This is a genomic window from Streptomyces sp. NPDC048696 (assembly GCF_043198895.1).
In the GTDB taxonomy this organism is placed as follows: Bacteria; Actinomycetota; Actinomycetes; order Streptomycetales; family Streptomycetaceae; genus Streptomyces.
Genome location: NZ_JBICVJ010000001.1, coordinates 625,276 through 679,931, shown reverse-complemented (window position 1 = coordinate 679,931; position 54,656 = coordinate 625,276). Strand labels below are relative to the sequence as shown.

The 54,656-nt window shown below is 70.7% G+C and carries 54 protein-coding genes and 2 pseudogenes (2 of these 56 only partly in view); 26 read left to right on the top strand and 30 right to left on the bottom strand.

Features of this window, described 5'->3' with window-relative positions; translation table 11 throughout:
* The 4 genes from ACGFRG_RS03085 to ACGFRG_RS03070 form a co-directional block, all read left to right on the top strand.
* Positions 1 to 771 carry the 3' portion of a hypothetical protein gene (locus tag ACGFRG_RS03085; protein ID WP_361417643.1) on the top strand. 120 nt of this gene lie to the left of the window's left edge, so 771 of the gene's 891 nt are visible here — the last part of the coding sequence; the start codon falls outside the window, past its left edge; it ends in the stop codon at positions 769 to 771.
* 111 nt (positions 772 to 882) lie between these two features.
* Positions 883 to 1,602, top strand: a complete 720-nt coding sequence (locus ACGFRG_RS03080) for a 2OG-Fe dioxygenase family protein (protein WP_393260744.1) — start codon at positions 883 to 885, stop codon at positions 1,600 to 1,602.
* Between the two features lie 233 nt (positions 1,603 to 1,835).
* Positions 1,836 to 3,002 (top strand): hypothetical protein, encoded by a 1,167-nt coding sequence (locus ACGFRG_RS03075; RefSeq protein WP_361417637.1) that lies wholly within the window; start codon positions 1,836 to 1,838, stop codon positions 3,000 to 3,002.
* A gap of 89 nt (positions 3,003 to 3,091) precedes the next feature.
* A complete protein-coding gene (locus ACGFRG_RS03070) occupies positions 3,092 to 4,057 on the top strand; it encodes a phosphotransferase (protein ID WP_393260741.1) in 966 nt (321 codons plus the stop codon).
* On the opposite strand, the gene ACGFRG_RS03065 is transcribed toward ACGFRG_RS03070, so the two are convergent.
* The 4 genes from ACGFRG_RS03065 to ACGFRG_RS03050 form a co-directional block, all read right to left on the bottom strand.
* Complete coding sequence (locus ACGFRG_RS03065) at positions 4,040 to 4,714, bottom strand: hypothetical protein (RefSeq protein ID WP_361417631.1); 675 nt, start codon at positions 4,712 to 4,714, stop codon at positions 4,040 to 4,042. The two genes, ACGFRG_RS03070 and ACGFRG_RS03065, sit on opposite strands and share 18 nt — an antisense overlap.
* 169 nt (positions 4,715 to 4,883) lie before the next feature.
* A complete protein-coding gene (locus ACGFRG_RS03060) occupies positions 4,884 to 5,831 on the bottom strand; it encodes a phosphotransferase (protein WP_393260738.1) in 948 nt (315 codons plus the stop codon).
* Between the two features lie 5 nt (positions 5,832 to 5,836).
* On the bottom strand, positions 5,837 to 8,500 hold the full coding sequence (locus ACGFRG_RS03055; RefSeq protein ID WP_393260736.1) for an ATP/GTP-binding protein: 2,664 nt from the start codon (positions 8,498 to 8,500) through the stop codon (positions 5,837 to 5,839).
* 56 nt (positions 8,501 to 8,556) lie between these two features.
* Complete coding sequence (locus tag ACGFRG_RS03050) at positions 8,557 to 9,093, bottom strand: histidine kinase (protein WP_393260733.1); 537 nt, start codon at positions 9,091 to 9,093, stop codon at positions 8,557 to 8,559.
* A gap of 308 nt (positions 9,094 to 9,401) precedes the next feature.
* Between ACGFRG_RS03050 and ACGFRG_RS03045 the strand changes: the two genes are divergently transcribed.
* From ACGFRG_RS03045 to ACGFRG_RS03035, 3 genes are all read left to right on the top strand, one after another.
* Positions 9,402 to 11,120 (top strand): choice-of-anchor A family protein, encoded by a 1,719-nt coding sequence (locus ACGFRG_RS03045; RefSeq protein ID WP_393260731.1) that lies wholly within the window; start codon positions 9,402 to 9,404, stop codon positions 11,118 to 11,120.
* Positions 11,121 to 11,336: 216 nt separating this feature from the next.
* Positions 11,337 to 12,089, top strand: a complete 753-nt coding sequence (locus tag ACGFRG_RS03040) for a L,D-transpeptidase family protein (RefSeq protein WP_393260729.1) — start codon at positions 11,337 to 11,339, stop codon at positions 12,087 to 12,089.
* A 138-nt stretch (positions 12,090 to 12,227) separates the two neighbouring features.
* Positions 12,228 to 13,337 carry an alpha/beta hydrolase-fold protein gene (locus tag ACGFRG_RS03035; RefSeq protein ID WP_361417613.1) on the top strand — a complete coding sequence of 370 codons (1,110 nt, stop codon included), beginning with the start codon at positions 12,228 to 12,230 and terminating at the stop codon, positions 13,335 to 13,337.
* 40 nt (positions 13,338 to 13,377) lie between these two features.
* Here ACGFRG_RS03035 and ACGFRG_RS03030 read toward each other — a convergent pair whose 3' ends face one another.
* The gene (locus ACGFRG_RS03030) at positions 13,378 to 14,313 is read right to left on the bottom strand and encodes an AraC family transcriptional regulator (protein WP_361417610.1); all 936 of its coding nucleotides are present in this window, start codon (positions 14,311 to 14,313) and stop codon (positions 13,378 to 13,380) included.
* Positions 14,314 to 14,658: 345 nt separating this feature from the next.
* Positions 14,659 to 15,588, bottom strand: coding sequence for an NADP-dependent oxidoreductase (locus tag ACGFRG_RS03025; RefSeq protein ID WP_393260836.1), 930 nt, complete (start codon positions 15,586 to 15,588; stop codon positions 14,659 to 14,661).
* Between the two features lie 323 nt (positions 15,589 to 15,911).
* Between ACGFRG_RS03025 and ACGFRG_RS03020 the strand changes: the two genes are divergently transcribed.
* The 4 genes from ACGFRG_RS03020 (at position 15,912) to ACGFRG_RS03005 (ending at position 20,293) form a co-directional block, all read left to right on the top strand.
* A complete protein-coding gene (locus ACGFRG_RS03020) occupies positions 15,912 to 16,502 on the top strand; it encodes a 2Fe-2S iron-sulfur cluster-binding protein (protein ID WP_361417607.1) in 591 nt (196 codons plus the stop codon).
* Complete coding sequence (locus tag ACGFRG_RS03015) at positions 16,499 to 17,491, top strand: FAD binding domain-containing protein (protein ID WP_393260726.1); 993 nt, start codon at positions 16,499 to 16,501, stop codon at positions 17,489 to 17,491. The genes ACGFRG_RS03020 and ACGFRG_RS03015 overlap by 4 nt, the downstream gene beginning before the upstream one ends.
* Positions 17,488 to 19,647, top strand: a complete 2,160-nt coding sequence (locus ACGFRG_RS03010) for a xanthine dehydrogenase family protein molybdopterin-binding subunit (protein ID WP_393260724.1) — start codon at positions 17,488 to 17,490, stop codon at positions 19,645 to 19,647. The genes ACGFRG_RS03015 and ACGFRG_RS03010 overlap by 4 nt, the downstream gene beginning before the upstream one ends.
* A 121-nt stretch (positions 19,648 to 19,768) precedes the next feature.
* Complete coding sequence (locus ACGFRG_RS03005) at positions 19,769 to 20,293, top strand: hypothetical protein (protein ID WP_361417598.1); 525 nt, start codon at positions 19,769 to 19,771, stop codon at positions 20,291 to 20,293.
* Positions 20,294 to 20,363: 70 nt separating this feature from the next.
* Here the strand turns inward: ACGFRG_RS03005 and ACGFRG_RS03000 are convergent, their stop codons facing one another.
* A complete protein-coding gene (locus ACGFRG_RS03000; RefSeq protein ID WP_393260722.1) occupies positions 20,364 to 21,494 on the bottom strand; it encodes an FAD-dependent oxidoreductase in 1,131 nt (376 codons plus the stop codon).
* A gap of 106 nt (positions 21,495 to 21,600) precedes the next feature.
* Between ACGFRG_RS03000 and ACGFRG_RS02995 the strand changes: the two genes are divergently transcribed.
* Together ACGFRG_RS02995 and ACGFRG_RS02990 are read left to right on the top strand one after the other, a co-directional pair.
* Positions 21,601 to 22,257: a TetR/AcrR family transcriptional regulator gene (locus tag ACGFRG_RS02995; protein ID WP_393260720.1), complete on the top strand. Its 657-nt coding sequence runs from the start codon at positions 21,601 to 21,603 to the stop codon at positions 22,255 to 22,257.
* A 238-nt stretch (positions 22,258 to 22,495) separates the two neighbouring features.
* Positions 22,496 to 22,858: an STAS domain-containing protein gene (locus ACGFRG_RS02990; RefSeq protein WP_361417589.1), complete on the top strand. Its 363-nt coding sequence runs from the start codon at positions 22,496 to 22,498 to the stop codon at positions 22,856 to 22,858.
* Between the two features lie 484 nt (positions 22,859 to 23,342).
* Here ACGFRG_RS02990 and ACGFRG_RS02985 read toward each other — a convergent pair whose 3' ends face one another.
* The gene (locus ACGFRG_RS02985; protein WP_393260718.1) at positions 23,343 to 24,401 is read right to left on the bottom strand and encodes a radical SAM protein; all 1,059 of its coding nucleotides are present in this window, start codon (positions 24,399 to 24,401) and stop codon (positions 23,343 to 23,345) included.
* Positions 24,402 to 24,556: 155 nt separating this feature from the next.
* Positions 24,557 to 25,189, bottom strand: coding sequence for a TetR/AcrR family transcriptional regulator (locus ACGFRG_RS02980; RefSeq protein ID WP_393260716.1), 633 nt, complete (start codon positions 25,187 to 25,189; stop codon positions 24,557 to 24,559).
* Between the two features lie 128 nt (positions 25,190 to 25,317).
* On the opposite strand from ACGFRG_RS02980, the gene ACGFRG_RS02975 reads away from it, so the two are divergent.
* From ACGFRG_RS02975 to ACGFRG_RS02945, 7 genes are all read left to right on the top strand, one after another.
* Positions 25,318 to 26,103 carry an SDR family NAD(P)-dependent oxidoreductase gene (locus ACGFRG_RS02975; RefSeq protein ID WP_393260714.1) on the top strand — a complete coding sequence of 262 codons (786 nt, stop codon included), beginning with the start codon at positions 25,318 to 25,320 and terminating at the stop codon, positions 26,101 to 26,103.
* A 265-nt stretch (positions 26,104 to 26,368) separates the two neighbouring features.
* Complete coding sequence (locus ACGFRG_RS02970) at positions 26,369 to 27,754, top strand: S53 family peptidase (RefSeq protein WP_361417577.1); 1,386 nt, start codon at positions 26,369 to 26,371, stop codon at positions 27,752 to 27,754.
* Between the two features lie 261 nt (positions 27,755 to 28,015).
* Positions 28,016 to 30,376: a phosphoketolase gene (locus ACGFRG_RS02965; protein WP_393260833.1), complete on the top strand. Its 2,361-nt coding sequence runs from the start codon at positions 28,016 to 28,018 to the stop codon at positions 30,374 to 30,376.
* Positions 30,377 to 30,418: 42 nt separating this feature from the next.
* Entirely contained in the window at positions 30,419 to 31,288 is an 870-nt protein-coding gene (locus tag ACGFRG_RS02960; RefSeq protein ID WP_393260711.1) for a class II glutamine amidotransferase, read from the top strand.
* Positions 31,289 to 31,435: 147 nt separating this feature from the next.
* Positions 31,436 to 32,179: a TetR/AcrR family transcriptional regulator gene (locus ACGFRG_RS02955; protein ID WP_393260708.1), complete on the top strand. Its 744-nt coding sequence runs from the start codon at positions 31,436 to 31,438 to the stop codon at positions 32,177 to 32,179.
* 43 nt (positions 32,180 to 32,222) lie between these two features.
* Entirely contained in the window at positions 32,223 to 32,633 is a 411-nt protein-coding gene (locus tag ACGFRG_RS02950; protein WP_393260705.1) for a hypothetical protein, read from the top strand.
* Positions 32,634 to 32,673: 40 nt separating this feature from the next.
* Positions 32,674 to 33,744, top strand: coding sequence for a M14 family metallopeptidase (locus ACGFRG_RS02945; RefSeq protein WP_361417565.1), 1,071 nt, complete (start codon positions 32,674 to 32,676; stop codon positions 33,742 to 33,744).
* Positions 33,745 to 33,795: 51 nt separating this feature from the next.
* Here ACGFRG_RS02945 and ACGFRG_RS02940 read toward each other — a convergent pair whose 3' ends face one another.
* The 4 genes from ACGFRG_RS02940 to arsM all read right to left on the bottom strand — a co-directional run bounded on the left by ACGFRG_RS02940 (position 33,796) and on the right by arsM (position 37,246).
* On the bottom strand, positions 33,796 to 35,181 hold the full coding sequence (locus ACGFRG_RS02940) for a hypothetical protein (protein WP_361417562.1): 1,386 nt from the start codon (positions 35,179 to 35,181) through the stop codon (positions 33,796 to 33,798).
* A 6-nt stretch (positions 35,182 to 35,187) separates the two neighbouring features.
* Positions 35,188 to 35,931, bottom strand: coding sequence for a hypothetical protein (locus ACGFRG_RS02935; RefSeq protein WP_393260701.1), 744 nt, complete (start codon positions 35,929 to 35,931; stop codon positions 35,188 to 35,190).
* A 33-nt stretch (positions 35,932 to 35,964) separates the two neighbouring features.
* Complete coding sequence (locus ACGFRG_RS02930) at positions 35,965 to 36,228, bottom strand: ABC transporter permease (RefSeq protein WP_393260698.1); 264 nt, start codon at positions 36,226 to 36,228, stop codon at positions 35,965 to 35,967.
* Between the two features lie 226 nt (positions 36,229 to 36,454).
* On the bottom strand, positions 36,455 to 37,246 hold the full coding sequence (arsM, locus tag ACGFRG_RS02925) for an arsenite methyltransferase (RefSeq protein WP_393260695.1): 792 nt from the start codon (positions 37,244 to 37,246) through the stop codon (positions 36,455 to 36,457).
* 117 nt (positions 37,247 to 37,363) lie between these two features.
* On the opposite strand from arsM, the gene ACGFRG_RS02920 reads away from it, so the two are divergent.
* The gene (locus ACGFRG_RS02920) at positions 37,364 to 37,768 is read left to right on the top strand and encodes a metalloregulator ArsR/SmtB family transcription factor (protein ID WP_361417550.1); all 405 of its coding nucleotides are present in this window, start codon (positions 37,364 to 37,366) and stop codon (positions 37,766 to 37,768) included.
* A 23-nt stretch (positions 37,769 to 37,791) separates the two neighbouring features.
* Positions 37,792 to 38,208: an arsenate reductase ArsC gene (locus ACGFRG_RS02915; RefSeq protein WP_361417547.1), complete on the top strand. Its 417-nt coding sequence runs from the start codon at positions 37,792 to 37,794 to the stop codon at positions 38,206 to 38,208.
* Between the two features lie 81 nt (positions 38,209 to 38,289).
* On the opposite strand, the gene ACGFRG_RS02910 is transcribed toward ACGFRG_RS02915, so the two are convergent.
* Together ACGFRG_RS02910 and ACGFRG_RS02905 are read right to left on the bottom strand one after the other, a co-directional pair.
* Positions 38,290 to 39,480 carry a GDSL-type esterase/lipase family protein gene (locus tag ACGFRG_RS02910; protein WP_393260691.1) on the bottom strand — a complete coding sequence of 397 codons (1,191 nt, stop codon included), beginning with the start codon at positions 39,478 to 39,480 and terminating at the stop codon, positions 38,290 to 38,292.
* A 97-nt stretch (positions 39,481 to 39,577) separates the two neighbouring features.
* On the bottom strand, positions 39,578 to 40,147 hold the full coding sequence (locus ACGFRG_RS02905) for a TetR/AcrR family transcriptional regulator (RefSeq protein WP_393260689.1): 570 nt from the start codon (positions 40,145 to 40,147) through the stop codon (positions 39,578 to 39,580).
* A gap of 76 nt (positions 40,148 to 40,223) precedes the next feature.
* Between ACGFRG_RS02905 and ACGFRG_RS02900 the strand changes: the two genes are divergently transcribed.
* Positions 40,224 to 40,724, top strand: coding sequence for an FBP domain-containing protein (locus tag ACGFRG_RS02900; RefSeq protein ID WP_393260687.1), 501 nt, complete (start codon positions 40,224 to 40,226; stop codon positions 40,722 to 40,724).
* Positions 40,725 to 40,757: 33 nt separating this feature from the next.
* Here ACGFRG_RS02900 and ACGFRG_RS02895 read toward each other — a convergent pair whose 3' ends face one another.
* The 12 genes and pseudogenes from ACGFRG_RS02895 to gvpO all read right to left on the bottom strand — a co-directional run.
* Entirely contained in the window at positions 40,758 to 41,435 is a 678-nt protein-coding gene (locus tag ACGFRG_RS02895) for a response regulator transcription factor (protein ID WP_361417536.1), read from the bottom strand.
* Entirely contained in the window at positions 41,432 to 42,742 is a 1,311-nt protein-coding gene (locus ACGFRG_RS02890) for a sensor histidine kinase (protein ID WP_393260685.1), read from the bottom strand. The genes ACGFRG_RS02895 and ACGFRG_RS02890 overlap by 4 nt, the downstream gene beginning before the upstream one ends.
* 202 nt (positions 42,743 to 42,944) lie before the next feature.
* Positions 42,945 to 43,793, bottom strand: coding sequence for an ABC transporter permease (locus ACGFRG_RS02885; RefSeq protein ID WP_393260682.1), 849 nt, complete (start codon positions 43,791 to 43,793; stop codon positions 42,945 to 42,947).
* On the bottom strand, positions 43,790 to 44,746 hold the full coding sequence (locus ACGFRG_RS02880) for an ABC transporter ATP-binding protein (protein ID WP_393260679.1): 957 nt from the start codon (positions 44,744 to 44,746) through the stop codon (positions 43,790 to 43,792). Before ACGFRG_RS02880 ends, ACGFRG_RS02885 begins: the two co-directional genes overlap by 4 nt.
* Positions 44,747 to 44,871: 125 nt before the next feature.
* Entirely contained in the window at positions 44,872 to 45,228 is a 357-nt protein-coding gene (locus tag ACGFRG_RS02875; protein WP_393260678.1) for a gas vesicle protein K, read from the bottom strand.
* Between the two features lie 59 nt (positions 45,229 to 45,287).
* Positions 45,288 to 45,479: pseudogene (locus ACGFRG_RS02870) on the bottom strand (gas vesicle protein); the annotation flags it as partial.
* Positions 45,476 to 46,273 (bottom strand): GvpL/GvpF family gas vesicle protein, encoded by a 798-nt coding sequence (locus ACGFRG_RS02865; protein WP_393260676.1) that lies wholly within the window; start codon positions 46,271 to 46,273, stop codon positions 45,476 to 45,478. The pseudogene ACGFRG_RS02870 and the gene ACGFRG_RS02865, both read right to left, overlap by 4 nt.
* The gene (locus ACGFRG_RS02860; protein ID WP_393260674.1) at positions 46,263 to 46,622 is read right to left on the bottom strand and encodes a gas vesicle protein; all 360 of its coding nucleotides are present in this window, start codon (positions 46,620 to 46,622) and stop codon (positions 46,263 to 46,265) included. Before ACGFRG_RS02860 ends, ACGFRG_RS02865 begins: the two co-directional genes overlap by 11 nt.
* Complete coding sequence (locus ACGFRG_RS02855; RefSeq protein ID WP_393260671.1) at positions 46,622 to 46,861, bottom strand: gas vesicle protein GvpG; 240 nt, start codon at positions 46,859 to 46,861, stop codon at positions 46,622 to 46,624. The genes ACGFRG_RS02860 and ACGFRG_RS02855 overlap by 1 nt, the downstream gene beginning before the upstream one ends.
* A 48-nt stretch (positions 46,862 to 46,909) precedes the next feature.
* Complete coding sequence (locus tag ACGFRG_RS02850; RefSeq protein WP_361417512.1) at positions 46,910 to 47,626, bottom strand: GvpL/GvpF family gas vesicle protein; 717 nt, start codon at positions 47,624 to 47,626, stop codon at positions 46,910 to 46,912.
* Positions 47,623 to 48,051 (bottom strand): gas vesicle structural protein GvpA, encoded by a 429-nt coding sequence (locus ACGFRG_RS02845; protein ID WP_393260668.1) that lies wholly within the window; start codon positions 48,049 to 48,051, stop codon positions 47,623 to 47,625. Before ACGFRG_RS02845 ends, ACGFRG_RS02850 begins: the two co-directional genes overlap by 4 nt.
* Positions 48,052 to 48,136: 85 nt before the next feature.
* A pseudogene (gene gvpO / locus ACGFRG_RS02840) lies at positions 48,137 to 48,289 on the bottom strand (gas vesicle protein GvpO); the annotation flags it as partial.
* 199 nt (positions 48,290 to 48,488) lie between these two features.
* Here gvpO and ACGFRG_RS02835 point away from each other — a divergent pair.
* From ACGFRG_RS02835 to ACGFRG_RS02825, 3 genes are all read left to right on the top strand, one after another.
* Complete coding sequence (locus tag ACGFRG_RS02835; RefSeq protein WP_361417509.1) at positions 48,489 to 48,803, top strand: small hydrophobic protein; 315 nt, start codon at positions 48,489 to 48,491, stop codon at positions 48,801 to 48,803.
* 84 nt (positions 48,804 to 48,887) lie between these two features.
* A complete protein-coding gene (locus ACGFRG_RS02830) occupies positions 48,888 to 49,235 on the top strand; it encodes a PRC-barrel domain containing protein (protein ID WP_393260831.1) in 348 nt (115 codons plus the stop codon).
* Positions 49,236 to 49,416: 181 nt separating this feature from the next.
* Positions 49,417 to 50,232 carry an alpha/beta fold hydrolase gene (locus tag ACGFRG_RS02825; RefSeq protein WP_393260665.1) on the top strand — a complete coding sequence of 272 codons (816 nt, stop codon included), beginning with the start codon at positions 49,417 to 49,419 and terminating at the stop codon, positions 50,230 to 50,232.
* Between the two features lie 44 nt (positions 50,233 to 50,276).
* On the opposite strand, the gene ACGFRG_RS02820 is transcribed toward ACGFRG_RS02825, so the two are convergent.
* The 3 genes from ACGFRG_RS02820 to ACGFRG_RS02810 form a co-directional block, all read right to left on the bottom strand.
* Positions 50,277 to 51,317 carry a glycosyl hydrolase family 18 protein gene (locus ACGFRG_RS02820; protein WP_393260662.1) on the bottom strand — a complete coding sequence of 347 codons (1,041 nt, stop codon included), beginning with the start codon at positions 51,315 to 51,317 and terminating at the stop codon, positions 50,277 to 50,279.
* 168 nt (positions 51,318 to 51,485) lie between these two features.
* Positions 51,486 to 52,490 carry a Rieske 2Fe-2S domain-containing protein gene (locus ACGFRG_RS02815; protein WP_393260660.1) on the bottom strand — a complete coding sequence of 335 codons (1,005 nt, stop codon included), beginning with the start codon at positions 52,488 to 52,490 and terminating at the stop codon, positions 51,486 to 51,488.
* A gap of 95 nt (positions 52,491 to 52,585) precedes the next feature.
* Positions 52,586 to 54,656, bottom strand: partial view of an ATP-binding cassette domain-containing protein gene (locus ACGFRG_RS02810; RefSeq protein WP_393260657.1) — the 3' portion only. Its footprint extends 305 nt past the window's final position; only the last 2,071 of its 2,376 coding nucleotides appear in the window; the start codon falls outside the window, past its right edge; the stop codon is at positions 52,586 to 52,588.

The window sequence follows — 54,656 nt, the reverse complement described above, 5'->3', positions numbered from 1 at the left end:
TGGGACGCGGAGCACGGGGACTGGGGGCGGTTCGACCTGGCGGTCATCCGCTCCACCTGGGACTACGCGGAACGCCACGACGAGTACCTGACCTGGGTGGACACCGCGTCCCGTGCCACCCGGCTGTGGAATCCGGCGCCGGTGGTGCACTGGAACAGCGACAAGCGGTATCTGGTGGAGCTCGCTCGGCGCGGGGTGCCCGTCGTACCGACGCGGTTTCTCCCGCCGGGCGAGGCGCTCGGCGCGGAAGCCTTCGACCAGGCCGACGGTGTGGTGGTCAAACCGGCGGTGTCCGCCGGAGCGCGTGACACCGCGCGCTACGAGCCCGGCCGGCACACGGATGCGCTGGGACACGCGCGGATGCTGCTCGATCAGGGGCGCGCGGTGCTCGTCCAGCCCTATCTGCCCTTGGTGGAAGAAGGGGAGCGGGCGCTGGTCTTCTTGGCGGGGGCGTTCAGTCACGCGATCCGCAAGGGACCGGTGCTGACCGAGGCCGGAGTGATCGACAACGCGCGGGTGCCGCACCCGGGTGTCGCTCCGTACGAGCCGACACAGGCGGAGCTGCGCGCCGCGCGGGCGGCACTGGCGGCGGTTCCTGCGCCGGGCGATCTGCTCTTCGCCCGGGTGGATCTGGCGCTGGGCGAGAACCGGCAGCCGGTGGTGATGGAGCTGGAACTGATCGAGCCGAATCTCTTCCTTGATACGGACCCGCGAGGGCTGGAGCGTTTCGTCGAGGCCGTGGCAGCCGAGAGCCGCAGAACTCGGGCATAGCCACCGGCCACTGGGAATTTGGGGGCGGAGTTGCCCGGTGGTGAACACTTCCTGGCCGAATCGGCGACGGAGGAGGTCGCGCGGAGACTTACGGGACAGGGCTGGATGTTCGTGAACGGCGACCGTTTCGCGCTGGGAAAAGCCTTCTCGCGATTTCGCGCCGACTCCCGTGACACCTGGGAGTCATTGCCCGCCGACCCTTACGCGCCCCCGGACACCGGGCGGTACCGGTGCTACGGCCGACTGCTGTGGCAGGCGGATGCGCGGGCGGGCCGGTTCCGGGGCCGACTGCTGCGCGCCCCGCATCTGCCTTACCACCAGAAGGCGGAGGTCAACGCCCTCGCGGGCGGCATCGACCGTACGTTCGCGCCGCTTCCCGAGCACATCAGCGGCAGCGCCCTGGTGCGGCGGCTGCTGCGCTTCGACCTGGCCGCGGCCGGGGCGCGACACGGGCTCTGGGAGGTGGACATGCATATGGTGCGGATCGCGCCGGGCCCCGGCGGTCTTGGCCGGCCCGCGCCGGAGGGGGTGCATCGCGACGGCTTGGACGCCATCGCCATTCACCTGATCGAGGCGAGCGGGGTCGAAGGGGGCGTGAGTGGCGTATTCGATGACGAGGGGCGGGAATTGGGGCGCGTACGACTGACGCACCCACTGGACTCGCTCCTGGTGGACGACCGTCGGCTGAGGCACTTCACCACGCCCGTGCGACGTCGGCACACTGTCGTCGCGCCCGGTCCGTCGCGGGGCCGACGTGACGTACTGCTTGTCGGTATGCGGCGCTCGACGGGAGTGGACGGGCCGACCAGCGGCAGTCGTCGCGACGATTGATCCACCCGGGTCCCTCTGGCCTCAACTCGCGTCCGCCCGGCGGAAACACGGCCGGTGCACCGGTGGGGAGCTGCTAGCCTCTGCGTTCTCCAGGGCACCCCTCGCCGAGACCTCGGCCCCGCATGCCCGGACTCCCTTCTTGCCACCCGCAGCCCGGACGGAACGCGCTTGTGCATGAGAATCCCCCGACGTCGGCCAGTGAGCACGCAGCGGCAGAGCGAGCCTTCCGCCGTTTGGGGTCCGTATACGAAACGTATGGCGCCCAGGACCGGCAGACGCTGATCGACTGTCTCAACCAGGGCCTTGAGCTGGCCCATGAACGCCGACTCGGCCTGGGCTGGCTGGTGGACGCGGCGTACGGCTTCACGGCGGACCACGTCTGGGAAGGGACGCTGCGCCCACGGGTGCCGGGGGTGGCGGGGGACCGCGATGTTCCGCCGACCACCGCCGGGCAGGCGCTCGCCCTGGCCCTGGTGGCCGTGGTGGAGCGCCAGCACACCCACCGCCGGGTGACACAGAGCGTCCTGCGACGGTGTCTGGACGCGGATCTGCTGAGCGGCGACGCGTATGACCTGGTGGCTTACTTCCATGCCGAGTGTGCCCGTGACCTGGGCAGACTCACCGAGTCGGAGTCGGAACTGCGGGCGCTGGCGGCTGGTGGGGGCAAAATCGCCGACACCGCCATGAAGGGCCTGATCCATCTACGGCGACGGGCCGGGCGGTTCCGCGCCCTTCAACAGGATCTGGAGTCACTGCCTGCGACGCCTGTCCGGTCACGGCTCGCCGGGGATCTGTGGTGGACGCAGGCGTGCTTCGACCGTGCCGACGAGTGCTATCTGGCCGCGCGCGACCTGGCCCGGTCCCGGGGAGCGGCGGGTGAATCCGCCCTCTCGGAAGCCTGCCGCGCTTTCGCGGCCGGGTTCGGGAGTCCCGCGCATGCCGCGCGGACGGTGGAGTCGGCGCGGGAACTGCTCACCGCCGTGGACATCACCTGGGCCGAGCTTCAGGTCACCCTCGCCGCACTTCTCATGGACGCTGGAAAGGCGAACGCGGGAGCGGACGACGAAATCCATGCCCGCTGCGATGAGGTGGCCGCCAAGTCCCGTTCGGCCGGGCTGAGTTCGAGCGCCGCGTACGCCGAATTGGCCCGGGCCTTTCACGCCGCCGTGCGGCGCGACCAGGAGGCGATGAGCGTCGCCCGTGGAAACCTCGCCGCGCAGGTGGATTCCGGCCAGTTCGGCTATCTGCTGGAAATCATCGACTTCTGGCTCCCCGAGCGGGCGCCGCACGGGCAGGCCGGGCCGGTGTCCGACTGGATCGACTCGGCGCGGAACACGGCGGGGCGCTGGCGCGACGTCGTCGAACGACGCAGGGCACTCCTCGCCGGCCCCCACCCGTGATCAAACCTGTCCACCCCTGTCTATCCCTGTCCACCCCTCACCATCCGTGCCCACCCGGGCCACACCCACCACGAGGAGTTCCGCTCACCATGGCCCGCTACACCACGCTTGAGTCCGACGATGTCCAGCGTCTGTGCCAGGGCTACGAGTTGACGGTGCATCAGGTATCACCGCTCAACGGTGGAATGGCCAACTCCAGCTACCTGGTGTCCTGCCTCGAAGGCCCGCACGTACTGACCGTCCTCGACAACCACAGCGCCGAATCGGCGCAGTCCCTGGTGCGTCTGCTGCATCACCTCAGCGGTGAGGGGGTGTCGACCCCCGCTCCTTTGACGAGGTCCGACGGCACGTCCGTCACGGGACACGAGGACCGTCCGGTGATCGTCAAGCCCTATGTGTCCGGCCGGTGTCATGACGTACTGCCCGTTGAGCTGCTTCCCGCGGCGGGCGCGGCGCTGGCCGCCGTTCACGGGCTGCCCGTCGACGGTGTGCCGGATGTGCCGCTGTACGGGCGTCGGCTGCCCGCCGATGCCCGGCAGCGCTGTGCCACCTTCCCCGACCGGGAGTTCGCCGCCTGGCTGACCGCCGCGTGGCGCGGTGTCGACCACGTGACCTCGCGGGAGGTGAAGCCCGTCCTGGTGCACGGTGACCTCTTCGCCGACAACATCGTGGTCGGTGAGGACGGTGAACTGGTCATCCTGGACTGGGAGACGGCCTCGTTCGACGACCCGCTCATCGACCTGGGCATGGCCGTCGTCGGGCTGTGCCGCGTGGGTGCGGAGTTCCACGCACATCGCGCACGCCGACTCGTGGAGGGGTACGCGCGGGCCGCCAAGGACACGGAGATCGACCCCGCCGACCTGCTCGACGCGGCGGTCTACGCCTCCGTGGTGATCGCCTACCACCGCTACGTACGCCACCACCTCACCCACCCCGACCCGGCCAACCACCACCTCTACCGCGAGATCCCGCCGTTCATCGACCAGATGCGCCGCGAGTGGGCCGAGGTCATGACGCCGTCAGCCGACCTGGCCCCGCTACCGCAGGTCGGATGATGTGACGGGGGCGTTGTTGCCGTCCCTGAGCGGCGTGAGCGCCATGTCCGCGAGGCCCTGGGAGATGGCCCCTTCGGTGGCCAGCTTCTGCACCGCTTGGTTGATGTCGGCCGTGATGGGCGTCATGGCACCGTTGGACTGGAAGCTGGGATCGAAATTTGCTCCGATACCGCTGTTCGTCCGCCCGTCGCCGGCTCGGAGATTACGTCCGTTGTTGGATATTTCGGAGACGACGTTCTTGAAGTCCCTGTCGTTCGGGTTCATGCACAGGTTCTCCAGTGCGCCGAGGACGTTCATGGTCATGGTGGAGGGGACGCAGGCCGACACGAAATCGAAGACGGCCTGCGACATGCCTTGCGGAATCCCGTTCGGCCCGTAACCCCGGTAGGTTTCACCGATCGCTTCCACGATGTGGCCGATGAAGTGATCGGACAGTCGGTGGTTCCGGGACATGGCGTCCCCATTGCGGTCCGAGCCCACTACTTCATTGCGGAAGTTCGCCCCGAGATCGTCATCGTAGTGGTTCGTGCCCGGGAGCTGGGCAATTCGGTTCGCCGCGCGGGGAGATGTGGGGGCGGGGTAGTTGGCCGCGCCTTGGTAGCTCAGCATGTCGCGCGTGGTCTTCTTGCCGATGTCCTTGCGGTTGTAGGCGTCCATCAGCGGTCCTCCCTGTACGCGTTGCACGGGCGTATCAGGGGACGGCGGCCGCGGTGCGCTGCCGCCGCTTTCGATGTGCTGGACAGCGGGCGCCGCGGACATCACCCGGGTGGCATTCGCCTCCGCCTCGCGCTCGAAGCGGTCGGCGGGGTCGCTGACCGCCAGGCCGTTACCCGTTTGCGCCGCCCAGTGCTCGGGTGCCTTCCGCCACCGAGTCCACGAACGTGACCATCTCCATGTGGTAGCCGCTCTTGCGCGGGTCGGGGAAGCGGATGTGATGGCGGCGGTAGCGGTGGAAGGCGATGATCAGCGCCGCGTGGGTGATCTCCATGGGCAGGTCGGCGCGGTCGGCGTCGGACAGCGGGGCGACCTGCTCGTAACCGCTCACCAGCGCGCGCAGCCGTTCCGGCGCGAGCAGCCCCGCCTCCCGCCCCACACCGACCGCCGCCGCCCCCAGATCGAGCAGCGGATCGTCGAGGGTGAGGGTCTCCCAGTCTAGGAGGGAGAGGCCGCCGTCGGTGCGTACCACGATGTTGTCGTCGAAGAAGTCGCCGTGCACGACCCTGCGTGTACGCGGGTTGGCGGCCTCGGCGGTGTGGACGTGATCGAGGTGGGTGGTGAGCCAGGCGGCGAATTCCTTGTCCGTGAACTCCGTTATCAGCGCCTGGTGTTGAGGGGTCAGCCGCCGGGTGCCGACCGGGATGTCCGCGAGGCCGGGTGACGCGGGTGGCAGTGCGTGGAGTTCGGCGAGCATACGACCCGCGGCGGGCAGGTGCGCCAGGGGCAGGGGTTGGCGCACGGTCCCTTCGATCCACTTCTTGAGGACAGCTCCACGGCCGCGCAGCCTGGTGATCGGCGCGCCGTCGACGGTCGGGACGACCTCGCTGGTGGGCACGCCCAGCAGGAAGAGCGCCTGGGTGTGCGCCGCGAGCCGCCGTGCGCCCGCGGTGTCGTGGTTGTCGAGGATCGTCAGGACGTAGCTGCCGGACGCCGCCGTGACGCGGAAGCTGGAGTTGGCGGCGCCACCCGGCAGCGGGGCGAGCCGGATCGGGCCGAGCCCGTAGTGGTAGGCGACGGCGGACAGGTCGATGTCGTCGAGCTTGGTGTAGGTCGCCATCGGGCTCATTCCCCCCTCACCGCACGCGCGGCGGCTTCGCGGCGCCGGTCCTGCACGATGGCCGTCCAGCGCGCCCGCACCTGCGGCCGGCCGTCGAGCCACTGGGCCCGGGGCAGATCGGCGGGCGGCTCCTCGTCGGCCATCAGATACGAGAGCTCGGCCAGATACGCGAACTCCTCACCCCGTACGCACGTACGCAGCCGGGCCCGGGCGTCGGCGAGCTGATCGGGGTGTCCCAGAACGGCGGCGTGCAGGCATACCGCGAGGCGCAGATACGCGACGGACGAGGTGAGACCCGCCTCGTGCGCCTGCGCGAGCAGGTCGTCGGCCCGCTCGGGCAGATCCGCGGCCACCCCCGCGTCCCGTATCAGGGCCGCGATGTCGTTCTGGACCTCGGCCCAGCGGATGGAGACCCCCGCGAGCATGTCCTCGGCCCGGGCGATCTGTTCGGCCGACCGGGGCCGGTCCTGGAAGGCGGCGGCGTAGGCCAGACAGGCCTGGCACAGCGCCGCCTCGCCCGGCTGGCCCGCGCGCAGCGCCTCGTCACGGGCGGCGGCGTACGCGGAGCAGGCGAGCCCCATGCTGCCCTGGGTCCACCACAGATCGCCGAGGACCCGGTCGCGCCGGCCCTCGGGGCCCAGCGCCTCGGCGGCGGTACGGACGTGCCCGAACCGGCCGATGCGGCGCGCCAGATGCACCAGACCCCGGGCCGCCGTGGGGGCGAGGTGCCCGCCGGCCTCGGCGACCTGCCGCATCCCTTCCAGCGACGCGTCGAAGTGGCCCAGGTCGCGGTCGCATTCGGCGAGGAAGTACCGGGGCAGCTCCAGGAGTTCGGCGGGCAGCTGTCCGCCGGCGAGCACGGTGCGCAGCTGCTCGGCGGTCTCGCCCCGGTGGCGGCGCTGGCGCCGGGCGATCACCGAGAGCGTCACGGCGAGCGCTTCGGCGGGGCTGTCGATGCCCGGGGGAGCCGTCCCGGCGGCGGCCGGTAACTCGATGGGCTCCCAGACGAAGTCGTCCACATACCGGAACGCGGCGTCGGCCAGCCACGCCAGGTCCAGCTGGTAGTCGCGGGCCAGCCGCAGGCCTTGGCGCAGGGCGGCCACCAGGCGCGGCCGCTCGCCCGTGGTCTGGGAGCCCAGAGCGTCGAAGGTGCGGCGCGCGGCACGGCGCCAGTCGGCGGCGCTCCACCGGTCCTCGCTGGTGCAGTCCGCCTCGCGCACGGCGTCGCGTACGAGATCGTGCAGCCGGTACGGCCAGGGCGCGCCGGGGTCGCTGTCGACGAAGGGCCGCTCGACCAGGTCGAGCGCGGGCGCGTCGTGATCGAGTCCGGCGGAGGCGGTGGCCAGCTCGACCGAGAACGAGTCGAGCAGGCTCACCGTGCGCAGCACCCGCCGCACATCGGCGGTGAGGTCACGGAAGGTGCGCGCGACCAGGGCGGGGAAGTCGAGGTTGAAGTCGGCGGGTGCGGGAGCGCGGCCGTCCCGCCGGTAGAGGTCCAGGAACCGCATGACGGCCAGATCGAGGTAGAGCGGCAGGCCGTGGGAGTTGGCGGTGATCAGTTGACGGGTGTGGTCGTCTATCAGCGGGCTGCCGCCCAGGGTGAGCCGATGGCACAGATACGTCTCGCAGTCGCCTGCCGAGAGGTATCCCACCGGGTGCTGGCGCGGATCCTCCTCGGAGCCCCCGGCCAGCAGCGGCCAGTACTGCGGGCCCGCCCAGTCCAGCTGTCCCTCCAACTGCGGGTCGTCCCACGGGAGTCGGTTGCGGCCGGTGACGATGAACAGCGCGTTCGGCATCAGCCACACCACGCGCTGGATCAGCCGCTCCAGATCCCGGTGCACCCGGCTGCCGACGTCCTCGAAGGTGTCCAGGAGCACCACGAGCAGCGCCCGGTTGCGGGCGGACACCCGGCTGAGGTCCCAGGCCAGCAGATGGGCGTAGTAGCTCAGCGCCTCCAGGTCCGGATCGGCCTCAAGGAGGTCGGCGAGGCGGCGGCAGTCGGCCAGGGCGCGGACCTGGCGCCGGTGCTCGCGCAACCCGCGCACCACGGCGCGCAGTCCCTGCCCCACCAACGCGCCCGCTGTGCCGGGCAGTTGGAGTGCCTGGGCGACATCGGAGAGGGCGGACTGCATCTGGTGGGGCATCGACCGGGTCGCGGGAAAACGGCTGAACCACGTACGCCGCCGTAAGTACTCCTCGATCGGCTCACCGGGGTGGTTGCGCTCCCAGTACCGCTGGAAGGCGAGGTCGAAGGTGGGCATCGGCACGCCGAGCTCCGCCACGGCGAGCCGCAGGGCCAGGATCAGCGCCTCGAAGTCCGTACCGGCGTCCCGCGCCAGATCCACCCGCACCGGAATGACCGGTCCCACCTGCGGATCCAGCGGCGGCCAGTTCGCACTGTGGGCCCCGGCGTCCACCAGGTGCTCCGCCACACCACGGGAGAGCGTGGACTTGCCGATGCCGCCCACGCCGTAGAAGACCAGCACGTTGCGCCTGGGTGTCTCCAGGTCCTGGACGTCGAAGGCGGGATCGTTCACCCACCGTATGTGGCGGGCGAGACTGGTGGCCACGGTGACCCATTCGTCACGCCGGTCGGCGAAGAAGTCGACGGCCCGTAACTCCCGGTCGTTGGACCGGAACAGCGCACGCAGATCCGCCCGTGAAGACACCGCGACTCCCCACCCCTAGGTCGCCCAACTCACCTAGGGCAGCAGGGTGATGACGCTTAGTCAAGCGGGTTCCGGGCATCGGTGGCGGAGGGGGAATCCCCGGCCGGACGCTCGGCCTGCCGTTCGGCCGCGCGGACCCGCTCGGCGAACGCGCTCGCGGTCAGGCGCTCGGCCACGACGTCGTGGTCGGCGGCCAGCTTGTCGGCCGGTTCGGGCGACGCCTCGTCCAGATCCAGGACGAGCAGCGCGGCGCCGTCCGGGACCCGGGCGCTCAGCACGATCAACCCGGCCAGGTCGTCCTGCTCGCGCTGCGCCTCGGCCACGTTGCCGAGTGCGGCCCCGGCCGTGATGCCGAGCAGCACTCCGAGCGGGCCGCCCAGCAGGCCGATGAGGCCGCCCACCACGCCCGTGCCGACGGTGGGCACGCCCGCGCCGCGCACATGGTTGTCCGGCACGTCCAGTACGCCGTCCGCCGAGCGCTCCAGGACCGCGGCCTGGCGCAGCCCCGGCAGCTCCTTGGCCTGCGTGAACGCGGACCGGCACCGCGCCGGGTCGGCGAACGGCAGCAGGACGACGTGATGGCGGTCGCTCATGGACTCTCCCGGCGGCGGTCGAAGCGGGGTCACAACGGCGGTCGAGGCGGCGCTCGAAGCGTCACCGCCCAGCATCACACCCGGCGTGTGCCCGCGCACACGGACGTAAATGCACGCGTGTTCGAATATCGGGCAAGCTGGCCCATGCGAGCGATCTTCCGCGCGTCGGCGGGCCGGTTGGTGGGTCCTGGGCGCTCAACCGTTTCTGCTGGCGGGGTCCGCTGTTCGCGTCCACGTAGATCGGAGAGCCTGTGCCGAACCGCGCCCGCGCAAGAGGCCTGCTGGTACGGCTTGCGGTGGTGACGGCCGTGGCCGGTACGCCGCTGGTGGCGGCCTGGCCCGGTGCCGCCGTTCCGCTGCCCCCGCCCCTGGGTGCCTGTTCGGGCCCGCAGTGTCCGGGCGTGTACCCCCCACCGCACAACGGTGACTTCGTCGGGAGGGACGCCTCGATCAACGTCTTCGTCGGCGGCGACTACCAGGTGCAGGGCCGGGCCGCCGAGGTGGAGGGCCAGGTCGTCACGCTCGGCAGTCTGAGCATCGCCAAGAACGGCGGCGGCGCGTTCAACATGAGCGTCGTCGGGGTGGGCTCGCGGGTGGTTCCGCCGGACGGCACGGACTTCGTCACGGTCGGCAAGGGCGTCTCGGTCGCGGCCGGCAACACGCTCTACCTCGGCGGCTCCGACTCGAAGACCACCGCATGGGGCAATCTTCGGTACGGCACGACCGCCACCGGGACGATCAGTATCGCCCCGACCGGCAAGGCGATCCACGACAGCGACGCGGGCGCCAAGTACGCCGGGCTGCGGCCGGTCATCGAGCGGTTCTCGCACTGCATGGCCGAGCAGACCGCCACCGGAACGGTCACCTCGGCCTTCGGTACCGTCACGTTCAAGGGCGACGGCACCAGCAAGCGCCAGGTGTTCAACGTCCCCGGTGACCTCGGCGGGCCGACGAGCCAGGTGGGCCTGACCTTCACGGGCATCCCGGCGGGCGCGACCGTGATCGTGAACATGCTCTCGGCCTCCCCGCTCATCAACACGTACACCGGTACGGGCCTGGCGGGCGATCAACTCACCGGGCTGCGGCCGAAGTTGATGTGGAACTTCCCCACCTCGACCACGGCGAGGATCACCGGCGGCGCGCAGTTCCAGGGCTCGATGATGGCGGGAAACCCGTCCGGCACCACCACGATCTCCACCCCGGGCATGAACGGCCGGGTCTACCTGGCGGGGAACCTGGTCCAGGAGGGCTCGGGCGGCTATGAACTGCACAACTACCCGTTCGACGGGGACCTGCCGACGTGCGACGAGCCGCCGCCCGTCCTCGGCCACATCAGCGTGACCAAGAAGGCGACCGACACCGGCCGGCCGCTGCCGGGTGCGGTGTTCCAGCTGTGGCGGGAGTCGAACGGCGAGGCGGGGTTGCAAACCGGCGGGGCCACACCGGACACGGCGGTCGGCAGCGCCTGCACCTCGGGCGCGGACGGGGTGTGCCGGGCCGCCGATCTGCCGCTGGGCTCGTACTACTGGCAGGAGACGAAGGCGCCGAACGGCTATGAGCTGCCCCGGCCCAATGTGTCGGGCCCGCACCAGCTGACCGCCGACAACGCCGAGCGGGGCGTCGCCGTCACCGTCGAGGACGCCCCGGTCCCGCCGGTCCACGGCGCCATCCACGTCCTCAAGACGGACGACACGACCCACCGGCCGCTGCCGGGCGCGGTGTTCGAGCTGTGGCGGGAGACCAACGGGCGTCCGGGCCTGCAGACGTCCGGCCCCGGCGCCGACACCAGGACCGGCCCCGCGTGCGCGACGAACGACATGGGAAGGTGCGACTTCGACGGGCTCGACCTCGGTACGTACTACGTCCGGGAAGTCGCGGTGCCCGAGGGGTATGTGCTGCCCGGTGAACCCGTCGCGGGTCCGTATGTCCTCACCGCCGAGAACGGGCCCGAGGGCATCGAGCTGCGGCTCACCAACAAGCGCGGCGAGCCGGACAAGGGGAAGGGCAAGGGCGGCCCGCGTCGCTGACCCGGCCCGGCTCGTATCGGTTCATGGCGGCCCCGGTCCGTACGCGCACAGCGTGTACGGACCGGGGCCGTCCGCCGTCCTCGTGATCCGTTGTACGGGCATACCGCCACCCGGATGGCCCCGGGCACCCGGCGACAGGTGCCCTGCCGTGCTCGAATGGCGCCAGGGCGCCGGTGCCTGGACGCTGTCGCCGCATCCAGCGACCCGGAGCACGTGATGATCACGCTCATACGCAGCCGCCTTCGCCAGACGATCTCCCTCGGCCTTTTCGCCGCCCTGGCGATCGGCCTGACCGCCGAGTCGGCGTCGGCCGCGCCCTCGACACCGGCCTCGGCGCCGCCCGAGCCCGCGTGCACGGCGGACACCGGCCCGTATCAGTGGCAGCTGGAGCAGTATCTGAAGCTCCCCGCCGACGGCCGTCAGTCGCCCGCCGACTGCGCGGCGATCCGCACCTTCCAGGCGCACAACGGCATCGTCCCGGCCGACGGCTACGCGAGCCTGGCCACGTACCGTACGACCTTGGTGATCGAGGAGCACCGCGCCCCCAACAAAGCCGGGAAGTGTCCCCGGCGCGAGGACCGGATCGTCTGCGTCGATCTGGAGCGGCAGCTCCTGTGGGTGCAGCGCGACGGCCGGGTGATCTATCCGGCGGTCGCGGTCCGCAGCGGCCGCTGGGGGCAGCAGACCCGCGACGGATGGCACGAGATCACCGAGCGCCGCATCGACGACCACTCCGAGCTCTACGACAACGCGCCCATGCCGTACGCCCAGTACTTCTCGGGCGGCCAGGCCTTCCACGGGGTGTACGGCGACCTCTTCAACGGCGGCGGGTCGGCGGGCTGCATCAACCTCCGGCTGAGCGATGCCCAGCGGCTCTGGAACACCATCGAGATCGGCGACGCCGTCTTCATCTGGGGTCAGAAGCCGGCCACCGGGACCGTGCGCAGCGCATCCGCCGCGCATCGCTGACTGCGCGGGGCCAGAGAGGGCCCGGTGGTGGAACGGATCCTCGCGGATGCTTATCTATACCGGTGCACACCCCTGCGTGGTGCTGCCCCCGGGCCGGGGTGCCCGGGTGAACAACTGGCAGAGAGCGTCACTGATTTCATGGGTCTCACGAGCGGCAAGGTTCTGGCTCTGGCCGTGTTCGGCGCGATGGTGCTGTTCGCGGTCACCGTCTGGCTGTGGCCGAACCTGGCACGGAACACCTGGCGGGCCATTTTGGGAAGGGTGGGGCTGATCCTGTCGGTTCAGCTCCTGGTGTTCGCCTCGGTGGGCCTCATCGCCAACAACACCTTCCTGTTCTACGGCTCGTGGGCGGATCTCCTCGGTCACCAGGACGGCGTCGGGGTCATGGGCAACCAGGCCGCCGGCCCGGACGTGAAGCTCATCGCCAAGCAGAAGGTCGACGTCCCGGGTGGCGGAACACCCCACTTGGGCGGAGAGATCCAGAAGGTCATGGTGCACGGCGAGAAGTCCCGGATCGCCAGCCCGGCCTATGTGTATCTGCCGCCGGAGTACTTCCAGAAGGCGTACGAGGGCAAGAAGTTCCCCGTGTCGGTGGTGCTGACCGGGTTCCCGGGCACCGCCGAGAACCTGCTCAAGGGGCTGCGTTATCCGAAGACGGCCTGGATGCAGGCCAAGGAGAACAAGATGCAGCCGATGATCCTGGTGATGATGCGGCCGACCGTGGTGCCGCCGCGCAACACGCAGTGCATCGACATCCCGCACGGCCCGCAGACCGAGACGTTCTTCGCCGCCGATCTGCCGCGGGCGATCTCCGCCAACTACCGGGTCGGCACCAAGCCGCGCAACTGGGGATTCATCGGCGACTCCACCGGAGGCTACTGCGCGCTGGCGGTGGCCCTGCACCACCCGGAGAAGTACGCGGCCTCGGTGGGCCTGTCGGCCGACTACAAGCCCGAGATCGACATGGACTCCGGTGACCTCTTCCACGGCAACAAGCGCGAGGAGCACCGGGCGGACCTGCTGTGGAGCCTGGACCATCTGAAGCAGGGCAACTCGTCGTTCCTGGTCACCACGTCCAAGAAGGGCGAGGGCAACTACGGGGCGACGCAGAAGTTCATCGCGAAGGTGAAGGCCCCCGCCCGGGTCTCCTCGATCACCCTGGAGACCGGAGGGCACAACTTCAACACCTGGCGCCGGGAGATCCCGCCCGCCCTCGACTGGCTGAGCAGCCGGCTCAGCGCGAACTGAGCGCGGCCGCCGGGCGGTTGGGCGGCCGTCCGGGCGGGACTCAAGCGGCGCGGGCCGCCCGGCGGTAGCCGCCGGGGGCCTCGCCGTACTCCCGCTTGAACGCCTTGGCGAAGGCGTACTCGGAGCTGTAGCCGGTCTGCGCGGCGACCGCGGTCAGCGGGGACTCGGACTCGCGCAGCAGCCTGGCGGCGGTCGTCATGCGCCACCGGGTCAGATAGGCCATGGGCGGTTCGCCCACGAGTGCGGTGAAGCGGCGGGCGAACGCCGCGCGGGACAGGCCCGCCCGGTCGGCCAGTGCCTCGACCGTCCACGGGGTCGACGGTTTCTCGTGGATGGCGGCCAGCGCCGGCGCGACGGCGAAGTCGCCGAGCGCGGCAGCCCAGCCCGCGGCGGCCGCGGGCGGCTGGTCCTCGAACCAGGCACGCAGGATGTACAGGAGCAGCGAGTCGATGAGTGCCGGGACGATGCCCGTCGATCCGATGCGCGGGTTCTCCAGCTCCGAGCCGAGGAGCTGGACCGCCGCGCTCAGCTCCGGGTGCCGCCCGTGCCGGGTGGGCAGGTGGATGATCTCGGGCAGCTGTCGGACCAGCGGATGCGGACGGCCCTGGTCCAGGTGGTAGTTGCCGCACAGCAGGCTGGTGCGCGGGCCGTCGCCGCCGAGGGTCACCGTGCCGATCGGCGTGCTCGGCCGGTACTGGCCGGGGCGCTCCACCTCGGCCGGGGTGCTGGGGTGGTCGGCGAGGATGTGGCCGCGACCGTCCCGCAGGAAGATCACGTCGCCGGCACTGAGGGCGATCGGCTCGGTGCCGGGCGCGTTGTCCAGCGGGATCAGCCAGCACGTTCCGTACAGCACCACATGGAAGCCGGCGCCCATGACCGGGGGGAGGCGCAGTCCCCAGGGAGCGCGGCCCTCGGTGCGCACGGAAGCGGGCTGCCCCGTCCGCATCGAACTCAGTGCCTCGGTCAGGATGTCCAACGCCCGCCCTCTCTCCCCATGCCCCGCGCCACCCCACCTGCGGTCTCGCCAGTGGATCCACCCTAGGGCCTGTCCGGTGGATCTTGCCTGGGACGTGGGGGTGTGGCACGCCCATCTGCGGCGTTGTCGTCGGTTGCCGACTCCCCCAAGCTCTCGGCTCCGCTCGACCAAGGGGCACCCCCACGCGTCGCCGCCCTCCTCCGCCTTGCAGCATTGGGGTCTCCCCTGCTCGAACGAAGTTGAGAGCTTGGGGAAGCACCACACCCCCGCTCACCAGCACCGAAACGGCGGCCCAGACCGAAGGCGGCCAGATCCACCGGACAGGCCCTAGGGCCTCACCGGCCGTCACTCGGCGACAGTCAGGACGACCTTGCCCTGGACCCGGCCGGATCCGACCAGCTCATGGGCCTTGGCGGCGTTGCCGAGCGGGAACGTCTCGCTGACGTGCGGGCGGATGGCGCCCGCGTCGATGAGCGCGGCGATGGCCTCCAGGGAGGCGTAGTCGGGCTCGACGGAGACGCCCGCGAAGCGCCGTCCGGCGGCTTCGACCTGGGCGGCGAGCTCCTGGTTCGCGTGCTCCATGATGGTGACGAGGGTGCCGCCGGGCCGCAGTATCTTCAGGGAAGCGGTGCCCTGCGAGGAGGAGTCGAAGACGACGTCGAGGTCGCGCACCGCCTCGGTGAGGTCGGTGGTCCGGTAGTCGATGACCTCGTCGGCGCCCAGTTCGCGCAGGAAGTCGTGCTTGGGCTCGCCGGCCAGGGCGATGACATGGGCGCCCCGGGCCTTGGCGATCTGGACGGCGAAGTGGCCGACGCCACCGGCCGCGCGGTGGATCAGCACCCGCTGCCCCTCGCCGATCCGGGCCGCGTCGACCAGGCCCTGCCAGGCGGTGAGCGCGGCGAGCGGGACGGCGGCGGCGTGGGTGTGGTCGATGGTGGCGGGCTTGCGGGCCACCTGCCGCGAGGGGACGGCCACGTACTCGGCGTAGCCGGTGGCGGCGCGCGGGAAGAACGGCATGCCGTACACCTCGTCGCCCGGCTTGAAACGGGCGCCCGGACCGGCCTGCTCGACGACGCCGGAGATGTCCCAGCCGACACCGAACGGCGGCTCGCCGAGCAGCGGGAACGCACCCGAACGCACGGCCACGTCCACGGGGTTGACGCCGCTCGCGTGGACGCGGATCAGGACCTCACCGCTGAGCGGGGTGGGGCGCTCGGTCTCGACGGTCTCCAGGACCTCGGGGCCACCGAAGGACTTCTGGACGACTGCGCGCATCGAAGACATGAGAGAGCTTCTTTCTTGGGGGTCTTGGGGGGCTTCCGGTTGGACCGGCCCGTTGATCCGGGCCGGTTCCTCATGTCCTTCAGCCTAGGAAGATCGAACGAGCCGATGAATATCTCTCTGTCTCCGGAGGATGTCCGAGCGTCTCGCCGGATGTGCGGGCGGGGGAGGTGCGGGACGCCGCGCGGTACCGACGCTCCGTAGGACGGGGAGTCGCACGACGGAGCCAAATGGTCAGCTGGGAAAGGATGTTGGCGAGGTACTGTTCGGCGTGCGCGGAGCTGTACCACGGGTATCCGAGGGAAAGAAGGCGGATCATGGTTTTGTCGACGTCCAGCCCTGTCACCCTGCACATCAACGGCGAGAAGCACACCCTGTCCGTCGATCACCGCACCACACTGCTCGACGCCCTGCGCGAGCGCCTGGATCTCACCGGGACGAAGAAGGGGTGCGACCAAGGCCAGTGCGGGGCCTGCACCGTACTGATCGACGGGCGCCGGGCCGTCTCCTGTCTGCAGTTGGCGGTCGCCGCCGAGGGGCGCGAGATCACCACGATCGAGGGAGTCGCGGACGGCGACCGGCTGCATCCGGTGCAGCAGGCGTTTCTCGACCTCGACGGGTTCCAGTGCGGCTACTGCACACCGGGCCAGATCTGTTCGGCGCTCGCGGTGATCGAGGAGCATGCCGCGGGCTGGCCGAGCGCCGTGACCGCCGACCTGAGCCCGGAGGCGGCGACGGTGCCGCTGAGCGCCGAGGAGATCAGGGAGCGCATGAGCGGCAATCTGTGCCGCTGCGGTGCGTACGTGTCGATCGTCCAGGCCGTCGCACGGGCGGCGGCCGAGAGCGAAGCGAACCCACCCGGCGTCCATGCTGCGGCGCGGGTCGTCGGTGAGGAGGCGTCGGCATGAGGGAGTTCGGCTATCGGCGCGCCGTCGACGTACCCGGCGCGGTCGCGCTGCTCGCCGGAGAGCCCGACGCGCGCTTCCTCGGGGGCGGCACCAACCTCGTCGATCTGATGAAGGCGGGGGTGGAACGCCCGGGGCTCCTCGTCGACGTACGGGACCTGCCGCTCGACCGGATCGAGGAGACGGACGACGGCTCGTTGTGCATCGGCGCGACCGTCACCAACAGTGATCTCGCCGCCGACCCGCGGGTCCGCTGCCGCTATCCCGCGCTGGCACAGGCCGTGCTGGCCGGGGCCTCCGGGCAGCTGCGCAACATGGCCACCGTCGGCGGGAACCTGCTCCAGCGCACCCGCTGCGGCTACTTCACCGACCTCTCCCGCCCCTGCAACAAGCGTGTCCCCGGCAGTGGTTGCGCGGCCGTGGCGGGGGAGCACCGCAACCACGCGATCCTCGGCGCCTCCGAGCACTGTGTGGCGGTGCACCCCTCCGACATGGGGGTGGCGCTCGCCGCGTTCGACGCGGTCGTGTCGTACGAGACGGCGGACGGGCCCGGCGAGGTGCCGCTGGACGCCTTGTATCCGCCCGTCGGCGCCACCCCGCACCTGGAGAGCGCGCTCCCGCTCGGCGCGCTGATCACCGGGGTCACCCTGCCGCCCGCCCCGCTCGCCGCCCACTCCCGCTACCGCAAGGTGCGCGAGCGGGCGTCGTACGCGTTCGCGATCGGCGCGGTCGCCGCCGCGCTGGAGGTACGGGACGGCCGGGTGCACGACGTACGACTCGCCTTCGGGGCGGTCGCCTCACGCCCGTGGCGGGCCCGGACGGCCGAGCGGGCGCTGATCGGCGGACCGGCGGGCGCCGAGACGTTCGCGGCCGCGGCCGACGCCGAGCTGGCAGCAGCCGAGCCGCTGCCCGACAACGGATACAAGGTGACCTTGATGCGCAATCTCGTGGTGGCCGTACTGACCGAGCTCACCGAGGAGGCCGGCCGATGACCACCGTGACCGGAACCGCCGTCACCGGGGCCGTGGGCACCGCCCGCACACGTCTGGAGGGCGTGGACAAGGTCACCGGAGCCGCCCGTTACGCGGCCGAGGTGCCGTTCGCCGAACTCGCCCATGGCTGGCTGGTGTTGTCCACCGTGGCCCGCGGCCGCATCCGCGCGGTGGAGGCCGACCCGGTCCTCGCGATGCCCGGCGTCCTCACCGTGCTGCACCATGCCAACGCGCCCCGTATCGCCGCCGACTTCGCGGGTCTGCTCGGCCGCCCCGACCCCGTCGTCGGGGTCTTCCAGCACGACCGCGTCCCCTACCTCGGCTGGCCGGTGGCGCTGGTCGTCGCCGAGACCTCCGAGCAGGCCCGGGAGGCCGCCGAGGCGCTGGTCGTGCGGTACGAGGAGGAGCCGCACGACGTGGCGTTCCACGCCGGACGCCCCGGTACGTACACACCGCAGACCCCGGAGGCCACCGCCGAGAAGGGCGACGTCGAGGGCTCACTGGCCGCCTGCGCGGTGCGGGTGGACGCGCGGTACACGACGCCGGAGGAGCATCACAGCGCGATGGAGCCGCACGCTGCCACGGCCCGGTGGGACGGCGGGCGGCTGGAGGTCTTCGACTCCAACCAGGGCAGCAAGTGGGTGGCGGACGACCTCGCCAGGCTGTTCTCCCTTGACGCGGCCTCCGTGCGCGTACGGTCCGAGCACATCGGCGGCGCCTTCGGGGCCAAGGGGGTGCGCCCGCACCAGGTGTGCGCGGTGATGGCCGCGACCGTGCTGCACCGGCCCGTCCGGGTTGTTCTGACTCGCCGTCAGACGTTCTCGCTCATCGGCTACCGCAGCCCCACCGCACACCACGTCAGGCTCGGCGCCGACGCCGACGGACGGCTGCGCGCCTTCGAGCACGAGGCCCAGAACCTCACCTCCACCGTGGCGGAGTTCGTGGAGTACAGCGCCGGGGTGGGGCGGGTGATGTACGACGCCGAGGCGCATCGCACCGTGCACCGGGTGGTGGCGCTCGACGTGCCGACACCGACCTGGATGCGCGCGCCCGGCGAGGCGCCCGGCTCCTTCGCCGTCGAGTCCGCGCTCGACGAACTCGCCGAGAAGTGCGGTCTGGACCCGATCGAACTGCGCGCCCGCAACGAACCGGTCGTGGGGCCCGTCAGCGGGCTGCCGTTCAGCACCCGCAAGGTGCTCGGCTGCCTGCGCGAAGGTGCCCGCAGGTTCGGCTGGGCGGACCGCGATCCGCGCCCCGGCGTGCGGCGCGACGGGCGCTGGCTGCTCGGCACCGGCACGGCCGCGTCCACCTACCCGTCCGGTGTCCTGCCTTCCACTGCGTCCCTGACGGCGGAGGCGGACGGCACCTTCACGGTGCGGATCAGCGCGGCCGACGTCGGCACCGGCGCGCGGACCGCGCTGGCCCTGGTTGCCGCGGACGCCCTTGAGGTCACGCCGGACCGGGTCCAAGTACGCATCGGGGACAGCGACTTCGGCCCCGCGTGGGTCGCCGGTGGCTCGGCGGGCACCCGCTCGTGGGCCTGGGCGGTCATGGCGGGGGCGCGCGAGCTGCGCGAACGGCTGGTCCCCGGAGGATCGATCCCGCCCGAGGGGATCACCGCGCGGTCGGACACCGCCGAGCTGGTCGGCGCGCTGGCGAAGAAGGAGCGCCACTCGTTCGGCGCCCAGTTCGCCGAGGTCGCCGTGGACATCACCACCGGCGAGGTACGCGTACGGCGCATGCTGGGCATCTTCGCGGCGGGCCGGATCGTCAACCCCCTCACCGCACGCAGCCAGTTCATCGGCGGCATGACCTGGGGCATCTCCATGGCCCTGCACGAGGAGGCGGTCCGGGACCCGGCGTCGGGCGGCCATGTCTCCCCGGACCTCGCGGGCTACCACATCGCGGCCAACGCCGACGTCCCGCTGATCGAGGCGGACTGGGTGGACGATCCCGATCCGGACGACCCCGTCGGGATCAAGGGCATCGGCGAGATCGGCGTGGTGGGATCCGCAGCGGCCATCGCCAACGCGGTGTGGCACGCCACGGGTGTACGCCACCGCCACCTGCCGATCCGGCCCGACCGGGTCCTGGCGGCGGGTGCCGAAGGTGATCCCTCGGCAAAGGCGGGGGGTGACGCTACGCATTCGGCGTAGGAGCGGTGGCTGAGGTGGTGGTCGTGCCGCACGGTGTGGACCAAGGAGAGCGGTGTCGTGTCCCGTCTCCCTGATCTCCCTCGTCGATCAATCGACCTATCGAACAGGAGAACCATCTCTGATGCGTGCCACATGGACCGCTGCCGCCCTGGCCGCAGCTCTCAGTCTGACCTCGGTCGCCTCGGCCGCCGCCGTCGCGCTTCCCGGTCCGGACACCCCGCGCCCGGTCACGGCCCCGCCCACGCCCGCGGCGCAGCCCGCGGCGGCGGTCCCGTCGATGCCGGCCATGCCCGCGATGCCGTCGATGCCCGCGTCGACGGTGAAGGATCCGGTTGCTCCGCCGAAGGCACCGAGCCCATCGGTTTCGCCGAGCACCGCGCCGTCGTCGTCGGCGGCCGTCGACGACGGAGGAGGAGGGGGTGTGGGTGGGCTGCTGTCGATCGTGACGGGGTTGCTGAACACCCTCCAGGGTCTGGTCGGCGGCCTCCTCGGGATCCCCGATATCAAGTTGCCCCCGCTTCCCGTGCCGGGTGCGGACGACCACGCCGGGACGACCCGGCATGTTCCGGCGGACACCGTGGCAGAGCTGCGCAAGACGATCGACGCGCTGCGCGCCGCCGAGGCCGCCGCCCGTACCGCCCAGTAGTCACGCCATGGCCGGGCCCGGGGCGGGAGCGCAGCCGCCCCGGGCCCGGGGCGCCCCGGGTGCTCCGGGTTCACCGGTAGTTGAGCTCGGCGAGGTTGGTGGCCAGGTTGCGGCGGAACGCGGGGACGCGGCCGAGCACGGGGAGAACGGTGTTGCGCAGGGCCCGCAGCGGTCCGGTGGCGGTGGAGATCCGGGTCATCCGGTCGGTGAAGGCGACCACCTGCTCGGCGACCGGGCGCCGGCGTGCCTCGTACTCGTCCAGCGTGCCGGTGGCGAAGGCGCGGCCGAGGAAGTGGGCGTCCTGGATGCCGGTGTTCATGCCCTGGCCGCCGGCCGGGCTGTGCACGTGGGCGGCGTCGCCCGCGAGCAGGAGACGGCCGGCCCGGTAGTGGTCGGCGACCCGGTGGTGGACCCGGAAGCGGGATGACCACACGAGATCGGTCACCTGGGCCTGGCCGGGGGCGCGCTCGTCGAGCAGGCGCTGAACGAAGGCGAGGTCGGGCTCGGCCGGTGCCTCGTCGACGGTGGTGACCACCCGGTAGCGCTCGCCCGGCAGCGGGGCGACCACGAAGAGCCCGGCGGTGCCGAAGACCAGGGACACCTCCTCGGGTCCGGGAGCCCACTTCATGGCGACGTCCGCGAGCACGAAGGACTCGCCGTAGGAACCGCCGGTGAAGCCGATGCCCGCCGCGTCGCGGACCACGCTGTGCATCCCGTCCGCGCCGACCGCGTACGCGGCCCGAAGCCGCTCACCGGTGCTCATGGTGACGGTGACTCCGTCCGCGTCCTGCTCGACGGCACTGACCTCGTACGGGCGGTGGACGTCGCCGCCCAGCTCGCGCAGCCGGGCCAGCAGGACGGCCTCGGTCTCGTACTGCGGTGTCAGCAGGGTGTACGGGTATCGCGTCGCGAGGCCGTCGAAGGGGATGGTGAGCAGGTGGTGGGCGCCGTCGCGCACGGTGAAGCGGGTCAGCCGCAGCCCCCGGGCGATCAGCGCGTCGGCGGCGCCGAGCTCTTCCAGGACCTCCAGGGTGCGGGCGTGCACCACTCCGGCACGGGAGGTGTTGGCGCCCTCGGCGAGGCGGTCGAGGAGGACGAAGTCGATGCCCGACTGCGCCAGGGTGAGCGCCAGGGCCAGGCCGGTCGGCCCGGCGCCGACGATGGCGACGTGCGTGGTCCCCGGGAGTGCGGTACCAGTCATGGTGGAGCCCCCTTCTGGTGTGCCAACGTGTGTTGGCCAACGCTTGTTGACAACGATGGACCCCGGACGATGGCGTGTCAACACTTGTTGGCCTACAGTTGTTGGTATGACGAACAGTGCCATGGCGAACAGCGCCGCGAAGGACAGTGCGGCGACGGGCAGTGCGACGGCGGACGGCGCGCCGTCCGCGCGGCGGTCGTCCGAGGTCACTCGGGCCGCCATCCTCCGCGCCGCGCGGGACCGGTTCGCGGCGCAGGGGTACGAGCGCACCACCATCCGGGCGGTCGCGGCCGACGCCGGGATCGACCCGTCGATGGTGATGCGCTACTTCGGCAACAAGGAACAGCTCTTCGACGCCGCCCTCACGATCGACCTGCGGCTGCCCGTGCTCACCGAGGTCGAGCCGAAGGCGGTCGCCGAGGTGATGGTGAGGCACTTCCTCGACCGATGGGAGGGGGACCCGTCCGACGACGCGCTCCTCGTGCTGCTCCGCTCGGCCGTGACCAACGAGGGGGCCGCCGAACGCCTGCACCAGATCTTCGCCTCCCAGGTCGCGCCCGCCCTGGCGGGCGCCCTCGGGCCCGATGTGGTGGTCCGGGGCGGCGGCCTGGTGGCGGCCCAACTGCTCGGGCTCGCGCTGACCCGGTATCTGCTGCGGCTTCCGGCGGTCGTGGCGCTGACGCGGGAACAGGTCGCCGAGACGCTCACTCCGGCGATCCAGGCCACCCTGGAGGGAGTGCTGCGCCACGAGGGGCGGGCCTGAACTCCCGCTCCGGGGGCGGAAGTTCGACGATATCGGCCCGAATCCCCTACTTGAAATCCGGCTGAATTACGCACTGTCACGGAGGTGAGAGGCGTCGGCGAGGTGGGCATCACGACTAGCAGGAGCTTTGCGAAATCGGTTCCTCTCCGTGCCTCGCCGATGTCACGGAGAGTAATAAATTCGGGTGCCGGGTGCGTCACGGCACGACAGTGTCTTGGGGAGAACAGGCAGGCTCTACGTGAGCACAGACGAACTCGCCTTCTCCGTGCGGAGTCGCACGGTCGGCGGGACCCTCATCATCGAACTGCGCGGCGAGTTGGACATCCTGGCGTACCACGAGTGCGCCGCGAGCCTACGTGAGCTCACCCCCCGGGACGCCCTCGACGTGGTGCTGGACCTGCGCCCGGTGACGTTCCTGGACGCCAGCGGCATCCGGCTGCTGCTGACCGTACGGGACGAAGTGGCCCGCCATGGCGGCACGTTGCGCCTGGTGCGGGCGGTTCCCCGGGTGTGGCAGGTGCTGCGCATCGTCCGTCTGGACACCGTCTTCACCTCGGTCGACGACCTCCCGCCGAGCCTGACGGAGATCGCCGCCGCGTAGGGGGAGGGTGAGCGTTCGGTGGCTCCAAACCGGCCATGAACGTGCGCGTCCGCGCCGGGTCAGCACTGCCACGTGCTGAAGCCAGTCGGGCTCGCCACCGAGTTGCCCCAGCACATCGCCGGGGTCGTTGTCGCCGAGACTCCTCGCACATACCGGGGTCGTTCTGGCACATGAATATCGCCATGACACGGTCGACCGGCGTGCTGTCCCGGGACCTTACGGCAGGCCACTGACATCGCCCGCGCCCGCGGTTCGCCGGGGCGGTGGCTCGGTGCAGTGGCCTGCCTCTTGCTCAATGCTCATCGGTCCGTGCAGGCGCGCCGGTACTACTCGGGGGAGTCGCAACGGGGCCGAGGCGGCGGGTATGCCATGGGATTCACCTCCTCACTGCCATCGCGGGGAGCGTCGCCGACGGCTGTGGCGGCGACGAGTCGGTGGGGCCGAGCCGGTGGACGTACGCACTGAGGGCGTACCGCGCACCGCCTCAGCCCTTGGTCGGCGCCGGGAACACCGGGCGGCGGTCGATCCGGGCGCGGACCGCGTCCGAACCGAAGTGGTAGTCGATGCGGCGGACCGCTTCGGCCCAGCCCCGCATCGTGCCCGCGTCGGACAGCGCCTCGGTGATGAACGGGTCGGTCCAGCGTGCCACCGCGCGGCGCCACAGCACGTCCGCCGGTTCCTCCAGGAGGCTGCCGACGGTGCCCTCGTAGATGAGCATGGCCCGCACCTGGCCGTCCGGCTCGACCTGGATCGCCTGGAAGTCGAGCCCGCGTCGCACCTGGGCGGGGTTCATCTGCAACTCGACGTTGCTGGTGGTGTGGATGCGTACGGTGGAGGGCGCGAGCGACTGGAGATGCCGGTGGTGTTCGCCGCTCGCGAGCCAGGCGACCTGCTCGTCGGAGAGCAGTTCGTGCTCGACGTATCCGGCCCGGCTGCCGAGCCCGGACGGGATCGCGGCGCCGAAGTCGATCGTCGACAACTCCGGGAAACGCGGCGCGATGTCCGTGCAGAACTCGTCCAGGCGCGTCGCGTTGCTGCGCACCACGACGCAGTCGATGCCGAACTCGACGGGGCGGCGGCCCTGTTCGCGCTGGCGGCGCGCGCCGGCGTCGAGCAGCGTGAGCGCGTCCATGGCCCGCGCGTAGGAGCCGACCCGGCCGCGTATCCGGTCGTGGATCTCGGGCGTCGGGCCGTCGAGGCTCACCACGACCCGGTGGCACACGCGGGCCAGCTCGTCCACCATCCACGGCTGGAACGTCCAGCCGCCGGTGTAGAGAATGACTCCGGCACCCGCTTGCGTCAGCCGGTCCGCGATCTCGAAGATCCCCTTGACCAGCAGCGGTTCACCGCCGGCGAGGGTGATCACGTCCGGTCGCAGCGAGATGATCGCGTCGGCGATCCGGAGCATGTCGTCGTGGCCCACCTGCCGTGAGGGCCGCCTGCCGGACTCCGAGTAGCAGTGCGTGCAGCGCAGCGGACAGGCGTATGTGATGTCCCAGATGACCGCCTGCGGACTGTCGGCAACCTCGATCGCGTGTGCCAAGGCATGTTCCCCTCATCCGCCCGATGCGGCGGTACGTATCCCCCGTACAAGGACCGTGCAAGAACTCGCCACATCACGCTAGGGGCACTCAGGAGCCCCCGCCATCCCCAACTTTGGGGATGGCGCGATCCGCCCGGGCGCTCCCGACGCGACTCTCAGCGGCCCAACAGCCGCATTCCGCCCGTGAGTTCACGAAGACACCGCACCGCCAGCGCGGCCGGGGACGCGGGGCCCGAGGTCGGGGCGTCCGTCTCGGACCAGGTTTCCAGAGCCACCCGGATCGCGTCGGTCGCCGCTGCCGCCGCGAGCCGTACCTCCAGGGGGTCCGCTTCCGGTCCGGCCAGTCGGGTGAGGGCCGGGACGAGGCGCTCCTCGGAGTCCTGGTTCACCCTGTACCACACCGCCCGCAGCGCCGAGTCCGAGGCGGCCGCCCGCAACAGCCCACGGGTGCGGTCCAGTTGCTCGGCCGCCTCCTCGTCCCGGACGGCGAGTGCTTCGGTGACGGCTCGCTCCAGGGTGTCGGCGAGCGGGGCCGCCGGGTCGGCGTCGGCCAGCAGGGAGCGCCAGCGTTCGGCGCCGCTGGAGAGCAGCGGGCCGACGGCGTCCTGCTTGGAGCGGAAGTACCGGTAGAAGGTGCGCAGCGCGACCCCCGCCCGCTGGGCGATGGCCTCGGCGGTGGTGGCGTCGGGGCCGTGTGCGGCGAAGAGCTCGGCGGCCGCGCGGGCGATGTCGAGCTGGGTCGCCGCCTTGCGGCGCTCGGTGAGGGAGAGGGGCTGCTGGGTGCTCACCCGCCAAGCTTACGGCCCCCAACAGCCATGATGCATGAATCGTCATAGTGGCAAAACGTGCCACTTAGGCGTACCGTGCAAGGGAAGGTTCATGGAGATCGACGGATACCGAGTGGGAGCAGGGACAGATGGATCGTTACGCAGGCCGCCGCGCACTGATCACCGGCGGTGGCTCCGGCATAGGCCAGGCCACCGTGCTGCGGATCCTGGCCGAGGGTGGCCGGGTCGTCGCCGCCGACGTCAGCGAGGCCGGGCTCAAGGACACCGTCGAGAAGGCGGGCGCGCACGCGGACCGGCTCACCGCGCTGGTCCTCGACATCTGCGACGAGACGTCCGTACGGGCCGGGGTCGCCGCCGCCGTCTCCGCCCTCGGTGGCCTGGACGTACTGGTCAACGCGGCCGGGATCCTGCGCTCCTCGCACACGCACGAGACGAGCCTCGCCGACTTCAACAAGATCGTCGCGGTGAACCTCACCGGCACGTTCCTGATGATCCGGGAGGCGATCCCGGCGCTCCTCGAAGGCGACGGGCCGGCCGTCGTCAACTTCAGCTCCACCTCGGCCGCGTTCGCCCACCCGTACATGGCCGCCTACGCGGCGAGCAAGGGCGGCATCCAGTCCATGACCCACGCGCTCGCCGCCGAGTACGGCCGGCAGGGCATCCGCTTCACCGCCGTGCAGCCTGGCTCGATCTCGTCGGGAATGACCGACGGCAGTGGCGCCAGCCGGGCCAGCGTGGGGCCGGGCCTGCCGCAGGACGCGGATATGTCCCTCTTCATGAAGCTGGCCCCCGCGCTCGGTCAGGGTTTCGCGGGCCCCGAGACGGTCGCCGGGGTGGTCGCCATGCTGGGGTCGGCGGACGGCGCGTTCATCACCGGTACGGAGATCCGTATCGACGGCGGTACGCACTACTGACAACGTGGCCGGGGCAGGTAAAGGGAGTGTCCGGGTGACCGGATCCCGAGGGGCCGCGATACGCCCCATTTGTGAATCGCGGCCCTCCTGACCATGGATCAGAGGCCCAATTGGTGGCCCATGGGCTGGTCACGAACCAACAAAGAATGGCTCGTTAGGTAAAACGTTCGGCATCGAGCGATAAACGCACTTGTCCTGCGCATGACCCTCCGGGTGGGATCACAGCAGCCGCCGAAGGCGGCAACCCTCCACACAAGGAGCATTCATGCGCAGAGCCCGTTCCCGGACACGCGTCGCCGCCACAGCACTTGGGGCCACCGCCCTGGCGACCGCCGCGGCGTTGACCGCGCCGCTGCCCGGGTCCGCCGTCGCCGCACACGCCGCGACCCCGCACACCAAGGCTGTTCCGGCGATCGCCGGACACAACCTGGTCCGCGCGGTGGGCACCCCGCTCACGACGGAACAGTGCCAGACCAAGTGGAAGATAGCCTGCTACGGTCCGCTCCAGTACCGCCAGGCGTACAACCTCAACCCGCTCTACCAGGCCGGTATCACCGGCAAGGGCCGCACGATCGTGATCGTGGACTCCTTCGGCTCGCCGACGATCCAGCACGACCTGGACGTGTACAGCAAGCAGTTCGGCATCAAGAGCACCAAGGTCTCCGTGGTCAAGTGGGGCAACGTCCCCAAGTGGGACCCGAAGAACCCCGACATGACCGGCTGGGCCGGCGAGTCGACCCTCGACGTCGAGATGGCGCACGCGATGGCCCCCGACGCGAAGATCGTGCTCGTCGAGACGGCCGTCGCCGAGACCGAGGGCGTCACCGGTCTGCCGGAGATGATGGACGCCGAGAAGGCGATGATCGACCGCGGTGTCGGCGACGTCATCACCCAGAGCTTCGGTGCCACCGAGGACACCTTCCCGGGCTTCGACAAGGGCGACTTCTCCAGCATCCAGAAGCTGCGGTACGCGTTCAAGGACGCCGCCAAGCACGGTGTCACCGTGCTCGCCTCCTCCGGTGACGGCGGCGCCACGGACAACACCGCGGACGGCAAGGGCTACTACACCAAGCCGGTCAACTCCTGGCCGTCGTCGGACCCGCTGGTCACCTCGATCGGCGGTACCCAGCTGCACCTCGACGACCTGGGCCACCGCCTGAAGCCGGACAGCGTGTACAACGACAACGGCGCGGGCGGCGGCGGTCAGTCGCACGTCTTCAAGCGCCCCGGCTACCAGAACGGCGTCCGGTCCGTGGTCGGCGACCGCCGTGCCACCCCGGACATCTCGATGGCGGCCGCGGTCAACGGCGGCGCCTGGATCTACACCAGCTACGACCCGACCTCCGTCGGCTGGGACGTCTCCGGCGGCACCAGCGAGGCGAGCCCGCTGTTCTCCGGCATCGTCGCGCTCGCCGACCAGGCCGCCGGCCACCGGCTCGGCAACATCCAGGACGCGCTGTACGCCCTGTACAAGCACGACGGCTACAAGCGCTCCAGCGGTCTGGTCGACGTCAACGACGGTACGAACAACAGCTACAAGGGCGTCACCGGCTACACCGCGGTGAACGGCTACGACATGGCGACCGGCATCGGCACCATCGACGCCGCGCGCTTCGTCCCGGCCCTCGTCCGTGCGAGCCGTCACCACTGACGTCCCGCCCGGTAACGACACCGGTCCCTCCCCGGCCGTTCAGGCCCGGGGAGGGACCGGCCTCGTTCCGGCGCCGCCCGGACAGTCCTCGGTGTGGACGGGACGGCACCCGGATTGGCCGCCGACAGTCTGGCCTTCGCTCCCCGTCGACCGTACGACTGAAGGAGCCTGCGGGTGGAACCCGCAGACGTCCATGAGCCATCGCTCCGCTGTGTGGCTCACGACGCGGGAGGCACCGTGACGAAGGACCGACCGGCTGACTTGGACCTGGGCCGGGAGCAGGAACCGGACCAGGAGCTGGACGTGGGCTCCCTGGACGCCCACTGGCGGGCCGCGGACTACCTGTCCGCGGGCCAGATCTATCTGCTCGACAACCCGCTCCTGACCGAACCGCTGCGGCCCGACCACATCAAGCCGCGCCTGCTCGGCCACTGGGGCACCTCGCCAGGCCTCAACCTGGTGCACACCCATCTGAACCGGGTGATCAAGGAGCGCTCCCTGGACGCGCTCTGCGTGTGGGGCCCCGGCCATGGCGGTCCGGCGGTCCTCGCCAACTCCTGGCTGGACGGATCGTACGCGCGGATCTACCCGGACGTCGGCCGGGACGCGGCGGGCATGGCGAAGCTGTTCCGGCAGTTCTCCTTCCCCGGCGGCGTGCCCAGCCATGTGGCGCCCGAGACACCCGGCTCGATCCACGAGGGCGGCGAGCTCGGCTACTCACTGGCGCACGCGTACGGCGCCGCGTTCGACAACCCGGGCCTCCTGGTCGCCTGTGTGATCGGCGACGGCGAGGCCGAGACCGGACCGCTCGCCGCGTCCTGGCACTCCAACAAGTTCCTCGACCCGCTCCACGACGGCGCCGTGCTGCCGATCCTGCACCTCAATGGATACAAGATCGCCAATCCGACCGTGCTCTCCCGGCTGCCCGCGTCCGAACTCGACGCGCTGCTGACCGGATACGGCCATGAGCCGCTGTACGTCACGGGCTCCGACCCGATGCAAGTGCACCGGGCGATGGCGCGGGCGATGGATTTGGCCCTGGACCGCATCGCCCGGGCGAAACGGTCCACCACCCGCCCGCGCTGGCCGATGATCGTGCTGCGCACCCCCAAGGGCTGGACCGGACCGGCCGAGGTCGACGGCGAACCCGTCGAGGGAAGCTGGCGCTCCCACCAGGTGCCGCTCGCCCACGTACGCGAAGACCCGGACCATCTGCGGCAGTTGGAGACCTGGCTGCGCTCCTACCGTCCGCAGGAGCTCTTCGACGCCGGCGGCCGTCCCACCGCGCGGGTGCTGGCCTGCGTCCCGGACGGCGAGCGGCGCCTGGGCGCGAACCCGCACGCCAACGGCGGCACGCTCACCCGCGATCTGCCCGTACCGCCCCTGGAACACTTCGCGGTGCCCGTCGACAAACCGGGCGCCACCCTGCACGAGCCGACCCGGGTCCTCGGCGGTCTGCTCGCGCAGATCATGAGCGACACGGCCGAGAGGCGCGACTTCCGTGTGGTCGGCCCCGACGAGACGGACTCCAACCGGCTGGGCGCGCTCTTCGAGGTCACCGGCAAGGCGTGGCAGGCGGAGACCGAGGAGAGCGACCGGAACCTGGCCCGCGACGGCCGGGTGATGGAGGTCCTGTCCGAACACCTCTGCCAGGGCTGGCTGGAGGGATATCTGCTGACCGGTCGGCACGGTCTGTTCTCCTCGTACGAGGCGTTCGCGCACATCGTGGACTCGATGGTCGGCCAGCACATCAAGTGGCTGCGGACCGCGCGCACACTGCCCTGGCGCGCCCCGGTCCCCTCCCTCAACTACCTGCTCACCTCGCACGTCTGGCGCCAGGATCACAACGGCTTCTCGCACCAGGACCCCGGCTTCGTCGACCACGTACTCAACAAGAGCCCCGACGTCGTACGGGTCTATCTGCCGCCGGACGCCAACACGCTGCTGTCCGTGGCGGACCATGTGCTGCGCTCGCGTGACTACGTGAACGTCGTCGTCGCCGGCAAACAGCCCGGTTTCGACTGGCTCCCGCTCGACGAGGCCCGGGTGCACTGCGCGCGCGGCGCGGGCATCTGGGAGTGGGCGGGCACCGAGGACGGCACCCGCGAACCGGACGTCGTGCTCGCCTGCGCCGGGGACATCCCCACGCAGGAAGTCCTCGCCGCGGCCGAACTGCTCCGCCACCAGCTGCCGGACCTGGTAGTCCGGGTCGTCAACGTCGTCGACATGACGAAGCTGCTGCCCCGCGAGGAACACCCGCACGGCATGGCCGACTTCGAGTACGACGCGCTGTTCACCCGCGACCGTCCGGTCGTCTTCGCCTACCACGGGTATCCCTGGCTGATCCACCGCCTCGCGTACCGGCGCACGGGCCACGCCAACCTCCATGTACGCGGCTACAAGGAGTCCGGCACCACGACCACGCCCTTCGACATGGTCGTCCGCAACGACCTCGACCGGTACCGCCTGGTCATGGACGTCATCGACCGGGTGCCGCGGCTCGCCGTCCGCGCGGCGGCGGTCCGCCAGAGCATGGCCGACGCCCGCACCCGCCACCACGCCTGGATCCGCGAACACGGCACCGATCTGCCCGAGGTCGCCGACTGGACGTGGAACGGCTGATCGAACGGCTGATCCGCCCCACGCCGGGAACGGAGGAACACCATGTGCCGCCTGTTCGCCCTGACCAGCGCCCCACGGCGCACCCGTGCCACGTTCTGGCTGCTGGACGCCCCCGACAGCCTCAGTGACCAGAGCCGTCGCAACCCCGACGGGACCGGGCTCGGCTTCTTCGACGCCGACGGCATGGCGCAGGTGCACAAGGAGCCCGTCGCCGCCTTCGAGGACCGCGCCTTCGCCGAAGAGGCCCGGCAGGTCCGCTCCGCCACGTTCCTCGCGCACATCCGTTACGCCTCCACCGGCAGCCTGGACGTCCGCAACACCCACCCCTTCGCCCAGGACGGGCGGCTGTTCGCGCACAACGGGGTCGTCGAGGGCCTGGACCGGCTCGACGCCCACCTGGGCCCGGACCGCGCCCTCGCCGTCGGCGACACCGACTCCGAACGCCTCTTCGCCCTGATCACCAGGGAGATCCGGGCACACGGCCCGGACATCGCCGCGGGCATCGGGCACGCGGTCCGCTGGGTCGCGGGCCACCTGCCCGTCTACGCCCTCAACCTCGTCCTCACCACACCGGACGAGGTCTGGGCCCTGCGCTACCCCGACACGCACGAGCTGTATGTGCTGCAGCGCGCGGCCGGTGGCCAACACGGCACCCGGCACCTGGACCACAGCGGCAGCGGCGGGCGGCTGCGGGTCCACTCCCGCGAGCTCGCCGAGGCGCCCGCGGTGGTGATCGCCAGCGAGCGGATGGACGACCACCCGGACTGGCGCCTGCTGGAGCCCGGTGAACTGTTCCATGTGGGCCCCGGCCTCCACCCGGACCGCCGGATCGTCCTGCCCGACCCGCCGTCCCAACGCCTGTACCTGACCGATCTGCGCCCCGAGGCGGCCGCATCGCAGAAGGCCGCCTGAGCCCGGGACGGCGCCTTGTCACAGTGGCCCGGTATGAGGTGATTGAACAGTGTATTTACCCTGTTTACCTTGTATCCTTATTTCTATCCTCCCGACCGGACCGGGCACGCCCGGCGGTGTCGGAACGCACGCGATAGGGGTGCGGACATGGTTGAACGGGGCGGCCCCGAGAAAAGGGGGCGGCTGAGTCGTCCGCTGGTGCTCGCCGCGGCCGTTTCGCTGGTCGACCGGGACGGGCTCGCGGCGCTCACCATGCGGCGCCTGGCCGCCGACCTGGGCGTGGAGTCGATGGCCATCTACCGGTACTTCCCCGGCAAGGAAGCCCTGGTCGACGGCCTGGTGGAAGCCTTCTTCGCCGAGGTCAACGAGCGGCTGAGAAGCACGGCCGAGGAGTCCCGGACCGACCGGGACGCCGAGCCCGCCGACCGGGCCTGGCGCGCGGAGCTGCGGCGGATCGTGCGCACCTTCGCCGTGGTGGCCCACGCCCACCCCGAGATCCTGCCCCTGGTGGCCACCCGGCCGCTCAGCGTGCCGGTCTCCCGCCGCCCGGCCCCGGCGCTCCAGCTCACCGAGCACATCCTCGCCGTCCTCGGCCGGGCCGGTTTCGACGACGCCACGGCGTTGATGATCTACCGCGCCGTCGTCGCCTGGAACCTCGGCTGCCTCCTGGTCGACAAGCGCCAGGTCGTCGACGACCCCGACGAGCCGGACCCCATGCTGCGCCTGGGCCTGCACCGGCTGCCCGCCGCCGAGTACCCGAGGCTCCGCGCGCTCGTCCCGCTGTTCACCGAATACGACGACGAGCAGGAGATGATCGCGGGCCTGGACGGCCTGCTGAACCGGATGCCCGAGGCCCCGCTTGACTCGTTCTACGGCGGAAGCGCACGCTGAAGATACGAGGTATACATCGGGCATATGCAGACATTCGAACTACGTGTACGTCAGCGCCCGCGCCGTCGGCATCGCCGATGTGCGAGCTGATGCGAGAGTCGGCATCGTCGATGCGGGGCGCCCGGAAGAGGCCGCCATGTCCACTGCTCCGTACGAGATCATCCGTGTCCGTGTGACAGCCAAGGACGCCGAAACCCTGCGCACCCTGCTGCGCGAGGCCCGTCCCGACGTCGGAGGCCGCCCCCGTAAGGGCGAGGACGGCAGCTTCAGCGTCGACGCCTACGTATCCCCTGACGAAGCCGAGGCCCTTGAACGCGAGGGCGTGGTGGTCACGACGCTGGAGAACGCCACGGCCACCGGACGCGCACGTCAGGCCGAGGTCGGCGTGGGAGACCGGTTCGCTTCGGCGGACGCGGTTCCGCGCGGACTGGCCCTCAAGGTGAAGGACGCCTGAGCGCTCCGCTGCAAGCGCGCGGCACCGCAGGAGGGACACCATGTCGTATCTCAACATCACCGAGGTCGAGTCCGCCGTGGCCAGCCTCGCCACCGCGTTCCCGGGGCGATGCGAGCTCGTCGACCTGCCCGAACCCTCCGTCGAGGGCCGCGCGGGCCACGCCCTGCGGATCGGCACCGCCCCCGCCGGGACGAACGACAGCGTCGTGCTCATCGGCGGCGTGCACGCCCGAGAATGGGGCAGCTGCGAAATACTCATCCACTTCGCGGCCGACCTGCTGGAAGCACACAGCACCGGCACGGGCCTCGCCTACGGAGGCACGACCTTCACCTCCGCCCAGGTGGGGACCGTCCTCGACAACCTGGACGTCGTCGTCTTCCCGCTCGTCAACCCCGACGGCCGGCACTACAGCCAGACCGTCCAGTCGATGTGGCGCAAGAACCGCAACCCGGCGAACTCGGGCGGCAGACCCGACTGCGTCGGCGTCGACATCAACCGCAACTACGACTTCCTCTTCGACTTCGCCACCGCCTTCGCCCCGACGGCGGGCCCGCAGGTCTCGGCCGACCCGTGCGACCCCCAGGTGTACGAGGGCCCGAGCGCGTTCTCCGAGCCCGAGACACGTAACGTCCGCTGGCTGCTCGACGAGTTCCCGAGGACCCGCTGGTTCGTCGATGTGCACAGCTACTCCGAGGACATCCTCTTCGTCTGGGGCGACGACGAGAACCAGTCGCTCGACCCGGACAAGAACTTCCGCAACCCCGCCTTCGACGGCAAACGCGGCGTCCCCGGAGACGTGGCCTACGCGGAGTACATCCCGAAGGAGGACGCCGACAACGCCGTCCTGCTGGCGGAGCGGTTCTGCCGGGCACTGCACGGCGTACGCGGCCGCACGTACACCCCGATGTCCGGCTTCCACCTGTACCCCACCAGTGGCACCAGCGACGACTACTCCTTCTCCCGCCACTTCGTCGACTCGACGAAGAGCAAGGTGCTCGCGTTCACCGTCGAGTGGGGCAAGAGCTTCCAGCCACCGTGGACGGAGATGGAGCGGATCATCCTGGACGTCGACGCCGGGCTCGTGCAGTTCTGCCTGACGACTCAGGAATAGCCCAAGTCGAGGCACCCACATCCGATGATGTGGATGCCTCGATCATGGGCTCTACGCGGCCCGGTGGAAGAAGAACGGGTCGATCGACGGCGGCACGCGGGTCACGTTGTCGAGGTCGAGCAACTGGTGGTGCACGAAGTCGGCGTGGCGCTGATACGTCACACCGGCCGGGAAGTTGGCGTTGTCAGGGGTGTTGTTCCCCGAGAACACTCCGTAGAAGTCCTTCCCGATCGACAGCAGCCGCATGTAGTCGCCGAGGAACGGCAGGCCCTGGGTCTTGGGCACGTTGGCCGGTGCCTGGTGCAGCACCTGCCGCTGCGCCGGTGTCTTCCAGCTGTCGGCGGTCAGTTCCAGTGCCGTCACCCACTGCGCCTGTGTGAACTGCTGGTAGGTCAGTCCGACCAGGGAGTCGGAGTTCACCGCCAGCGCCGGGTTCTTGGCGTTGGTGATGGTGCGTACATCGTCGGACCAGGTCTGCCCGTGGTCGGCCGAGTGCCGCACATGCAGTGTGTAGTCGACCCCGGTGAGCCCGCCCACGCGGTCGCACCAGGCGATGTAGACGCTGCCCGCGTCGGCCGGGTCCACCGCGATGGAGAGGTCGCCGCCGAGGCGGTCCTGGCCCATGGAGGCGTTGAACTTCACGAAACGTTTGGTCGCCACCCGCTGGCCGACGATGTGGTCGGCCGCGTCCGTGAGGTCCTGGAACGGTTTGGCGCCGACGCCGCCGTTGTCGTCACGGGTGACGACGACATCGAAGGTGACGTTGGGGCCCTGGGTGTTCTGCCAGCTCTCGAACGCGGCGTACACCGTTCCCCCGGGGTGCAGGGCGATCCGGATCGGTGGCCCGTCCTGGCCGGCGGTGCCGCGCCGCTCGATGGGAACGGACGCGAACCCGGCCGGTGCCGCAGCCGTCCGGGCATTGCCGGAGACGTCCACGGTCGCGGTCTTCTCGCTGGGCCCGGTGTTGTTGTTGCCGACGTAGACACGGTCGTGGCTGGCGCCGTTGGCCCCGACGCTCCCGGCCACGACCCAGGGCTGGTCCTCCGCGTCCCGCGAGACGAGGATGTCCATGGGTGCGGTCGAGGCGATGCTCGGTGCGCGCAGAATCTGCAGTCTCAGGATGTTGGCCTCGGCGGCCTGGCCGTTGAGGATGCCCGCGTACAGGGCGCCTCCCTGGGACGCGAAGCTGACCGAGATGTCCCCGGTGCCTATGCCGTCGGCGCCGCCGGGCACGATGCTTCTGAGCACCCAGGTGTCCCCACCGTCGGTCGAGACGTAGACCGGGGCGAGCGGACCTCCCATCGGGTCGGGGGTGAACGCGGTCGCGACCATCTCGGTGGGCTTCTCGGGGTTGACCGCGAGGTTGGGCTCAGCGTCCTGGTTCGTGTCGCCGCTGAGGGCGACAGGGGTGATGTTGACGACCTTGAGGGTGGACATACGGGCTCACCTCCTTGCCGCCTGCAGTGCGTCGAGCTTCTGCACCGGCTGGTAGTCGTCGGGGTGGAGGAGCTGGAACGGCGCCTGCCGGCTCAGGTCGCCGGACGTCGCGTGCAGGATCCACATCCCCTCCTGTGAGGCCTTCGGCTTCGGTGCCTTGTACCACCGGAAGTCCAGGCTGTTGGGGTAGAGCACGGCGATTCTCCCGGGGGAGACCTCTCCCCGCTCCACGTGTTCCACGTCCAGTTGCGCACGCCACCAGTCGGGGGAGTGCTCGGACGGTCGGAAGCCGTCCGCCTGCTCCAGGCTCACCACGACGCCGACCACCACGGCGTCCGCGTCATCGGCGTGGGTGACCATGTCCGCGTCGCGGATGTCGCGCTGCAGCGCGGCGAACGGCATCGCGTCGGCGCTGGTGGCGGCGAGGGCGACGTGTTCCTGGACGGCGTCGGCGGGCAGCCGTCCCACCTCTGTCACGGCGAGGCTTTCGCCGTAGACCATTCCCTGGATGAAGAACGCGGCCGACTCGCCGACCGCCGGCGGGTCCACCTCGCTGGAGAGCTGAACGGTGACCTCAGTGCCCGCGAGCCGTTTGAAGGCGTCGGGCGCGTGCAGCACCTGGTCTACCTGGACCACGGCCGTACGGTCGTCGACCGGCACAGCCGTCATCCGCGCGCTGCCGAGCCGGACGACCGTACCGAGAAAACTCAGCGGGGCCTTGCGGACGAGTGCGGTGACATCCTCGGGCATGGCAATCCTCCTCTCGCCTCAAGCCCGGTACCGCTACCGCAGGGCGTGTGCGGTGACCGGGTGGGTTCTGCGCCATTCGGTCCTCGCGCCGAGCGCGCAGAGGACGGTGACCAGGGCCGTCGCGGCCACGATGAGCCACTCGACGGCTCCGCTGCCGGCGTCCGGATCGACACCCACAAGCAGCTCGATCCAGTCCCGCCAGATGAGCGTGACCAGCAGCAGCGCCCCGGAAAGGCTCCCCAGGACGATCTCCAGCCAGAAGCGTGTACGGATGGTTCGGTCGGTGTGGAAGGGCATCTCGCGGCCTCCCTTCGGGGGAGTGCGGTGACCGCGCCGACGCACCGCCCACGCGGGGCGCCGGCGCGGCGTACGGGGTCGGGGCTCGTATCCACGCCCGCACCCGCTGTCCGCGTCCACTCAGCCGGGCGGCGGCAGCGAACGGGCGGGAACCCGACGTTTTCCGACGTATATCTACAAGGCACGCATACTTCGTATACCAGTCTCCGCGCGGCAAAGACCTGGGTCAAGTGCCAACCGTGGGCCCGGCCACGCGCCTGTGCGTCTCCACGGCAGGCTTGGAGGCCCGGATGATGGCCGAGTACATGCCGTCGGCGACCGAATGGGTCGGGGTGATCTCGATGGCGGTGAATCCGGCGGACTCCAGGCCCCGCCGGTACTCGGCGAAGGAGAGCGCCCCCGCGACACAGCCGACGTAGTCGCCGCGTTCGGCCCGCTTGGCGGGGGCGAGGGCGTCGTCGGCGACGACGTCCGACAGGCCGATCCGGCCGCCGGGGGCCAGGACGCGGAAGGTCTCGGCGAAGACGGCGGGCTTGTCGGTGGACAGGTTGACGACGCAGTTGGAGATCACGACGTCGATCGTGTGCGCGGGGAGCGGGATGGCCTCGATGGTGCCCTTGAGGAATTCGACGTTCGTCGCGCCGGCCTTCTTCTGGTTCGCCAGCGCCAGGGCCAGCATCTCCTCGGTCATGTCGAGCCCGTACGCCTTGCCCGTCGGTCCGACCCGCCGCGCCGACAGCAGCACGTCGATGCCGCCGCCCGAGCCGAGGTCGAGGACCCGCTCGCCCTCCTGAAGGTCGGCGACGGCGGTCGGGTTCCCGCAGCCGAGGGATGCGGCGACGGCGTCGGCAGGCAGCCCTTCGCGCTCGTCGGCCTCGTACAGGGCGGAGCCGAAGCTGTCGTCGATCCCGATGCCCTGCGGGCCGCAACAGGCGGTGCCGCCCTCGCTGACCTGGGTGGCCGCTGCGGCGTACCGCTGACGGACGGTCTCGCGCGGATGGGTGGACTGGTCGCTCATGAGGCTCACTCCTCGACGGCGGGGCTCGGCGGGGCCTGGGTCAGCTTGTTTCGACGTATCTCGATGCAACCTTTATGCAAGCTTGCGCCCTGTATAGAAGTTCGTCAACATAGAGACATGTCGAAACAAGAGCTTGTGGTGCTCGGCCAGGAGGGCGGCGACGCGGCCGATGGGTGCTGCCCAGGGCTGCTGACCACGCCTCTGGACGAGGACCGGGCCGTCGACCTGGCCAAGGTGTTCAAGGCCCTGGGCGACCCCGTGCGGCTGCGGCTGCTGTCGATGATCGCCTCGCGGGACGGTGGCGAGGTGTGCGTCTGCGACCTCACGCCCGCGTTCGATCTGTCGCAGCCGACGATCTCGCATCACCTCAAGCTGCTTCGTCAGGCCGGGCTCATCGACTGCGAGCGTCGTGGAACCTGGGTCTACTACTGGCTCCTGCCCGAGACGACGGACCGACTCGCGAGCATCCTCTCCCGCCCCGCCGGTGAGCCCGTGCCCACCTCTGCCGGGACCACCGCATGAGCGCCGCACAGGAAGCCCCGCCGATGTCTGACACCGCCCTGCCGTCCGTCCTGTTCGTCTGTGTCCACAACGCCGGCCGCTCCCAGATGGCCGCAGCGTTTCTCGCCCACCTCGCGGGCGACCGCGTCGAGGTCCGCTCGGCCGGGTCCGCGCCCGCCGACCACGTCAACCCGGCGGTCGTCGAGGCGATGGCCGAGCTCGGCATCGACATCGCCGCACAAACCCCGAAGCTCCTCACGGGTGAGGCCGTGCAGGCCTCCGACGTGGTGATCACCATGGGGTGCGGTGACGCCTGCCCTGTGTTCCCCGGCAAGCGATATCTCGACTGGAAGCTCGCGGACCCCGCAGGACAGGGCGTCGAGGCCGTCCGCCCGATCCGTGACGAGATTCAGCGTCGCGTACGAGGTCTGCTCGGCGAACTGCTCTCCCCGGGCAGCTGATCACCTTCACACGTGAGGTCGATCGACAGCCCACGCCGGCGACGCGCCTCGCTCCTCCTGACCATGGCGGGCGGATCGACGTCATACTTGCCCTTCTGCCTCCCCGAACGGGCCGTCCCTGAAGGCGAGTTGGCTGAAGCGCTCACCCATGCGACGGTGAGTGGCTGCGTCCGGGTGGAGCTGGTCGGGGAGGGGGAGGTCGGTGGTGTCGGGCTCGCCGTAGAGGTCTCGGCCGTCGAGGTAGTAAAGGTTCGGGTCGTCCGCCTCGCGCTGCCGCACGATCCGGGCCAGCTCGTCGCGGATGACGTTCAGGGTCAGCTTTCCGTTCGCGCGGTCCGCCGGATCGCCCGTCGCCGTGAACTGGAGTCGTCCGGTGCCGAGCGTGGTGACATCGAAGGCGCTGGGGCCGGGGGTGTCCTCGTGGATGGGGCACAGGATGGGCGAGACGACCAGCAGCGGTGCGGTGGGGTGGCCCTCGCGGATGGTGTCGAGGAAGCCGTGGACGGCGGGGGTGAAGGCGCGCAGCCGCATCACGTCGGTGTTGACCAGGTTGAGGCCGATCTTCACGCTGATCAGGTCGGCGGGGGTGTCCCGCAGCGCGCGGGCGGTGAACGGGTCGAGCAGCGCGCTGCCGCCGAAGCCCAGGTTGATCAGCTCCACGCCGCCGAGCGACGCCGCGAGAGCGGGCCAAGTGGTGGAGGGGCTTGCCGCGTCGGAGCCGTGGCTGATCGAACTGCCGTGATGGAGCCACACTTTGCGGCCCCGGCCGGGTACGGGCTCGACGGGGGCGTCGGTGCGCAGGGCGACGAGCTCGGTGGTCTCGTTGTGCGGCAGCCAGATCTCGACGTGCTTGACGTGGTCGGGCAGACCGGTGAAGCGGAGGGTGGCCGTCGGGCCGGGGCGGGTCTCGGCGGTCCCCTTGGCCATGTCGATGGTGAGGGTGTTGCCGCCGGTGGCGTGGCTCTGGTCGGTCAACTCGCCGTCTACGAGCAGGTCGTACACACCGTCCGGGCGTGGCGGGGCGCCCACGTAGACCCGCTTGGTGGGCAACGTGTCCAGCTCGACCGCGGTGGCCCGGGTCCGGAACGCCAGCCGTACGCCGGAGGGTTGGGACTCCGCCATGGCCAGCTGTCCGTCGGCGCACTGGGCGCGGGCCCGGGCGGGCAGCCGGTGCGGGAGTATCCCGTGCTCGGTGCGTTCCAGGTCGAGGGCGCCGCGCAGGATGTCCGCGGTGATGGGTGTCGTGGTCAGTGTGTGCGAGGTGGCGTGCATGGTCTCGGCCTGTTCATCAGTAGCTTTCGGAGGGGCTTCCGGCCGGGCTCGGCGCTGGCTGCGTCAGTGGGTTCGTACGGCGGAAATCGCCCCGTCCTCACGCCGTCGGCCAGTTGCGCAGCAGCGCGTCCAGGGCGTCCAGGATCCGCGTCCAGGTCTGCTGGGTGTCGGGCGCGCTGTGGCTGAACCCGCCGCCCAGCTCCAGGCTGACGTAGCCGTGGAAGGTGCTGCCGAGCAGTCGGACCGCGTGGGTCTGGTCCGGCTCCGGCAGGTCGTAGCCGCGCAGGATCGCCCGCGTCATCTGTGCGTGCCGTACGCCCGCGCTGGCGGCGGCCGCCTCCGGGTCCAGCCTGAGCTGGGACGCGGCGTAGCGGCCCGGATGCTCGCGGGCGTAGTCGCGGTAGACGTTCGCGAGGGCGGTCAGGGCGTCCTTGCCCGCCCGGCCCGCGAGGGCGTCGGAGGCCCGGTCGGCCATCTCCTCCAGGGCCAGCAGCGCGATCTTGGTCTTGAGGTCCTGGGAGTTCCGCACGTGCGAGTAGAGGCTCGCGACCTTGACGTCGAACCTTCTGGCCAGCGCCGAGACGGTCACCTGGTCGAACCCGACCTCGTCGGCCAGTTCCGCCCCCGCCCGGGTCAGGCGCTCCGTGGTCAGTCCTACCCGTGCCATGCCATAACCGTCCTCTCGTTCGACAGAACCTATTATGCGTTTGCCTAAAGCTTTTAGGCAAACTAGCGTGACGTTTATGAAGGCACTGACCGAGCAAGAGATCCGTACCGCGTTCCTGAACTGCACCAAGGGCGAGGCCAGGCGCCTGTCCGTGCCGCGCGACCTGGCCGACCAGCCCTGGGACGACCTGGACTTCCTGGGCTGGCGCGACCCCCAGGCCCCCGACCGCGCGTACCTCGTCATCGAGTCGGCCGACGGCCGCCCGCAGGGCCTCGCGCTGCGGTGCCCCAGCCCGGCCGCCACGCAGACGCGCCGCAGCATGTGCTCGATGTGTCTGACCACCCACACCGGCGGCGTCTGCCTGATGGTCGCGCCGAAGGCGGGCAAGGCCGGGCAGCAGGGCAACTCGGTCGGCGCCTACATATGCAGCGACCTGGCCTGCTCGTTGTACGTACGGGGCAAGAAGGACGCGGGCGTCGGCGGACGTCTCCAGGAGTCGCTGACCCCGGAGGAGAAGATCCAGCGGACCGTCGCGAACGTCGCCGCGTTCATCGCCAAGGTGACGGCGACCGTGTGATCACGGGGGCACGCAGACGACGCGGCTCGGCGATCAGTCCATCGGGTTAGGACGCGCCAGCCCCAGGTCGTACGCGAAGATCACCGCCTGTACCCGGTCGCGTGCGCCGATCTTCGCCAGGACGCGGCCCACGTGCGTCTTGACGGTGGACTCGGACAGAACGAGCCGCGCGGCGATCTCGCCGTTGCTCCAGCCCTGCCCGATGGCCACCAGGATCTCGCGCTCGCGGTCGGTGAGGGAGCGAAGGCGCGGGTCCGTGTGCGGGTCCGGGCCCGGTGCGTGGCGCGGCAGGTGGTGGGCGTAGGTGTCGAGGAGGCGCCGGGTGAGGGCGGGGGCGATGACCGCGTCTCCGGCGGCCACGGCACGGATGCCGGACAGCAGTTCCTCCGGCCGCGCGTCCTTGAGCAGGAACCCGCTGGCCCCGGCGCGCAGCGCGGCGTGCGCGTACTCGTCGAGGTCGAACGTCGTCAGGACCAGCACATGGGAGCGGCCGCCCGAGGCGATGATGCGGCGGGTGGCCTCGATGCCGTCCATGCCGGGCATGCGCACGTCCATGAGGACCACGTCGGGGCGCAGCTCGGCCGCCTTGCGCACGGCCTCGGCACCGTGCGCGGCCTCGCCGACCACGTCGGTGTCCGGGACGCTCTCCAGGAGCATGCGGAAGCCGAAGCGTTGCAGTGGCTGGTCGTCCACGAGGAGCACGGTGGTCATGGAGTGCCGCCTTCGGCCGCGGGGAGCGGTGCGAGATCGAGGGTCGCCTGTACGGTCCAGCCCGCGCCGGGACCGGGGCCCGCGAGGACGCTGCCGCCGTAGAGTGCCGCACGTTCACGCATGCCCACCAGACCGTGCCCCTCCTCGTGCGGTGAACCGGCCCGCGCAGGACCTCCGGGCGGCCCGGTGTCCTGGACCCGGATGCGCAGCCGCGTGCCCTCCTTGGTGACCGCGAGGCGGATCCGGGTGTCGGCGCCGGCGTGCTTGAGGCTGTTGGTGAGTGCTTCCTGGACGATCCGGTACACCGTCAACTGCACACCGCTGTCCAGGGCTTCGACGTCGCCGCCGGTGCGGTACGCGATGTCCGGTCCGGCCGCGCGGATACGGTTGCACAGTGCGTCGATGTCGCTGATGCCCGGCTGGGGGCGGAACGCGGGGGCGTCGGCCTCCTCGCGCAGGACCCCGAGCATCCGGCGCAGCTCGCCCAGCGCCTGACGGCCGGTGTCGCCGATGAGCCGGAGCGCTTCCTTGCTGCGGTCGGGCGCGATGTCCGAGGCGTACGTCCCCGCGTCGGCGAGGGTGACCATGACGGCGAGGTTGTGGCCGACGATGTCGTGCATCTCGCGGGCGACCCGGGTGCGTTCGGTGGCTGTGGCCAGTCTGCTGCGCTGGTCGCGTTCGATCTCCAGGCGTGCCGCGCGCTCGCGCAGACCGGCGAGCTGGGCCCGTCGGATCCGTACCGCGAGCCCTACGGCGACGGCCGCGATCGCGGTGCTGAAGAGGAAGAACAGCGCGTCCCAGACCGACACCACGGAGGAGACGCCCACCGCGACCAGCGCGAGGCCGCCGGCCATGGCGGCGCAGGCCCAGGGCAGCCGCCGCAGCTCCCCGTGCAGGGTGAGGCTGTACAGGGCGACCAGCCACGCGACATCGGCGCGCAGCGCCACCCCGAGGGACCACTGGAGCAGAAAGACCGCCGCGATGACGGCGAACGCCATGGACGGCTTCCGGCGCCGCCACAGCAGCGGCAGCACCAGTCCGGCCTGGAGCGCCAGCATCCCGGCGACCGGCGGGCGGGTGAACTTCAGGGCGATGTCGTGCCGATCGTGATCGTCCCCGCCCAGCAGATCCGGCAGACAGAACAACAGGAGGATCGCCACCACGACGGCCGTGTCCAGCACCCGCGGACGCGCGCGGTCCGCCTGCCGCAGCCGCTGGCCGGCCTGGGCCAGCCGGGCGACCAGGGGGCTCATTCCGGCGGTGTCGTCGGTGTTCACGGTCCCGGTCATGGTCGCGGTCGTGGTCATGGTCTCGGGTGTCACCTGTCCGTCAGGCACAGCTGTTCATCGGGCACAGCGGGGGCGAGGTACGTCGGTGCGGTACCCGGGCGGGCCGGGTGCCGCACCGACAGCGGAGGATACGCGCCGTACCTGAGCGCCGGGTGTCCACGGGCCTCAGACGTACCCGAGAGTGTCACGTGTACCCGTGAGTGTCAGGCGCCCACGGGCGTCACGCGTCGCTGCGCACCAGCCGGTACGCCGCCCCCGCCAGCGCCAGTACGGTCCAGCCGAGGAAGACGGCGAGTCCGGCCGTGGGCGACAGGGCGGTGCTGTCATGGGTCAGGGCGAACATCGACTCGCCCGCCTTGCTGGGCAGATACCGGGTGATGTCGTCCTTCCAAGAGCTCGGCAGCAGCGACATCAGCCCTGGGACCAGCATCAGCGTGGCGACCAGTACCGAGATACCGCCCGCCACGGAGCGCAGCAGCGCGCCGAGGGCGGCGCCGATCACCCCGACCAGGCCGAGGTAGAGGCCCGCGCCCAGCAGGCTGCGCACCACGCCCGCGTGCGACATCGTCATGGCGGCGGGTGTGTCCGCGGCGATCTTGCTGGCGAACAGGAACGTGATGAACGAACCGACCGTGCCGAGCACGAGTGCGACCAGGCCGAACACCGCCGACTTGGACCACAGCACGGGCAGCCGGCGCGGGACCGCGGCCAGCGTGGAGCGGATCATGCCGGTGGAGTACTCACCCGCCGTGACCAGCACGCCCAGCACCCCCAGCGCCAGCTGAGCGAAGTTCGTACCGAACAGGGAGAGGCTGACGGCGGTGGAGTCCGCCCAGTCCCGGTCCATGGGCCGGCCGGAGTCGTAGTGGGACTTGTACTGCGCCGCCGCGATGAGCCCGAAGGCCACCAGGAACAGCAGGCCCAGACCGAGCGTGATCCACGTGGAGCGCAGCGACCACAGCTTGGCCCACTCCGAGCGCAGCACCCGGGGCCCGGTCACCTTGTAGTCAGGACGCGCGGCGGGCGCGGGCGCGGGGGCGGTTGTCTCGGTCGCGGTGATGGTGCTCATGCCGCCCTCCCGGGGGTCTCGGCGTCGGCGGCGTCGGCGGCGACGGTGGTGGAGCCGTGGTACTCGACGGCGTCCCTGGTCAGGTCCATGAAGGCCTCTTCCAGCGACACCGTGCGCGCGCTCAGCTCGAAGAGCGCGATCGAGTGCTCGGCCGCCGTCAGCCCGATCTCGCGCGCCGAAAGCCCCGTCACGTGCAATTCCTCGGAGCCGGCGTGACCCGTGATCTCGACCCCGGGACCGGCCAGCACCTCCCGCAGCCGGGCCGGATCGGCGCTGGCCACCTTCACGGTGTCGCCCCCGACCTCGCGGATCAGATCGTTCACCGTGGTGTCCGCGAGCAGCCGCCCGCGCCCCACGATGATCAAGTGGTCCGCCACCAGGGCCACTTCCGTCATCAGGTGGGAGGAGACGAAGACCGTACGGCCCTCGCCCGCGAGCTGGGTGAGGAGGTTGCGTATCCAGAGCACGCCCTCGGGGTCGAGACCGTTGACCGGCTCGTCCAGCATGATCGTCTGCGGATCGCCGAGCAGCGCCGCCGCGATGCCGAGCCGCTGGCCCATGCCGAGCGAGAACGCCCCCGCCCGCTTCTTGGCCACACTGCCCAGACCGGCCAGCTCGATGACCTCGTCGACCCGGCGCCGCGGAATGCCGTGGGTGAGCGCGAGCGCGTTGAGGTGGTTGTACGCGGAACGCCCGGGGTGGATGGACTTGGCCTCAAGCAGCGCGCCCACCTCCCGCAACGGCGCGGTGTGCTGGGCGTATCGACGACCCCCGACGGTCACGGAGCCGCTGGTCGGGGCGTCGAGACCGACGATCAGGCGCATCGTGGTGGACTTGCCCGCGCCGTTGGGCCCCAGGAAGCCGGTGACGGTGCCGGGCCGTACGACGAAGTCGAGATGGTCGACCGCCGTCTTCTCCCCGTACCGCTTCGTCAGCTGGTGTGCCTCGATCATCGTCCTGTCCTTCGCCTCCGGGCGCCAGACCGTCCTGGCCCGCTACACCGGCGACGCTAGGATCCCGGCGGCCGAGATCCGTGGTACCGGGGAGTGAACTCCCGGGCTCGTGTAGTACCGCGGTACTACGTGAAGGTGCCGAGTCGGGGCGTCGGTGATGTCGAGTACTGGATCGCCTTCGGGAGCAGGGGGCCGAGCGGGCCGAGGTCGATGTTGAGTTCTTCCGGGCGCAGCCCGAACCTCGACCTCAGCTCGCTCATCCGGTCGTCGAGCAGCATGAGGGTGAGCCCGATGCGCTCCTCCTGGTCGTCCGTCAGCTCGCCCGACTCGACCCGCCGCAGGGCCTGTCGCTCCATGAGCTGCCGCAGCAGCTCCACCACGGTCAGGACGAGCCGGGCGATGTCGCGTTCCACGGTGTCGGGGTCGAGTTCCACCCGGCGCCGCCGATCGGTCCGAGGACTGTTGCTCCTGTCGATGCTCATGCCGTCTTCTCCGGCTCGTCGATCGGTGTGGCGATCGCTTCGTCGATCGGTTCGTCGAACTCCGCGAAGGGGGAGGGGACCTGGGCGCTCACCGAACTCACCAGTGCGTTCAGGTCGATCCGTACGAGGTCCACGTCCGCGATCCGCAAGGTGAGGTCGCCTGTGATGACCACGCCGCCCGCGAGCAACCGGTCGAGCAGGTCGACGAGGGCGACCTCGCGCTGGGCGATGACCTTGCCGCCGCCCGTCATGTCTCCCACTCCGCGTCGGGACCGGCCTCGCCCGCGACCTCGCCCGCGAAGGAGTAGGGCGCCCACGGGCCGGTCAGCTCGACACGTACGCCGTCGGTGTCCGGAACGCGGTCCCGGACCGCCGCGACGAACTCCTCGCTCTGTTCGCGCGGCACCAGATAGGCCGCGTTGAGGACGTTCTCGCCGGGCTCGCCGGAGAGACGGGCGTTCTGCGGCCGGTGCAGCCGACCCGCCTCGGCCCGCCCGCTGAGCTCGGTGTGCAGCGTGCGCGAGAGCGCGTCGGCCCGGCGCCACACCTCTTCGCGGGAGCGCCGCTGGACGAGCCGCCGCCGCAGATACTCCCGCCCGTCGGCCGGCCTCGCACGGGTGGGTTGCGCACCGGCCGGTGCCGTGCCGGTGTCCGCGTACACCTTGACGCCCCATTCGACGCGCCCGTCAAGGCGTTCCAGGGCGCTGACGAAATCGGCGCGCCCCGAGTCGAGCAGTCGGCGCACCCCGTCCTCGCCCCGGCACACCGTGGCGAGCCGGAGCGGCACCGCGCAGGTCACCGAGAACAGTGCCCCGATCACCTCCTGATGGGTGGTGGCGGTGGCCGCCAGCCAGTCCAGGTCCTCCAGATGGTCGCGGAGCGGGGTCGCGTCGAAGTCCTCGGCGCGCACCGGGCTCACCGCCGCGCACAGCCCGCGGTGTTCGACCAGCCGTGGCGGTGTGCCGTCGAGGCCGCACACCCCGGCGGGCAGCGGCTCCGCGAAGGGTCGCACGATCGCGTACACGTACAGCAGATCACTCCCCATCGTGTGACTCCTTGTGCGACTCCCTCGCAGGCTCCCGTCCCCGCGCCGCTTCCAGCTCGGCGATGTGCGCCTTCAACTGCTCGTTCTCATCGGAGAGTTGGCGCCTTTTGGCGCTGACCGACAGCGCGGGGTCGTCCTCCCACCAGTCGATGCCCATCTCCTTCGCCTTGTCGACGGAGGCGATGACAAGCCGCAGTTTGATGGTGAGGAGCTCGATGTCGAGGAGGTTGATACGAATGTCCCCGGCGATGACGATTCCCTTGTCGAGGACGCGTTCGAGGATGTCGGCGAGGTTGGCGCCACCGCCGTCGGACGAGTACGGATCGGGGAGCCGTCGCGCGGTCGTCATCAGCGCCTCCAGGTATAGCCGGTCTGCAGCCGCTCCAGGAGCACGTCCTCGCGGCGGTCGAACTCGGCCTCGTCGATCTCTCCGGCCATCAGCAGCTCTTCGAGCCGGGCCAGTTCGCGATGGACGGCCGAGGGGTCGTAGTACTGCCGTTCCGCCTCCGCGACGACCTTGTCCAGCACCCAGAAGGTGCCGCGCACCGGAGCCGCGGGAAGCAGCAGCAGTTCTTTGAGAAGTCCCAACCTGCTTGCTCCGTCCGCTGGTTCAACCCGAAGTCCGCCACTCCGTCGTCAGTCGGTGAAGCTGTACGGGGGCAGGGGGCCGTTCACGCTCAGCAGGAGGTGGGGTGCCTCGTTGCGCAACGTGTCGACGGCCGAGAGGAAGTCGGCGGCCTTCGCGCGAACGACCAGGAAGGAGAGGTTCGCCAGCCAGCCGCTGGACTCCGGCCCGCTGCGCCGGTCCTCGGAAGCATGTGCCAAAGCCTGCTGGATCAGCCGGGCGTCTTGCGCCTCACGCTGCTGCACGGCGGCGGCGATGCGCTCGCCGAGCGCCAGCTTCTGGTCGTAGGTGCCGCCCCCGGCCCTGCGGTTGGCCTCGCTCATGGCTCGCAGCTCCGGGCTGGCGGCGAGGATCTGGTGCAGGACGGCCGCTTCGTCGTGGGCGGCCTTGATGTTGTACTCGACCTTGCCCTCCAGTGCCTCCAGACGTTCCAGATAGCGCTGTTCGTGTTCGGCCAGCACGAACCGTACGGCCTCGTCGTCCACAGAGATACCGCCGAACCGCAGGGGCAGCACCGCGCCGCCCGCACCGGCCTGCGACAGGACGTTCTGGTGCGCGAGCAGATCGCGGCGCTTGGGCTTCAGGTCCTCGGGGGCGTCGCTCACCAGAGCCACCAACTCACCCTGGGCGACGGTCCGTACCGGACGCGGCGGGTCGCCGACCCCGCCCATGCTCTCCGGCAGATGGGCATGCGTACGGCGCGCGATGCCGTATACGTACGTGGTCATTCCTGCTCTTCCTTCCGGCGGGACGTGGTGCGCCGGGCGCGCGGCCTGGACTCCGGCTCGCCTTCCTCGTGGCCCTCGCGGGCTCCCTTGACGGCGTCGGTGACGGTCTGCACAGCGCCGGAGATCGCGCCCTTGGACTTGCCGCGCGCACCGGACTCGGTGATCTCGCCGGCCAGGTCGGGCAGGCCCGCGCTGTGATGCGAACCGGCTTCCAGGTCGAGGCGGTTGCACGCCTCGGCGAAGCGCAGATAAGTGTCGACGCTGGCCACCACGACGCGGATGTCGACCTTCAGGATCTCGATGCCGACCAGGGAGACACGTATGAACGCGTCGATCACGAGTCCGCGGTCGAGGACGAGTTCCAGGACGTCGTAGAGACCACTGGTCCCTCCGCCGCCGCGCTGCTGTGCCGGAACAACCGTCATGGTGTCCAGCCCTCCTTGTCCGTGGTCTGTGTGGTCCGGGTGTCAGGGCGGTGTCACGGGCGCCGGTCCGAACGCCGCGCTCGTACCGGCGTATGCGTCGGTAGCCCGTGAGCTCGCCGTGCGGGTCGAGGTCCACCTCGTACGAGGCGAGCAGGCTCATCGTGTCGGGGACGCGGGCAAGTTCCAGTACTTCCAGGTCCTGATCCGGCGTCGGTGTGTTCTCGGGTGCGTTCGCCATGTCCCCTCGCGGCCACTCGGATGTCCTTTTGACGCAGACCTCAAGTGCTCCGGGTAGCCCCGACCCGGCGGGCCAAACCACGAGGTGGCACGGTCCCGGAGAAGCCGCCCGGAGAAGGCGCCCGAACAAAGCGGGTGGGTACGACGGCCGAAGGCGGGTACCCGGGGTGCGAGTTGAATCGACGCCCGAGGGAGCAGTGATGACAACGGGCCTCGGAAACATGCGTACGCGCAGGAGCCCCCGGCCACGGAACCGCAGGTGGCCCCGGACCGGGCCGGACCGCGCGACGCTCGGCATCATCGGACTGGTCTGCGCGATCGCGGGCTTCTTCGTCCTCGGCATCCTGCTCGGCCCGGTCGCCGTCGCGTGCGGCTGGCTGGCGATGGGGCGGAGCTGGAGCAGGGGCGCGCAGCCGATGCCCGCACTGGTCGCCCTGGTTCTCGGCGCCATCGACACGTTGCTGGCCCTCATCTGGCTGGTCGGCGTGGCCGCCCCGGGCAACGGGCTGCTGTAGCGCCCGATACGACCTCGGACAGAGCTGAAGACAGACCCGCCCGAAGAAGCACACCTGAAGAGAATGGAGATAGCTGTGAGCGACATGGACATGTGGGGCTATGCCCTGACCGCTGGATTCACCACCGGAGCGGACCTGACGGGCTTCAAGGTGGAAGCCACCGACGGCGGCATCGGCAAGGTGGACAAGCACTCGGACGCGGTAGGCGCGGCCTGCATCGTGGTCGACACCGGTATGTGGATCTTCGGCAAGCATGTGCTGCTCCCGGCCGGTGTCATCTCCCGGATCGACCCGGACGAGCGCAAGATCTACGTGGCCAGGACCAAGGAAGAGATCAAGAACGCGCCGGAGTTCGACAAGGAGAAGCACCTGGATGACCCGGCCTACCACCAGAACGTCGGCACGTACTACACGGGCATGCCGGGCCACTGAGCCGAGCGTGCGGACGCCGGACGGTCGTGGTCCGTCCGCGCCGAGGGGTGAGCGTTCTTGCCGGGGGCGCTCGCCCCTCCCCGTTCCCCTGCACCCCCGCTCGCTGTTGACCGCCCGGTCGGCGGCTGGTTAGCGTTCGCCGCATGCTCAGGAACACGACGTGAGGCGACGGGAGTCCCCTATGACCGGCGCCCTCACGCGGGTTCCGACCGCCCTCGGGGACGTGGCGGTGGCCGTGCACGGCAGCGGCACACCGGTGATCCTGCTGCATGCCAACCCCGGCGACCGGCGCGACTTCGACGCGGTGGTCCCCGCTCTCGCCGAACGGCACAGGGTGTATGCCGTCGACTGGCCCGGATACGGTGACTCCGCCCGTCCGGCGGCCGACCGGATCTCCGCGATGGCGTACGCGTCGATCCTGCCGCGGATCCTCGACGGTCTGGGTCTGGAGCGCGCCTGTCTGATCGGTAACAGCGTGGGCGGGTATGCCGCCGCACGCCTCGCCCTCACGGATCCCGATCGCGTGGCCGCGCTCGTCCTCGTCAACAGCGGCGGCTTCTCCTTCGTCACCCCGTTCAACGGCCCGCTGATGCGGCTCATCGGGACCACGCCCGTGATGCGCCTGCTGGCGGGCCGGCTGCCCCGCCGCTATCTGCGTGTGCGTACACCGTCGCGTACGCGGATGATCGAGCGCGACGCCGCCCGGCGCCACGACCGGGCGTCCCTGGCCACGGCCGCGGCGATCTGGCGCAGCTTCGGCGCGCCCGCGCACGATCTGCGCGCCGCCGCCTCGGCCATCACCGCACCGACCCTGCTGTGCTGGGGCACCCGGGACCCGCTGGTGGGCCGCGACGGCCGGGCCGCGCGCCGGGCCATCGCGCACGCCGCCTGGCACCCGCTCGCCACGGGCCACGCGCCGTTCGCCGAGGCCCCGGAGGACTTCCTGCGTGCCGTACTGCCCTTCCTCGCACGCGGCGGAGCCCGGCTGCCTCAGTGACGGCCCATGGCCCGGGTCTGCGCCGCCGGGTTGGCGGAGACGGCTCATCGACGCGCGAGCGTGTCCCACAGTCTGGTGTCCTCGAACCCCAGGGCCCACAGGCCGCTGCCCGTGACCCCGAAGCGGGCGAGTACGGCCAGGTGCGCGGCCGAGCCGTTCGCGTCCTGGTACCAGACCTCGTGGCGTTTGCGGTCGGTGTCCATGTACGAGAAGTGCGGGGTGCCCGAGGTGGTGTCGAAGACGTACTCCGCCCCCACCCTGCGCCGCAGGACCTCCGCCTCCTGTGAAGTGACGTGCTTGGCGCGGGCGGTGGAACCCACCGTCCAGTCCCAGCCGTACGCGGGCAGGGCGACCTCCAGCTTGGCGCGCGGGACCGTGGCCGCGGCGTAGGTCAGGAACTCCTCGTACCAGGCGACGGAGGACAGCGGGCCGGGCTTGTCGAGGGCGTTGTGGAGGTTGTACCCCATGATGCGCACGCGGTCGGCGACGGTGCCGAGGTGGGGATAGTCGTAGGCGTGGCCGGTGGTGCTGGTGCGGGGCATCACGGTGATGACGCACTGTTTGGCCAGCGCGTGCAGCCGGGCGCAGAGTTCGCCGGTCAGGGCGTTGTAGCCGATGCGGACCTGTTCGCGCAGGGCCGCGTCCTCGGTCTCGGTCATCACTTCGTAGTCGAGGTCGAGTCCGTCGTACGAGCGGCTCGTGACGGTCTTCATGAGGGCGTCGACGTGCTCGGTGCGCCGCGCGGGGTCGTTCATGAGGGCCGCCATCGATACGGCGTCCGGGACCTCGGTGACGGTGGGGACGACCTTGATGCCCTTGGCGTGCAGACCGTCGATGATCCGCTGGTCACCCGCCCCCGTCTCACCCCTGACATCGGTCCCGGAGGCGGCCGTGTACCAGAAGGGGCTGACGGTGTGCAGCTGGTCGGCGTGGCGCAAGGCGTCGTCGTAGGCGACATCGGTGTTCCACCAGGGAAGCCAGGCCGAGACCGTACGGGCGACCGGGGGAGGGGCGGCGGGCTGGGGAGCGGCCGTCGGCAGGGCGAGCGCGGCGGCCGTGAGGAGTGCGGTGAGTGCGGTCTTCATCTTGCCGACCCTGACGGCCGGTGAGGGTCCGCCGGGTGACGGCGCGACGGGCAGACGAGTGACAGGTGGGTGCGGTTGGCGGGGAGGGCGCCGCCGATCGCGCCGCGTGCGAGGACTGCGAGGACTGCGAGGACTGCGAGGTCTGTGAGGTCAGCGAGGTCCGCGGGATCAGCCGGTCGGGTAGAACTGGCGGGCCCAGCGGCGGTACTGGCCGATGGCCTCGTCGCCGGGGGCGAGACGCGGGCGTGGTTCGTAGCGCTTGTGGTTCCAGATGGGCAGGTCCTTCTTGATGACCCGGAGTGCGAGCCGGTGCATGCCCTGGGCCGCGCTTCTGGTCAGCGGGGCGCGCAGGGCCGCGACGCCGGTGCCGGGCAGCCGCTTCGGGTCGATCACCGTGCAGGCGGTGGCGAATCGCAGCCGCGACCGCCATGGTCCGGTCGGCGTGGGCAGGCTCCATACGTGGAAGAGCAGCCCGAGCCGGGGCAGGGCCAGCTCGGTGCAGAGGACGCCCAGGCCCGCCAGCAGTACGGTCTGGTCCGCGAAGGGCTCCCCGGCCCGGGGAAAGCGTTCCGGCGCCAGACGCAGTCGTAAGTGCAGGAGCGGACCGTCGGGCCTCGGTGGGGCCACTTCCCGCAGGGACTGTCTGTGCAGGGCGGACAGGTGCCGATAGTCGGTGATGTTCTCGATGATCTCCTGCGGATGGGTGGTCACGTCCGTGGCCCACCACGCGGTGGGTGCGGCGTGGGCGCCGAGCGTCTCGGGCAGCTCCCAGGCGGGCGGCTCCTCGTCGTGACCGTGCCAGACGAAGAGCATCCCGTTGCGTTCGCGCAGGGGACGGTGCGCCACCCGGGCGCGCGGCGGCGGCCCCTGCGGGGTGCGCACGCACATCCCGTCTGCGGCGAACGCGAAACGGTGGAACGGGCAGACCAGGAACTCGCCCTCGACCGTGCCCCCGGCACCCAAGTGGGCACCCAGGTGCGGGCAGTAGGGGCGCACGGCGTGGGCGGTACCGGTCCGGGTGCGGTAGATGACGACGTCCTCGCCCATGAATCTGCGGGTGACCACGGCTCCCCGGGCCAGTTCACGGGACAGGGCGAGGCAGAACCAGCCGGCGGGGTAAGGCAGTTCCGGATCCTGGTCGAGCGAGCCGGAGCGCCGCGCTTGCGTCGTCATGAACCGCAATGAAGCACAGGGAGGCGCGGTGTCGGACTCGCGTACCCCGTAAACCACTCGCAGTGGGGACGTTCGTCCGTACGGACTGACTTCGCTCAGGCGCCGACGTACGCCGCCAGGTGCTCGCCCGTGAGGGTGGCGCGGGTCGCGACGAGGTCGGCCGGTGTGCCCTCGTAGACGACGCGGCCGCCGTCGTGGCCCGCGCCCGGGCCGAGGTCGATGATCCAGTCGGCGTGTGCCATGACCGCCTGGTGGTGCTCGACGACGATCACCGACTTGCCGGAGTCGACGAGCCGGTCGAGCAGGCCGAGCAGTTGCTCGACGTCGGCGAGGTGGAGGCCGGCGGTCGGCTCGTCCAGGACGTAGACGCCGCCCTTGTCGGCCATGTGGGTGGCGAGCTTGAGCCGCTGCCGCTCGCCGCCGGACAGGGTGGTGAGCGGCTGGCCGAGGCTGAGGTAGCCGAGCCCGACGTCGGTGAGGCGGCCGAGGACGCGGTGTGCGGCCGGGGTGGCCGCCTCGCCCGCGCCGAAGAAGTCCTCGGCCTCGGTCACGGACATCGCCAGCACCTCGCTGATGTCGCGGCCGCCGAGGTGGTAGTCGAGGACCGACGCCTGGTACCGCTTCCCCTCGCACTCCTCGCACGGGGTGGCGACACCGGCCATGACAGCCAGGTCGGTGTAGATGACACCGGCGCCGTTGCAGACGGGGCACGCACCCTCGGAGTTGGCGCTGAACAGCGCCGGCTTCACGCCGTTGGCCTTCGCGAACGCCTTGCGGATCGGGTCGAGCAGTCCGGTGTACGTCGCCGGGTTGCTGCGCCGGGAGCCCTTGATGGGCCGTTGGTCGACCGCCACCACGCCCGCACCGGCCGGGATCGACCCGTGCACGAGCGAGCTCTTGCCGGAGCCCGCCACACCGGTGACCACGCACAGCACGCCGAGCGGGATGTCGATGTCGACGTTCCGGAGGTTGTGCGTGCTCGCGCCGCGGATCGCCAGGACGCCGGTGGGTGTCCGCACCGTCTCCTTGACGCCGGCCCGGTCGTCGAAATGGCGGCCGGTGATGGTGCCACCGGTGCGCAGCGCGTCGACGGTGCCCTCGAAGCAGACGGTGCCGCCCGCCTGACCCGCGCCGGGCCCGAGGTCGACGACGTGGTCCGCGATCGCGATCGTCTCCGGCTTGTGCTCCACGACGAGCACCGTGTTGCCCTTGTCGCGCAGCCGCAGCAACAGGTCGTTCATCCGCTGGATGTCGTGCGGGTGCAGGCCGATGGTGGGCTCGTCGAAGACGTAGGTGACATCGGTGAGGGAGGAGCCGAGGTGGCGGACCATCTTGACGCGCTGCGCCTCGCCGCCCGACAGCGTGCCCGACGCGCGGTCCAGCGAGAGATAGCCGAGGCCGATCTCGACGAACGAGTCGAGGGTGCGGCGCAGCGCGGTGAGCAGCGGGGCCACCGAGGGCTCGGCGAGGCCGCCCACCCACGCGGCCAGATCGCTGATCTGCATCGCGCAGGCGTCGGCGATGCTGATCTTCTTGATCTTCGACGACCGGGCCCCTTCACTGAGCCGGGTGCCGTCGCAGTCGGGGCAGACGGCGAAGGTGACGGCCCGCTCCACGAACGCCCGGATGTGCGGTTGCAGCGCCTCCGTGTCCTTGGAGAGCATCGACTTCTGGATCCGGGGGACCAGCCCCTCGTACGTCATGTTGATGCCCGCGATCTTCATCCTGGTCGGCTCGCGGTACAGGAAGTCGTGCAGTTCCCTCTTGGTGTACTTGCGGATCGGCTTGTCCGGGTCGACGAAGCCGGACTCGCCGTAGAGCCGGGCGTTCCAGCCGCCTCCGGTGTAACCCGGCACGGTGATCGCGCCCTCCGCGAGCGACTTGGTGTCGTCGTACAGCTGGGTGAGGTCGATGTCGGAGACCGTGCCCCGGCCCTCGCAGCGCGGACACATACCGCCGGTCCGGTTGTAGGTGGCTTTCACGGCCTTCTGGTGGGTTCCGCGTTCGACGGTGATCGCGCCGCTGGCGCGGACCGAGGGGACGTTGAAGGCGTACGCGCTGGGCGGGCCGATGTGCGGTGTGCCGAGTCGGCTGAAGAGGATGCGCAGCATCGCGTTGGCGTCGGTGGCCGTGCCGACCGTGGAGCGGGGGTCCGCCCCCATCCGC

What these genes read in the sequence shown, in the direction of transcription:
- ACGFRG_RS02845 (WP_393260668.1), bottom strand. Translation starts at nt 48,051, where the DNA reads ATGACGGTTGTTCCGGCACAGCAGCGCGGCGGCGGAGGGACCAGTGGT.
- ACGFRG_RS02820 (WP_393260662.1), bottom strand. Translation starts at nt 51,317, where the DNA reads ATGAAGACCGCACTCACCGCACTCCTCACGGCCGCCGCGCTCGCCCTG.
- ACGFRG_RS02850 (WP_361417512.1), bottom strand. Translation starts at nt 47,626, where the DNA reads ATGACCACGTACGTATACGGCATCGCGCGCCGTACGCATGCCCATCTG.
- ACGFRG_RS02865 (WP_393260676.1), bottom strand. Translation starts at nt 46,273, where the DNA reads ATGGGGAGTGATCTGCTGTACGTGTACGCGATCGTGCGACCCTTCGCG.
- ACGFRG_RS02815 (WP_393260660.1), bottom strand. Translation starts at nt 52,490, where the DNA reads ATGACGACGCAAGCGCGGCGCTCCGGCTCGCTCGACCAGGATCCGGAA.
- ACGFRG_RS02860 (WP_393260674.1), bottom strand. Translation starts at nt 46,622, where the DNA reads ATGACGACCGCGCGACGGCTCCCCGATCCGTACTCGTCCGACGGCGGT.
- ACGFRG_RS03015 (WP_393260726.1), top strand. Translation starts at nt 16,499, where the DNA reads ATGAGGGAGTTCGGCTATCGGCGCGCCGTCGACGTACCCGGCGCGGTC.
- ACGFRG_RS02905 (WP_393260689.1), bottom strand. Translation starts at nt 40,147, where the DNA reads ATGGCACGGGTAGGACTGACCACGGAGCGCCTGACCCGGGCGGGGGCG.
- ACGFRG_RS03050 (WP_393260733.1), bottom strand. Translation starts at nt 9,093, where the DNA reads ATGAGCGACCGCCATCACGTCGTCCTGCTGCCGTTCGCCGACCCGGCG.
- ACGFRG_RS02900 (WP_393260687.1), top strand. Translation starts at nt 40,224, where the DNA reads ATGAAGGCACTGACCGAGCAAGAGATCCGTACCGCGTTCCTGAACTGC.
- ACGFRG_RS02930 (WP_393260698.1), bottom strand. Translation starts at nt 36,228, where the DNA reads ATGCCCTTCCACACCGACCGAACCATCCGTACACGCTTCTGGCTGGAG.
- arsM (WP_393260695.1), bottom strand. Translation starts at nt 37,246, where the DNA reads ATGAGCGACCAGTCCACCCATCCGCGCGAGACCGTCCGTCAGCGGTAC.
- ACGFRG_RS03020 (WP_361417607.1), top strand. Translation starts at nt 15,912, where the DNA reads ATGGTTTTGTCGACGTCCAGCCCTGTCACCCTGCACATCAACGGCGAG.
- ACGFRG_RS03065 (WP_361417631.1), bottom strand. Translation starts at nt 4,714, where the DNA reads ATGGACGCCTACAACCGCAAGGACATCGGCAAGAAGACCACGCGCGAC.
- ACGFRG_RS02970 (WP_361417577.1), top strand. Translation starts at nt 26,369, where the DNA reads ATGCGCAGAGCCCGTTCCCGGACACGCGTCGCCGCCACAGCACTTGGG.
- ACGFRG_RS02935 (WP_393260701.1), bottom strand. Translation starts at nt 35,931, where the DNA reads ATGCCCGAGGATGTCACCGCACTCGTCCGCAAGGCCCCGCTGAGTTTT.
- ACGFRG_RS02880 (WP_393260679.1), bottom strand. Translation starts at nt 44,746, where the DNA reads ATGATCGAGGCACACCAGCTGACGAAGCGGTACGGGGAGAAGACGGCG.
- ACGFRG_RS02895 (WP_361417536.1), bottom strand. Translation starts at nt 41,435, where the DNA reads ATGACCACCGTGCTCCTCGTGGACGACCAGCCACTGCAACGCTTCGGC.
- ACGFRG_RS02920 (WP_361417550.1), top strand. Translation starts at nt 37,364, where the DNA reads ATGTCGAAACAAGAGCTTGTGGTGCTCGGCCAGGAGGGCGGCGACGCG.
- ACGFRG_RS02960 (WP_393260711.1), top strand. Translation starts at nt 30,419, where the DNA reads ATGTGCCGCCTGTTCGCCCTGACCAGCGCCCCACGGCGCACCCGTGCC.
- ACGFRG_RS03060 (WP_393260738.1), bottom strand. Translation starts at nt 5,831, where the DNA reads ATGGCGACCTACACCAAGCTCGACGACATCGACCTGTCCGCCGTCGCC.
- ACGFRG_RS02875 (WP_393260678.1), bottom strand. Translation starts at nt 45,228, where the DNA reads ATGAGCATCGACAGGAGCAACAGTCCTCGGACCGATCGGCGGCGCCGG.
- ACGFRG_RS02945 (WP_361417565.1), top strand. Translation starts at nt 32,674, where the DNA reads ATGTCGTATCTCAACATCACCGAGGTCGAGTCCGCCGTGGCCAGCCTC.
- ACGFRG_RS03000 (WP_393260722.1), bottom strand. Translation starts at nt 21,494, where the DNA reads ATGACTGGTACCGCACTCCCGGGGACCACGCACGTCGCCATCGTCGGC.
- ACGFRG_RS03035 (WP_361417613.1), top strand. Translation starts at nt 12,228, where the DNA reads ATGGGTCTCACGAGCGGCAAGGTTCTGGCTCTGGCCGTGTTCGGCGCG.
- ACGFRG_RS02940 (WP_361417562.1), bottom strand. Translation starts at nt 35,181, where the DNA reads ATGTCCACCCTCAAGGTCGTCAACATCACCCCTGTCGCCCTCAGCGGC.
- ACGFRG_RS03070 (WP_393260741.1), top strand. Translation starts at nt 3,092, where the DNA reads ATGGCCCGCTACACCACGCTTGAGTCCGACGATGTCCAGCGTCTGTGC.
- ACGFRG_RS03040 (WP_393260729.1), top strand. Translation starts at nt 11,337, where the DNA reads ATGATCACGCTCATACGCAGCCGCCTTCGCCAGACGATCTCCCTCGGC.
- ACGFRG_RS03025 (WP_393260836.1), bottom strand. Translation starts at nt 15,588, where the DNA reads ATGCGCGCAGTCGTCCAGAAGTCCTTCGGTGGCCCCGAGGTCCTGGAG.
- ACGFRG_RS02910 (WP_393260691.1), bottom strand. Translation starts at nt 39,480, where the DNA reads ATGCACGCCACCTCGCACACACTGACCACGACACCCATCACCGCGGAC.
- ACGFRG_RS02975 (WP_393260714.1), top strand. Translation starts at nt 25,318, where the DNA reads ATGGATCGTTACGCAGGCCGCCGCGCACTGATCACCGGCGGTGGCTCC.
- ACGFRG_RS03005 (WP_361417598.1), top strand. Translation starts at nt 19,769, where the DNA reads ATGCGTGCCACATGGACCGCTGCCGCCCTGGCCGCAGCTCTCAGTCTG.
- ACGFRG_RS02915 (WP_361417547.1), top strand. Translation starts at nt 37,792, where the DNA reads ATGTCTGACACCGCCCTGCCGTCCGTCCTGTTCGTCTGTGTCCACAAC.
- ACGFRG_RS02955 (WP_393260708.1), top strand. Translation starts at nt 31,436, where the DNA reads ATGGTTGAACGGGGCGGCCCCGAGAAAAGGGGGCGGCTGAGTCGTCCG.
- ACGFRG_RS03010 (WP_393260724.1), top strand. Translation starts at nt 17,488, where the DNA reads ATGACCACCGTGACCGGAACCGCCGTCACCGGGGCCGTGGGCACCGCC.
- ACGFRG_RS02835 (WP_361417509.1), top strand. Translation starts at nt 48,489, where the DNA reads ATGACAACGGGCCTCGGAAACATGCGTACGCGCAGGAGCCCCCGGCCA.
- ACGFRG_RS02890 (WP_393260685.1), bottom strand. Translation starts at nt 42,742, where the DNA reads ATGACCACGACCGCGACCATGACCGGGACCGTGAACACCGACGACACC.
- ACGFRG_RS02885 (WP_393260682.1), bottom strand. Translation starts at nt 43,793, where the DNA reads ATGAGCACCATCACCGCGACCGAGACAACCGCCCCCGCGCCCGCGCCC.
- ACGFRG_RS02830 (WP_393260831.1), top strand. Translation starts at nt 48,888, where the DNA reads ATGGACATGTGGGGCTATGCCCTGACCGCTGGATTCACCACCGGAGCG.
- ACGFRG_RS02995 (WP_393260720.1), top strand. Translation starts at nt 21,601, where the DNA reads ATGACGAACAGTGCCATGGCGAACAGCGCCGCGAAGGACAGTGCGGCG.
- ACGFRG_RS02825 (WP_393260665.1), top strand. Translation starts at nt 49,417, where the DNA reads ATGACCGGCGCCCTCACGCGGGTTCCGACCGCCCTCGGGGACGTGGCG.